At 51.3% G+C, this 57,671-nt stretch carries 56 protein-coding genes, 1 pseudogene and 1 riboswitch (1 of these 58 running past the window's edge); of the genes and pseudogenes, 46 read left to right on the plus strand and 11 right to left on the minus strand.

Annotation, left to right across the window (positions count from 1 at the left end):
• From G477_RS21440 to G477_RS0103610, 8 genes are all read left to right on the plus strand, one after another.
• On the plus strand, positions 1-312 hold a 312-nt coding region (locus tag G477_RS21440; protein ID WP_205622327.1), incomplete at its 5' end, for a hypothetical protein.
• A gap of 298 nt (positions 313-610) precedes the next feature.
• The gene (locus G477_RS0103580) at positions 611-2,239 is read left to right on the plus strand and encodes a gamma-glutamyltransferase family protein (protein WP_026696785.1); all 1,629 of its coding nucleotides are present in this window, start codon (positions 611-613) and stop codon (positions 2,237-2,239) included.
• Complete coding sequence (locus tag G477_RS0103585) at positions 2,236-4,398, plus strand: M20/M25/M40 family metallo-hydrolase (protein WP_026696786.1); 2,163 nt, start codon at positions 2,236-2,238, stop codon at positions 4,396-4,398. Before G477_RS0103580 ends, G477_RS0103585 begins: the two co-directional genes overlap by 4 nt.
• 14 nt (positions 4,399-4,412) lie before the next feature.
• On the plus strand, positions 4,413-5,258 hold the full coding sequence (locus G477_RS0103590) for an N-formylglutamate amidohydrolase (RefSeq protein ID WP_026696787.1): 846 nt from the start codon (positions 4,413-4,415) through the stop codon (positions 5,256-5,258).
• A gap of 54 nt (positions 5,259-5,312) precedes the next feature.
• A riboswitch (TPP riboswitch) is annotated at positions 5,313-5,416 on the plus strand.
• Between the two features lie 218 nt (positions 5,417-5,634).
• Positions 5,635-6,237: a YkoF family thiamine/hydroxymethylpyrimidine-binding protein gene (locus G477_RS0103595; protein ID WP_026696788.1), complete on the plus strand. Its 603-nt coding sequence runs from the start codon at positions 5,635-5,637 to the stop codon at positions 6,235-6,237.
• 10 nt (positions 6,238-6,247) lie between these two features.
• Complete coding sequence (locus G477_RS0103600; RefSeq protein WP_051287641.1) at positions 6,248-6,904, plus strand: ECF transporter S component; 657 nt, start codon at positions 6,248-6,250, stop codon at positions 6,902-6,904.
• Positions 6,885-8,414, plus strand: coding sequence for an ABC transporter ATP-binding protein (locus G477_RS0103605; RefSeq protein WP_026696790.1), 1,530 nt, complete (start codon positions 6,885-6,887; stop codon positions 8,412-8,414). Before G477_RS0103600 ends, G477_RS0103605 begins: the two co-directional genes overlap by 20 nt.
• Complete coding sequence (locus tag G477_RS0103610) at positions 8,407-9,192, plus strand: energy-coupling factor transporter transmembrane component T family protein (protein ID WP_026696791.1); 786 nt, start codon at positions 8,407-8,409, stop codon at positions 9,190-9,192. The genes G477_RS0103605 and G477_RS0103610 overlap by 8 nt, the downstream gene beginning before the upstream one ends.
• Before the next feature lie 205 nt (positions 9,193-9,397).
• Here G477_RS0103610 and G477_RS0103615 read toward each other — a convergent pair whose 3' ends face one another.
• On the minus strand, positions 9,398-9,982 hold the full coding sequence (locus G477_RS0103615) for an LOG family protein (RefSeq protein WP_026696792.1): 585 nt from the start codon (positions 9,980-9,982) through the stop codon (positions 9,398-9,400).
• Positions 9,983-10,418: 436 nt separating this feature from the next.
• On the opposite strand from G477_RS0103615, the gene G477_RS0103620 reads away from it, so the two are divergent.
• The 20 genes from G477_RS0103620 to G477_RS0103730 all read left to right on the plus strand — a co-directional run bounded on the left by G477_RS0103620 (position 10,419) and on the right by G477_RS0103730 (position 34,628).
• Positions 10,419-12,164: an adenine deaminase C-terminal domain-containing protein gene (locus tag G477_RS0103620; protein WP_026696793.1), complete on the plus strand. Its 1,746-nt coding sequence runs from the start codon at positions 10,419-10,421 to the stop codon at positions 12,162-12,164.
• Between the two features lie 39 nt (positions 12,165-12,203).
• On the plus strand, positions 12,204-13,268 hold the full coding sequence (locus tag G477_RS0103625; RefSeq protein WP_051287642.1) for a DUF3048 domain-containing protein: 1,065 nt from the start codon (positions 12,204-12,206) through the stop codon (positions 13,266-13,268).
• A 23-nt stretch (positions 13,269-13,291) separates the two neighbouring features.
• The gene (locus G477_RS0103630) at positions 13,292-13,600 is read left to right on the plus strand and encodes a YerC/YecD family TrpR-related protein (protein WP_026696795.1); all 309 of its coding nucleotides are present in this window, start codon (positions 13,292-13,294) and stop codon (positions 13,598-13,600) included.
• Positions 13,601-14,268: 668 nt separating this feature from the next.
• Entirely contained in the window at positions 14,269-14,973 is a 705-nt protein-coding gene (gene pcrB / locus G477_RS0103635; RefSeq protein WP_026696796.1) for a heptaprenylglyceryl phosphate synthase, read from the plus strand.
• Positions 14,974-15,022: 49 nt separating this feature from the next.
• Positions 15,023-17,236, plus strand: coding sequence for a DNA helicase PcrA (gene pcrA / locus G477_RS0103640; RefSeq protein WP_245575383.1), 2,214 nt, complete (start codon positions 15,023-15,025; stop codon positions 17,234-17,236).
• 6 nt (positions 17,237-17,242) lie between these two features.
• Positions 17,243-19,237, plus strand: a complete 1,995-nt coding sequence (gene ligA / locus G477_RS0103645; RefSeq protein WP_026696798.1) for an NAD-dependent DNA ligase LigA — start codon at positions 17,243-17,245, stop codon at positions 19,235-19,237.
• Positions 19,238-19,483: 246 nt separating this feature from the next.
• On the plus strand, positions 19,484-20,719 hold the full coding sequence (locus tag G477_RS0103655; RefSeq protein ID WP_026696799.1) for a CamS family sex pheromone protein: 1,236 nt from the start codon (positions 19,484-19,486) through the stop codon (positions 20,717-20,719).
• A gap of 230 nt (positions 20,720-20,949) precedes the next feature.
• Positions 20,950-22,050: an S-layer homology domain-containing protein gene (locus G477_RS20425; RefSeq protein ID WP_051287643.1), complete on the plus strand. Its 1,101-nt coding sequence runs from the start codon at positions 20,950-20,952 to the stop codon at positions 22,048-22,050.
• Between the two features lie 373 nt (positions 22,051-22,423).
• Complete coding sequence (gene istA, locus G477_RS0103665) at positions 22,424-23,986, plus strand: IS21 family transposase (RefSeq protein WP_026696800.1); 1,563 nt, start codon at positions 22,424-22,426, stop codon at positions 23,984-23,986.
• Complete coding sequence (istB, locus tag G477_RS0103670) at positions 23,983-24,750, plus strand: IS21-like element helper ATPase IstB (protein WP_026696801.1); 768 nt, start codon at positions 23,983-23,985, stop codon at positions 24,748-24,750. The genes istA and istB overlap by 4 nt, the downstream gene beginning before the upstream one ends.
• 243 nt (positions 24,751-24,993) lie before the next feature.
• Complete coding sequence (gene gatC, locus G477_RS0103675; protein WP_026696802.1) at positions 24,994-25,284, plus strand: Asp-tRNA(Asn)/Glu-tRNA(Gln) amidotransferase subunit GatC; 291 nt, start codon at positions 24,994-24,996, stop codon at positions 25,282-25,284.
• A 15-nt stretch (positions 25,285-25,299) separates the two neighbouring features.
• Positions 25,300-26,775: an Asp-tRNA(Asn)/Glu-tRNA(Gln) amidotransferase subunit GatA gene (gene gatA / locus G477_RS18580; RefSeq protein ID WP_035211132.1), complete on the plus strand. Its 1,476-nt coding sequence runs from the start codon at positions 25,300-25,302 to the stop codon at positions 26,773-26,775.
• Complete coding sequence (gene gatB, locus G477_RS0103685) at positions 26,772-28,205, plus strand: Asp-tRNA(Asn)/Glu-tRNA(Gln) amidotransferase subunit GatB (protein ID WP_026696803.1); 1,434 nt, start codon at positions 26,772-26,774, stop codon at positions 28,203-28,205. Before gatA ends, gatB begins: the two co-directional genes overlap by 4 nt.
• A gap of 209 nt (positions 28,206-28,414) precedes the next feature.
• Complete coding sequence (locus G477_RS0103690) at positions 28,415-28,579, plus strand: hypothetical protein (RefSeq protein ID WP_156897278.1); 165 nt, start codon at positions 28,415-28,417, stop codon at positions 28,577-28,579.
• Positions 28,580-28,934: 355 nt separating this feature from the next.
• Entirely contained in the window at positions 28,935-29,975 is a 1,041-nt protein-coding gene (locus G477_RS0103695; protein WP_026696805.1) for a prolipoprotein diacylglyceryl transferase, read from the plus strand.
• Positions 29,914-31,029, plus strand: coding sequence for an NAD(P)-binding domain-containing protein (locus G477_RS0103700; RefSeq protein ID WP_026696806.1), 1,116 nt, complete (start codon positions 29,914-29,916; stop codon positions 31,027-31,029). The genes G477_RS0103695 and G477_RS0103700 overlap by 62 nt, the downstream gene beginning before the upstream one ends.
• A complete protein-coding gene (locus tag G477_RS0103710; RefSeq protein WP_035211135.1) occupies positions 31,026-31,802 on the plus strand; it encodes a hypothetical protein in 777 nt (258 codons plus the stop codon). The genes G477_RS0103700 and G477_RS0103710 overlap by 4 nt, the downstream gene beginning before the upstream one ends.
• 152 nt (positions 31,803-31,954) lie before the next feature.
• Positions 31,955-33,013 (plus strand): DUF3179 domain-containing protein, encoded by a 1,059-nt coding sequence (locus G477_RS0103715; protein WP_170203826.1) that lies wholly within the window; start codon positions 31,955-31,957, stop codon positions 33,011-33,013.
• Between the two features lie 4 nt (positions 33,014-33,017).
• Positions 33,018-33,779 (plus strand): methyl-accepting chemotaxis protein, encoded by a 762-nt coding sequence (locus tag G477_RS0103720; protein ID WP_026696809.1) that lies wholly within the window; start codon positions 33,018-33,020, stop codon positions 33,777-33,779.
• A 396-nt stretch (positions 33,780-34,175) separates the two neighbouring features.
• Positions 34,176-34,628, plus strand: coding sequence for a hypothetical protein (locus G477_RS0103730; RefSeq protein WP_026696810.1), 453 nt, complete (start codon positions 34,176-34,178; stop codon positions 34,626-34,628).
• A gap of 226 nt (positions 34,629-34,854) precedes the next feature.
• On the opposite strand, the gene G477_RS0103735 is transcribed toward G477_RS0103730, so the two are convergent.
• On the minus strand, positions 34,855-35,043 hold the full coding sequence (locus tag G477_RS0103735) for a hypothetical protein (RefSeq protein WP_026696811.1): 189 nt from the start codon (positions 35,041-35,043) through the stop codon (positions 34,855-34,857).
• A gap of 594 nt (positions 35,044-35,637) precedes the next feature.
• On the opposite strand from G477_RS0103735, the gene G477_RS0103740 reads away from it, so the two are divergent.
• A complete protein-coding gene (locus tag G477_RS0103740; protein WP_026696812.1) occupies positions 35,638-36,576 on the plus strand; it encodes a diacylglycerol kinase in 939 nt (312 codons plus the stop codon).
• Between the two features lie 182 nt (positions 36,577-36,758).
• Here G477_RS0103740 and G477_RS0103745 read toward each other — a convergent pair whose 3' ends face one another.
• Positions 36,759-37,211 carry a DUF948 domain-containing protein gene (locus tag G477_RS0103745; RefSeq protein ID WP_026696813.1) on the minus strand — a complete coding sequence of 151 codons (453 nt, stop codon included), beginning with the start codon at positions 37,209-37,211 and terminating at the stop codon, positions 36,759-36,761.
• A 27-nt stretch (positions 37,212-37,238) separates the two neighbouring features.
• A complete protein-coding gene (locus G477_RS0103750) occupies positions 37,239-37,598 on the minus strand; it encodes a DUF5665 domain-containing protein (RefSeq protein ID WP_026696814.1) in 360 nt (119 codons plus the stop codon).
• A 267-nt stretch (positions 37,599-37,865) separates the two neighbouring features.
• Between G477_RS0103750 and G477_RS0103755 the strand changes: the two genes are divergently transcribed.
• The 15 genes and pseudogenes from G477_RS0103755 (at position 37,866) to deoC (G477_RS0103830) (ending at position 48,412) form a co-directional block, all read left to right on the plus strand.
• Positions 37,866-39,104 carry a NupC/NupG family nucleoside CNT transporter gene (locus G477_RS0103755; protein ID WP_026696815.1) on the plus strand — a complete coding sequence of 413 codons (1,239 nt, stop codon included), beginning with the start codon at positions 37,866-37,868 and terminating at the stop codon, positions 39,102-39,104.
• Between the two features lie 65 nt (positions 39,105-39,169).
• Positions 39,170-39,842 (plus strand): annotated as a pseudogene (gene deoC, locus G477_RS18585) (deoxyribose-phosphate aldolase).
• Between the two features lie 1,039 nt (positions 39,843-40,881).
• On the plus strand, positions 40,882-41,079 hold the full coding sequence (locus G477_RS0103770) for a helix-turn-helix domain-containing protein (protein ID WP_026696816.1): 198 nt from the start codon (positions 40,882-40,884) through the stop codon (positions 41,077-41,079).
• A gap of 108 nt (positions 41,080-41,187) precedes the next feature.
• Positions 41,188-42,150: a DNA-binding transcriptional repressor DeoR gene (locus tag G477_RS0103775; RefSeq protein ID WP_026696817.1), complete on the plus strand. Its 963-nt coding sequence runs from the start codon at positions 41,188-41,190 to the stop codon at positions 42,148-42,150.
• Between the two features lie 2 nt (positions 42,151-42,152).
• Complete coding sequence (locus G477_RS0103780; protein WP_415783284.1) at positions 42,153-42,782, plus strand: phosphate propanoyltransferase; 630 nt, start codon at positions 42,153-42,155, stop codon at positions 42,780-42,782.
• 5 nt (positions 42,783-42,787) lie between these two features.
• Positions 42,788-43,411: a hypothetical protein gene (locus G477_RS0103785; RefSeq protein WP_026696819.1), complete on the plus strand. Its 624-nt coding sequence runs from the start codon at positions 42,788-42,790 to the stop codon at positions 43,409-43,411.
• On the plus strand, positions 43,405-43,710 hold the full coding sequence (locus tag G477_RS0103790) for a EutN/CcmL family microcompartment protein (protein WP_026696820.1): 306 nt from the start codon (positions 43,405-43,407) through the stop codon (positions 43,708-43,710). Before G477_RS0103785 ends, G477_RS0103790 begins: the two co-directional genes overlap by 7 nt.
• Positions 43,707-45,122: an aldehyde dehydrogenase family protein gene (locus tag G477_RS0103795; RefSeq protein ID WP_026696821.1), complete on the plus strand. Its 1,416-nt coding sequence runs from the start codon at positions 43,707-43,709 to the stop codon at positions 45,120-45,122. Before G477_RS0103790 ends, G477_RS0103795 begins: the two co-directional genes overlap by 4 nt.
• A 91-nt stretch (positions 45,123-45,213) precedes the next feature.
• On the plus strand, positions 45,214-45,492 hold the full coding sequence (locus G477_RS0103800; protein ID WP_026696822.1) for a BMC domain-containing protein: 279 nt from the start codon (positions 45,214-45,216) through the stop codon (positions 45,490-45,492).
• A 3-nt stretch (positions 45,493-45,495) separates the two neighbouring features.
• Positions 45,496-46,293, plus strand: coding sequence for a triose-phosphate isomerase (gene tpiA / locus G477_RS18590; RefSeq protein WP_051287645.1), 798 nt, complete (start codon positions 45,496-45,498; stop codon positions 46,291-46,293).
• Complete coding sequence (rpiB, locus tag G477_RS0103810; protein ID WP_026696823.1) at positions 46,290-46,751, plus strand: ribose 5-phosphate isomerase B; 462 nt, start codon at positions 46,290-46,292, stop codon at positions 46,749-46,751. Before tpiA ends, rpiB begins: the two co-directional genes overlap by 4 nt.
• A gap of 7 nt (positions 46,752-46,758) precedes the next feature.
• Positions 46,759-47,040: a EutN/CcmL family microcompartment protein gene (locus G477_RS0103815; RefSeq protein WP_026696824.1), complete on the plus strand. Its 282-nt coding sequence runs from the start codon at positions 46,759-46,761 to the stop codon at positions 47,038-47,040.
• A gap of 1 nt (position 47,041) precedes the next feature.
• Positions 47,042-47,314, plus strand: coding sequence for a BMC domain-containing protein (locus G477_RS0103820; protein ID WP_026696825.1), 273 nt, complete (start codon positions 47,042-47,044; stop codon positions 47,312-47,314).
• Positions 47,311-47,580, plus strand: a complete 270-nt coding sequence (locus G477_RS0103825) for a EutN/CcmL family microcompartment protein (RefSeq protein WP_026696826.1) — start codon at positions 47,311-47,313, stop codon at positions 47,578-47,580. The genes G477_RS0103820 and G477_RS0103825 overlap by 4 nt, the downstream gene beginning before the upstream one ends.
• Before the next feature lies 1 nt (position 47,581).
• Positions 47,582-48,412, plus strand: coding sequence for a deoxyribose-phosphate aldolase (deoC, locus tag G477_RS0103830; protein ID WP_245575385.1), 831 nt, complete (start codon positions 47,582-47,584; stop codon positions 48,410-48,412).
• A gap of 431 nt (positions 48,413-48,843) precedes the next feature.
• Here the strand turns inward: deoC (G477_RS0103830) and G477_RS18595 are convergent, their stop codons facing one another.
• Positions 48,844-49,854 (minus strand): SEC-C domain-containing protein, encoded by a 1,011-nt coding sequence (locus G477_RS18595; RefSeq protein WP_035211138.1) that lies wholly within the window; start codon positions 49,852-49,854, stop codon positions 48,844-48,846.
• A gap of 78 nt (positions 49,855-49,932) precedes the next feature.
• Here G477_RS18595 and rlmD point away from each other — a divergent pair, with 78 nt between their 5' ends.
• The gene (rlmD, locus tag G477_RS0103840; RefSeq protein ID WP_026696828.1) at positions 49,933-51,306 is read left to right on the plus strand and encodes a 23S rRNA (uracil(1939)-C(5))-methyltransferase RlmD; all 1,374 of its coding nucleotides are present in this window, start codon (positions 49,933-49,935) and stop codon (positions 51,304-51,306) included.
• Positions 51,307-51,311: 5 nt separating this feature from the next.
• On the opposite strand, the gene G477_RS0103845 is transcribed toward rlmD, so the two are convergent.
• Positions 51,312-52,802 (minus strand): recombinase family protein, encoded by a 1,491-nt coding sequence (locus G477_RS0103845; protein ID WP_026696829.1) that lies wholly within the window; start codon positions 52,800-52,802, stop codon positions 51,312-51,314.
• Positions 52,799-52,951 carry a hypothetical protein gene (locus G477_RS21355; RefSeq protein WP_170203828.1) on the minus strand — a complete coding sequence of 51 codons (153 nt, stop codon included), beginning with the start codon at positions 52,949-52,951 and terminating at the stop codon, positions 52,799-52,801. Before G477_RS21355 ends, G477_RS0103845 begins: the two co-directional genes overlap by 4 nt.
• A gap of 250 nt (positions 52,952-53,201) precedes the next feature.
• On the opposite strand from G477_RS21355, the gene G477_RS0103855 reads away from it, so the two are divergent.
• Complete coding sequence (locus tag G477_RS0103855; protein ID WP_026696830.1) at positions 53,202-54,632, plus strand: hypothetical protein; 1,431 nt, start codon at positions 53,202-53,204, stop codon at positions 54,630-54,632.
• Positions 54,633-55,109: 477 nt separating this feature from the next.
• Here G477_RS0103855 and G477_RS0103860 read toward each other — a convergent pair whose 3' ends face one another.
• From G477_RS0103860 to G477_RS18610, 4 genes are all read right to left on the minus strand, one after another.
• A complete protein-coding gene (locus G477_RS0103860) occupies positions 55,110-55,910 on the minus strand; it encodes a helix-turn-helix domain-containing protein (RefSeq protein ID WP_026696831.1) in 801 nt (266 codons plus the stop codon).
• 102 nt (positions 55,911-56,012) lie between these two features.
• On the minus strand, positions 56,013-56,261 hold the full coding sequence (locus tag G477_RS21115; RefSeq protein WP_035211141.1) for a hypothetical protein: 249 nt from the start codon (positions 56,259-56,261) through the stop codon (positions 56,013-56,015).
• On the minus strand, positions 56,218-56,466 hold the full coding sequence (locus tag G477_RS20860; RefSeq protein ID WP_342664178.1) for a helix-turn-helix domain-containing protein: 249 nt from the start codon (positions 56,464-56,466) through the stop codon (positions 56,218-56,220). The genes G477_RS21115 and G477_RS20860 overlap by 44 nt, the downstream gene beginning before the upstream one ends.
• A 529-nt stretch (positions 56,467-56,995) precedes the next feature.
• Positions 56,996-57,671 carry the 3' portion of a DNA cytosine methyltransferase gene (locus G477_RS18610; protein WP_205622328.1) on the minus strand. 506 nt of this gene lie beyond the right edge of the window, so 676 of the gene's 1,182 nt are visible here — the last part of the coding sequence; its start codon lies beyond the right edge, outside the window; its stop codon occupies positions 56,996-56,998.

Consider the following 57,671-nt stretch of genomic DNA (forward strand, 5'->3'; position numbering starts at 1 on the left):
AGGCCTTTGAGTCGCAAGCATATCGACAAAAGAAAAAAGAAGCAGAAGAAAAAGCGATTGAAAGCTACCGGTTCAGCTGGGAAAAGCTCGAAAAACAAACAGCAGCCTGGGAGCGTCGAATTTCTTTGTAAGGCGTGTTTCATCACCGAGGACATCCCGAAGGAGGTAGTAACTCAGTTTGATATCATGGACCCCGGGGATCCGGCGGATCCGCCACGGTTTGGCTGTGAACAATGTGGAGGGGAAATGGTTCCGGTTTATTATGAAAGCATTCATGGTATCACTCATGATCATTCAAGGCTCAAAAAATAGGCTACGCCTTCACCCAAAGGGCGAGGCGCAGCCGAGCTTTTTTTAAAGAACAACGATGTGTATCTGTGAATAGCAAAGAGGACGGCTGCTTCAAGCAGGGCCTGAATAACACCTCACACCTGTCTTTTTCTCCAAAACCGGAGGCGGCTCTATGGCCGTGCCGACCAGAAGAAGCAGCGCGTCTTCCTTCGTTGAAGAGAAAAAGTAAGTTGTCGTCAGCCGGCCCCGGTGTTCGATCTGCAAGCTGCAGAGAAAGGGAAACACTTCGGGGATGGTCATTTTGGAAAGGATGTTGTGTATGGAAGAGCGGAAGGTACAGACGGGACGATCGAAAAAAGGGATGGTATCCACTGCCTCTCCGGCAGCAACCGCAGCCGGAGCAGAGATGCTCGCCGCGGGCGGGAATGCGGTAGACGCTGCAGTGGCTGCTGCGTTCTGTCTTGGTGTGTCAGAGCCACAGGCTTCGGGGATCGGCGGGCAGTCGATGGGCCTCATTCATTTGCCTGACGAAGACCGCTCCTTTGCACTGGATGGCTCCGCACGGGCCCCGTTTGAACTGTCTCCCCAAAAAAATCCGGATACCCCGATGAAACTGGGACTCCGCGCAGCGGCAGTTCCTTCTACGCCGGCAGCGCTCGGATACCTGCTGGAACAGTATGGATCCCTCCCGCTGGAAGATATTCTCGCCCCGTCGATACGGGCCTGCGAAGAAGGGGTGCCCGTTACACCGCTGATGCACCGCCTCATCCATAAAGAAGTGGATCAGCTGAAGAAGGATCCGCTCGCTTCTGTACGCTTCCTTCATAAAAAGAAAGCCCTGCAGCCCGGGGATATGCTGTTTCAGCCGGAGCTGGCAGAGACGTTCAAACGCATGGCCGAAGCAGGGTGGCGGGATTTTTACACAGGAGAGATCGCCGAAGATATCGTCGAGGACATGAAGAAACGGAAAGGGCTTATCACGGACATCGACCTGGGGCAGATCCCGCTGCCCGTCGAAAGGGACGTCCTGGAAAGCAGCTACCGGGGGTACGACGTCGTCACGTACCCGCCGCCGGGAGCCGGCAGAGTGCTCGTCCAGCTGCTGAAAACAATGGAACAGTTCGACCCGGACGAACTTCAGAACGATACGCCGACAGGGGCTGTCCTTCTGGCTCTTGCCTTCCGATTTGCGCTCAATTACCGGCAGCGTATGCCGATGGATCCTGATCATTTTTCTCAGTCCATGAATCAGGTCATGATTGATGAGACGTACGCTGCGGAAACGGCGGGGCGGATTCGGGATATTTTCAACGCCGCGCTGGAGGATACGTTCGTGCCTCCACCGACCGCGGGAGAGACGACGCATCTTTCTGTCGTCGACGAAAACGGAATGGCCGTCGGGATCACCCAGTCCATCGAGCTTGTTTTCGGAAGCAAACGCATGGCGGCCGAACGCGGATTCTTTTACAACAATTACATGAGCGCCTTTGAATACAAAGACCGCACCCATCCGTATTATCTGCTGCCGGGGGGACGGCCGTGGTCCAGCGTGGCTCCGGTGATGCTGTTCAAAAAAGGAAGACTCCACTATCTGCTCGGCAGTCCGGGAAGCAGCCGGATTTCAACAACCCTGGCGCAGGTGATTACGCGGCTGATCGATCAGGATGAGTCATTGGAAGAGGCCATCGCAGCCCCGAGATTTCATTCATCCGACAGCGGAGACCTGCAGATCGAACAGCCTCGTTTCCCACGGGAGGTCACCGATGCCCTGCGCCTGGCCAGTTTTCAGCTGCAGAAGCGGGACGCCTACAGTTTTTATCTCGGCTGTGTGCAGGGAGTCGAGGCACCGGGGCGCTGGTTCGGACGCTTCACCGGTGCAGCAGATCCACGACGGGACGGAACGGCTTCCGGACCGGATGAACTAGATGAGGGGAGTGCTTCAGAATGAAGATAGCAGTCGTATACAATAGGGAAAGTCAGGCCGTCATTAACTTGTTCGGCGTACAGAATAAAGAGAAGTACGGACTGGAAACGATCCGCCGCATCCGCGACGGCCTGCGCCGCGGGGGACATGAAGTGAAGACCTTTGAAGGGGATAAGAACCTGATTCAAAACCTCGAAGACTTCATGCCGTCCGTCATCTCCGGGGAACGGCCGGGATTGGTATTCAACCTGAGTTACGGCATCCAGGGCCGGGGACGTTACATGCATGTTCCAGGAATGCTCGAAATGCTTGGCATTCCCTACGTCGGTTCCGGCCCGGAAACGCATGCCCTCGCTCTCGATAAAGTTGTCACGAAGATGATTCTGCTTCAGCAGGGACTGCCGACGCCGAAATTTGCCGTCATGGATACGCCGGATTCCAGCATCAGTGAGGATCTCACGTATCCGCTCATCGTCAAACCGAAAGACGAGGCGGTATCGTTCGGTCTGCGCATTGTTGAAGACGAGCAGGAACTGCGTGAAGGAGTCCAGGTCATTTACGATACATTCCAGTCCCCCACTCTGGTAGAAGAATACATCCAGGGGCGGGAAGTGAATGTCGCGCTGCTCGGCAACAGTCCTGCGGAGGCCCTGCCGCCCGTCGAACTCGTCTTTGGCGAAGGACCGCAGATCTATACGTATGAAGACAAAAAGAGCCAGAGCGGCCGTACGGTCGAAAAAGTATGCCCTGCCCCATTAACAGAAGCAGAGACGGCACGCGTCCAGGAGCTCGCGGTCAAAACGTTCGAAGCGCTCAACTGCCACGACAGCGCGCGGGTGGATTTCCGGATTGATGAGAAGGGGGAACCCTACATTCTCGAAGTGAATTCCATGGCCAGTCTCGGTCCGGACGGCTCCCTCGTTTTTGCCGCGGACAAAATCGGCATGGATTACCCGACGCTCGTCAACCGCATCATTGATGTTACGTGTGAGCGGTACTTCGGCCGGGACTTCATCGATGAAGAAGCAGTCCGGGTGGAAACACAGGAAGGACGACTATTTGAGCGTCTGACGAAAAACCGCGGCAGGCTGGAAAGCGACCTGAACATGTGGACGAACATGTCGAGCCGTACAGAAGATGCTGTCGGCCTGAGCAGCGTCCGTAAAAAAGCGGAGGAACGAGCGGAAAAACTCGGACTGCGGCAGGTCGAGCACTTGACGAATCACCGCTCAGCCTGGACGTGGGAGACGAAAGCCGGAGTAAAGGACGGCACGCTGCTCGTCGTACCACTGGACGTACCGGGGGCCAGAACCGGCTACCCGCTGCCATACCGGCGGGAGCAGGAGTGGCTGTTCGGTGAAGGAATTGCTTCGAGCCGCGGCGGTTTGACTACCGCCTTCGCCTCGCTGCAGGCATTGAAAGATGAGCGGCAGCTGGGAAAAGTCAAAGCCGGTATTTTCTTTTATGCTGACGAAGGCAGGGGCATGCGCTACAGTTCGCCGATGTTGAAGAAAGCAGCAGCTGAAGCAGCAGAAGTGATTGTGATGCAGCCGGGATTTGTCGAAGGAAAAGTCGTCGATCAGCGGCGCGGCTCCCGGCAATTCCATTTGATCGTGGAAGGCGATCCGGAGCGGGCAGGAAAGCGGAGTGAACCAGTGGATGTGCTCAGCTGGTTCCTGGAAAAATCGGCACACCTGCAGCAGTTCAACGACCGCAAACGGCGCATTGCAGCGGTGATCCAGGATATTCGTTCGGAGCGCTACAGTGTACTAATGCCGCACCGGGTGACGGCAACGCTGCTGCTGACGTTTCTGGATGAAAAAACTGCAGAAGAAACCGAACAGCAGATCCGCGGGCTGCTCCAGGATAAGAAAAAAGGCATGCGTACGTACATGGAAGAAGTGTCCTCCCGACCACCGCTGAAGCGGCAGAAGGAGCATCCGATGCTCAAAAAAATGGAGGCCTGCGCGCGCATGCATCAGCTCCCATTCGGCACAGAGTCGGCTCTGCTCTCCAGTGCAGCCGGAGCAGTTGGAGAAGGAGTACCCGTATTGTGCGGCGCGGCTCCTGCCAGCCGGCAGTTGTATACTCCGAACGAAGCCGTGCACCGCATTGAGCTGCTGCAGCGATCTGTGCTGCTCGCCCAGTACCTTCAGCATCAGGCTGAATCGACAAGGAAATAAGAGGAGGAACCATCATGACAAACGAACAGGAACGCCTTCCACTGCTGATTTCCGTGCCGCACGGCGGCGTCGACATTCCAGAAGAACTTCGAGCACGTAGTCTGCTGACCGACGTCGACGTTGCGCTCGATGGAGATACGTGGACGAAGCAGCTGTTTGATTTTGAACAGGAAGCCGCTGTCTATCTTGCGCAGGACACCGCGAGAATCGTGGTGGACCTGAACAGGGACCCGATGGACCGTCCCCCGGAAAATCCGGATGGGGTCGTCAAAACGAAGACCGTGCTCGGCAGTGCAGTCTGGTCGGAAGCACTGACGGAGACAGAAACGAATCAGCTGATCCAGGCTTTCCACGAGCCGTATCACGCTGCGCTCGTCGAAGCTTCCGCCGCGGCAGGACTGGTTGCCGCTGTTGACTGCCACACGATGCTGGCGGATGGACCTGATAAAAACACCGGCGGCTGGTCTGCCCGTCCGTTGATCTGTATCAGCAATCGGGGACTTCCGGACGGAGCAGCGGGGACAGAACCAGTGACGGCTCCAGCGGAAATGATGGAGCAGCTGCGGCTGCTGCTGGAGGAAGTGTTTGCTGACGAAGCAGACGGTACCGTGCCACTGGTCGCCGTGAACACGCCGTTTCTCGGCGGCTACATCACGCAGTCTCACGGACGTCGTTCGGATCTTCCGTGGATCCAGCTTGAACTGAACCGGAAATTGTATCTGCCTGCAGAACCGAAGGCCGTACCGGATGATGCCGATCTGGCCCGGCTGGAGGTGCTCAACCGGAAGCTGTATGACGTGTTCTCGCGATTTGCCGCACAGGCCGTGCCGGCACCGGACGAGCGGAGAACGATATCCTGACCCTTGCAATCCCGCGCAGCATGTGTCTACAATAGAAGTACAGCAATTTTATATGGACCGCACTAGGGGTGCAGCAAGCTGAGAGACGGAGACTGCTCCGTTAACCCTTAGGACCCGAACCAGGTAATACTGGCGTGGGCAAGTGCAGACGGAAATATGTTAAGTATGTCTGCACCTCGTTTCCTTTGGAAACAGGTGCTTTTCTATTTCCTGACGACGGCCGTTCTCTCAGCAGAGGACGGCCGTTTATTTTTTCCTGGCTTTCTTTCGCTGCCGGCGCGTCGGCGCGCTGCCAGGGAATATCATGGTCCTGTATTTTCGGAGAGCCGGTAACGGGTCTCCGTCATTGGAAAAAAATCAAAGGAGGAAATGAATCATGAATGGACTAAGCTGTGGCACAAGCCGCATCGTCGGGGTACGGTTCGCTGTATACCCGATGGCAGACAACTTTGCAGAGATTATTAAAGGAGCACTGAAGGAGACGGATGCCAGTAAGGTGTGGGTGCAGACGGATGATGTTACTACGTGTATCCGCGGGAGATCCGAGCATGTTTTCGATACGGCCAAAGCCGTTTTCGCCCATGCGGCGAAATCCGGGATACACGTTGTATTCAATGGAACGTTTTCGGTCGGCTGTCCCGGTGACAGCGAAGGGGATGCGTATATGAACGAAGATGATCAGCGGCTCAACGATGCGGTGGTACGGGAACTCGACGTGGAGACGGCGACGCATTTCGCGCTCTATCCGATGGCCGATCCTGACTACATGCAGATCATTGCCGATCAGGTGCAGACGGCGGAAAAGCACGGCACCTTCTCCGGCGGGGTGCATTATGCTTCCCGCCTGGATGGGAACGTGAACCACGTTTTCGACACGCTGGAAGAAGCCTTCGTGAACGCGTCGAAAACGAAAGATCGTGGTCATGTCACGATGACCGCCACCGTGTCCGCCAACAGCCCGTCGACGAAAGCCGTATAAGGAGGGTGTCATGAACGAAATCCAGCAGGAACCGAAAACCATCCGTGAATCACTATTGGCCGTCTTTACACTGAAAGAACTGAAGCTTAAAGAAATCGTCCTGATGTCGATGCTCGGGGTCGTGTTCGGCTTTATTTATCTGGCGTTCTACTTCTTCGGCCAGGGGCTCAGAAATATCCTGCTGCCGATCGGGCTCGCTCCGTTCGCCTATGAGTTTATCTTCGGCATCTGGTTTATCGTATCCATCGTTGCGGCCTATATCATCCGCAAACGCGGAACGGCGTTCTGGTCGGAATTGATTGCCGGCACGGTGCAGGTGCTGATCGGCAGTCCAGCTGGTCCGATGCTGATTGTATCCGCAGCCATTCAGGGACTCGGAGCAGAGTCCGCTTTCTGGATGACCAAATACCGGAACTACAGCCTCTGGGTGCTGGTGACGGCCGGGGCGATGGCCGCTGTCTTCAGCTATGCATGGGGGCTGTACCACTCCGGGCTCATCGCTCTGGCCCCGGGACTGCTGCTGGCTACCCTGCTGGTACGGATTGTGAGCGGCATGCTTCTCGCGGGCGTACTCGGCCGCTGGGTAAGCCTCAGCCTGGCCCGGACCGGTGTGCTGCGCGGCTATGCACTCGGAAAGGAGCAGCAGCGTGAGCGCCGCGCATCCTGACCGGGTCCTCGACGTCCGCCGTTTTTCGTTTGCGTTCGAGGAGGTATGGCAGCTGCAGGAGCTCACGTTTCACGTCAATCGAGGTGAAATGCTGCTCCTCTCCGGGGCGAGCGGCACCGGGAAAAGCACTCTCGCACTCTGCATCAACGGACTGTATCCAGAAGCAGTCGAAGGTCAGACCGAGGGCAGCATTCTGCTCAACGGCCGCTGTGTGCAGGACATGCCGAAAGGTCAGGCTGCAGCAGAAGCCGGCGTCGTGTTCCAGGATCCGGAGAGTCAGTTCTGTATGATGAAAGTCGAAGATGAACTTGCTTTCGTTCTTGAAAATCAAGCCGTTCCTCAAAAGGAGATGGATCAGAGAATCACCGATGTATTGACGCAGCTCGGTATCAGCAGCCTGCGTCATCGGGAGATCCATACGTTATCAGGCGGCGAAAAGCAGAAAACAGCGGCGGCGGCCGTGCTGTTAATGGAACCGGATCTGCTGATTCTCGATGAACCTACCGCCAATCTGGATCCTGTTTCTGCCGCCGCTTTTGCCGAGACGATCCATGCTTTGAAAGAAGACCATGCTATCCTGCTGATTGAGCATCAGCCGGATGCCTGGCTTCCTTATCTTGACCGTGTCTGTCTGCTCGACACCCGCGGCGGAATCCGCCTGGAAGGAAAACCGGAGACTGTTTTCTCTGATGAACGGCTGCGGCAGGAAGGTGTCTACCTTCCTGCACGCTATACGCCGCTGCCGCCTCAGGCAGCGCCGCCGGTTTCCGGGCCGGATGTCCTTGAGCTGCAGGCCGTGTCGGCTTTCCGGAGTGATACGCCCATCCTCTCCGACATCAACCTGCGGATACAGGCAGGGACATGCACCGCACTTACTGGACAGAACGGGGCCGGGAAATCCACCTTGCTGCAGGTGATTTCAGCGCTGCTTCCTAAAGCAGCCGGGCGGGTGATGTTTCTCGGACAGGAAGTGACAGCTTGGCAGGAAGCAGAACTCCGTCGAAAGACAGGATATGTTTTCCAGCAGCCGGAACATCAGTTCATCACAGATACCGTAAAAGAAGAACTGACCTTCAGTCCGATGCTGAATGGGCATCCGGATCCGGATGCTCATGCTGCCGGGATGATGCAGCGTTTCGGTCTCGAACACCATGGCGAGGCCAATCCGTTCACCCTCTCCGGCGGGCAGAAACGCCGGCTCAGTACTGCCGTGATGCTGGATGAAACGCCGGAGCTGCTTCTGCTGGATGAACCGACCTTCGGACAGGATGCGGCTTCCACGACAAGGTTAATGGAAGATCTCCACCAGCTCCAGCAGCAAGGAACAGCAGTGCTGCTCATTACACATGATATGCGGCTCGTACACGAATGGTGCAGTCGGGTCATCGTCCTGCATGATGGAAGCATCGCATTCGACGGCAGTCCAGCGGTACTCTGGAGGGAACAGGAGCTGCTGCAGCAGGCACGCCTGCTCGCACCTGAAGGCCGGAAGGAGAAAAGGTATGGCTGAACAAATCAATCCAGCGGTCAAAGCGTTGACCGTGCTCATACCAGGGTTTCTGCTCAGCTTCAGCTTTGACGTCCTGACGCCGCTGCTGTTTCTGCTTTTCCTTCAAGTTTACGTGCTGTTTTTCAGTGGTATCGCCAGAAAGCGCTGGCTGCTGCTGTTTCCCCCGTTCCTGATTGCTGCAGCAGGATTTGCGTGGATGGCGATGCTGTATACAAGTTCGAATTTTGCCGGGGGAGACGTGCTGTTTTCGGTTTTTCATCTCGATGTGACGAGTGGGTCGCTCGTGGTCGGAATCAGCCTCGCCCTCCGCTCTCTTTGTTTTGTTAGTCTATCCCTGCTGTTCGTCCTCACCACCGACCCGACCAGGTTGATGCTGAGTCTCATGCAGCAGGCGAAACTCCCGCCGAAAATCACGTACGGCATCCTGGCCGGCTACCGGTTTGTTCCTTTGTTCCGGCATGAATTCCGGATTCTGCGCCAGGCGCAGCGTGTCCGGGGCGTGACCAGGGTCCGCGGGTGGAAAGGACGTCTGCTGCAGGTCAAGCGCTGTGCTGTTCCACTCCTGGCGAATGCGATCCGCCGGGCAGAACGGACGGCGAATGCGATGGAGTCGAAAGGATTTACCGGCAGCGGCGAACGAACCCACTTCCATCCGATGCGGGTAACAGGAAGAGACTGGCGCTTTTTCGGTCTCATCAACGGCATGCTCCTCGTCGTCTTCGGGCTTTCGTATTATTTCGGATATTTACGTATATTCGGCATTCAGGTTGGGGGATAGCCGAAGATGGAAGAGAAAGCATAAAAAAACCGCGCAGGGAGTTCCCCGCGCGGTTTTTGAACTTGGTTTGTAAGATAGCAAAAAATGTTATAGGAAGAGGACGGTGGCTTCGTCCGCTGCCGTGGATAAAGGAAAGACGTCCACTTGCGTGCATCCAGCGGCCGAAAGGCTTGTCGTTCAGTTGTTTTTAGAGAGGAAGAGCAGGTCAATCATCTTCGTGGTCATTGACATACCGCTGAAAAGTCGGTGCGTTGTACTGTTCCATCGTATCAATCAGCCTGCCGGGATCCTGGGCGATTTGAATCATCCCGAGGTAGCTTTCATGAAGAAACTCCTCTTTGACCATATGATCGAGCATATGAAGAAGCGGATCGTAAAATTCATTGATATTGACAACGCCGATGGACTTCCGGTGCAGACCGAGCTGCGCCCACGTGAAGATTTCAAAGAATTCCTCCATCGTCCCTGCTCCTCCGGGAAGAACAACAAATCCGTCAGCCATGTCGGCCATGCGTGACTTTCGTTCATGCATCGAATCTACGATGATCAAATCATCCAGCATTGGATGAGCTACTTCTCGTTCCTGCAGCATTTTCGGCATGACGCCGGTGACACGGCCGCCGGCTTCCAGGCAGGCGTTGGCAGCAACTCCCATCATGCCGACGGCGCCGCCTCCATAGATCATCTCGATGCCGCGTTCTGCTAGAGCCTGTCCAAGTTTTTTGGCTTCTGTCTCATACAAAGACGTTCTTCCGGAGCTGGATCCACAGTAGATGGTGATCCGCTTCATGCCGACTCCCCCTTTGTGACAAATTGGTAACGCTGCTTTTATTTTAACACGAAAGACCTGATTCTGCCGTCATGTTTTCAAACAGTTTTGACTTTTTCGTGTGTATGTGCCAGTTGTATCCGTTTTAATCGGGGAGCAGCTTCTCCTCCTGCTGCGGCGAAAGGAAGACGGCCGCGCCCGTTGTTGGAAGACAGGAAGAGACGGCGCCGTCAAAAATGTTCATTTAACAAATTTGTCACGTGCGTGATCCTTTATCACTGTGCTACAATTATGAAAACGTTTTCTTTGTTTCGTGAGTAAGCATGAGAGGTCATGGAGAAAGGCGACGGCTCCTTGCTTTTGACCGCGGGTACTAGATAAAAAACGAATGAGGCTCTTTTTTTTCGGCCTCCTTGTGAAATAAAAAACAAACATCGTAGATAGAGCAGGTGATCATATGATTAAAGGATTTTCTCATTACTGGACAAAAAAGCAGATAAAAACCCATTTATCCGTTGTGAAAGGAAAGACGCCTCCGACGCTCGTGATCAAAGACGTCACGTATTTGAACAGCATGCGCCGGCAGTGGGTCACCGCCAATATCTGGATATACGAAGACCGTATCGTCTATATCGGCAGTGACATGCCCGAATCAGCGGACAGCGTCATGGATGCAGAAGGGAAGTTTGCCGTCCCTGGCTACATTGAACATCATGCCCACCCGTTTCAGCTGTACAATCCGATGACCCTCGCAGCTTTCAGTGCCGTTCGCGGAACGACGACCATGGTCGGTGACAACCTGCCTTTTTTCCTGCATTTACAGAAGGACAAAGCATTTGCACTGCTGGATAAAATGCAGGAGACACCGATGACCATGCTCTGGTCGGCCCGGTATGATTCTCAGACCGAGCTGCAGCAGGAAAATGAAGTGTTCTCCTACGCCAACATCCGCTCCTGGCTCGACCACCCTTATGTCGTACAGGGAGGCGAACTGACAGATTGGTCGAAGGTGCTTAACGGGAGTGACGACCAGCTGCTGCACAGCATGACCGAAACGAAGGATCTGCGCAAGCCGATTGAGGGACATCTTCCCGGAGCCGGGAAAAAGACCCTCACGCAGATGGCGCTCCTCGGCGTAGATGGAGATCATGAAGCAATGACGGGAGAAGACGTCATGGCCAGACTCGACTCTGGTATAACGGCATCGCTGCGCAGCTCCTCTATCCGGGATGATCTGCCTGATTTACTGGACGAGCTGCATGAACTTGGTTTGAACAATTATGATTCGCTCATGATGACAACGGATGGATCTCCGCCTCATTTCACGAAGCACGGCATGATGGAGCGCCTGATCCAAACGGCAACGGACCACGGAGTGCCGTTCATCGACGCTGTTCATATGGTGACTAAGAATGTCGCGCGTCATTTCTTCATGGACGATGTCCTCGGCATCATTGCGCCCGGCAGAATTGCGAGCATCAACTTTCTTTCTTCCAAAGACGATCCGAGACCAGTCGATGTTCTGGCGAAAGGCCGCTGGGTCCGCAGAGACGACGAGCCCTGCTTTCCGGAAATCGATATCAACTGGAGCGATTTTGGTCTAGGGCCGCTCGAGCTGGATTGGGATCTCGGAGAAAAAGACCTTCATTTTTCCATGCCGCTCGGAATGGAGATGGAAAACGATGTGATCATGAAGCCATATCAGATTCTGAAAGATCCAACCGGAGACCGGCTGCCGGAAGACTGCGATGAACATTTCATGGTGCTGATCGACCGGGAGGGCAGATGGAACGTCTCCACACTCGTCAAAGGCTTCGCTGGGAATATCTATGGGTTTGCAAGCTCCTTCTCCTCTGCCGGCGATATTCTGCTGATCGGAAAAGATAAGGAAGGTATCAGAAAAGCCTTCCAGCGGCTGAAAGAGAAGAAGGGGGGCATCCTGCTTCTTGATGAAGATGGTACGGAAACAGCAGTAGATCTGCCGATAGCCGGCATGTTTTCTGCGCTCGGCATGGAAGAAGGACTCATCGACCAGGAGGCGGCCTTCCGGGAAGCTATGCAGGCCCGCGGCTATGCCTTCGGGGACCCGGTCTACACCCTCCTTTTCTTTTCCGCCACACACCTCCCGTACGTGCGGATTACGCAGAAAGGGATCATCGATGTGAAAAAGAAAAGGGTACTCTTTCCCGCGCTTATGCGTTAAACTAGAAAAGGAAGGCAGAGCCGGGGAGAGATTATCAGGATGAAAAAAACAGCATGGCTGTGCGGAATCCTGCTAGCAGCAGGGTGCAGCGGCGCAGAGAATAACGAGAATAACATGGAAGAGGAAGCAGGCAGTACAGCAGAGAACGCTGCCGTCTCCAACGAGAATAACGCCAATAATAACGAGGAAGCACAGGATCCGGAAGATTTTGACTACACGTTTCCGCTCACTGGATTGGGAGCGGAGGAGGATCCGGACCACCGTGCATTCGGCGTGATGATCGAGAATGCACCACAGGCCCGGCCGTATGCCGGGGTAGAAGAAGCCGACGTCGTCATGGAAGTGTTGTCCGAAGGGGACATCACGCGGCTGCTCGCTGTCTTTCACAGCAGCGGTCCGGACGTGATCGGCTCTGTCCGAAGTGCGAGAGATTATTATATCGATCTCAACAACGGTTTCGATGCCTTGTACGTTTCAGCCGGCGGCAGTCCGGCGGCGTTTGAGATGTTCCAGTCCGGGGAAGTGGATTTTATTAACGGGCTGGAATATGACGGCGTCCATTTTGAGCGGTATGAAGACCGGTCTGCTCCGCACGATCTTTTTACGTCGTGGGACGGGCTGCTGGATGCAGCGGAGGACAGCGGCAGAGACATCGATACGGCCCCGCCGGAACTCAACTTTGCGGAGGAAGAAGCGCCGCTTGAAGACGACGTGGAAAGCCTTGAGATTGCCTACGGCGGCAGCAGCGGGGTCACCTTCACGTATGACGAAGAAGAAGGCGGCTATCTGCGCAGCGTCGATGGCGAGCCGATGGAAGACCTGGAGACAGGGGACCCCGTCGCGCCGCGCAATGTTCTCATTGCAGAAGCTCCTCATGACGTGGTGGATGACGAAGGACGCCGGGATATTGATGTGGAAGCAGGCGGAGATGCCTACCTTGCCTATGACGGTACGGTCGTCCGGGCAGCGTGGGAAAATCAGGACGGGGTGATTGTTCCTGTCGATGATGAAGGAGAACCGATCCCGCTCCAGCCTGGTCAGACATGGATCAGCATAACGGAGGAAGATCTGGACAACTACGTGGATATGGACGGGGCGGACTAGCCCAGGAGAGGAGAGACCACTCCATGCAGATCGATAAACTAAGAGGGAAAGAACTGGATCAGCTCTTTGATGCCATTTTAAGTCTAAAGGATAAAGAAGAATGCTATCAATTTTTCGATGATCTATGTACGATGAATGAAATTCAGTCCCTGGCCCAGCGGCTCGAAGTTGCACGCATGCTGATGGAGGGGGATACCTACCAGCGCATTGAACAGGAAACCGGCGCCAGTACCGCGACCATCTCCCGGGTGAAGCGCTGCATCAATTACGGGAATGACGGCTACAAATTCACGCTCGACCGGGTGCACGACCCGGAACATCACCGCACGTAGATCAAGACTTTCCTTCAGCAGCATGCTGCTGAGGGAAAGTCTTTTTTTAAGGATGCTAAAGTTTTCATACAGGGGGACGGCGGCATCGAACGCTGCGCGGGAAGGACGAAGAACCTGTTCTTCCCTTGAAAACTCTGCAGCGACGAGGCACGCTGTTCCGACCAAAAGGCGCTTCGCGCTTTTGGTCCTTAGAAACAGAGGATGTCATAGGAGGAGGAGGAAGGCGCTCGCCCGGCGCGGTAGGCACAGTGCCTTCTTTTCGTACGTCTCCTTTGACGCTTACAGCGGGCGCAGCGTAGTGGCGGGGTTGTGGCTTGAGTCGACAGGGTTCAGGTGATACCTCGACGTACCTCTCGTTTTGTGTGGCGGGGTGGAAGCCGTCTGGCGGACTTTTTCTCCCGGGCGACAGACTTTTGCCGCGGGGCGACGAGGTTTTGGTGTCCGGGCGACGCGCTTCGTCTGTCCAGTCGACCAGGTTTCTGCCTCTGGCAGCGGTGCATGGTCTTCAAACGTTCGAAGGTGCAGGGGATCGACGTCTTGGTGGCCCGCTGCGTGGGATCTGTCTTCCGTCCTCGTAAAAGAACGTGGAAATCGGCCGCAGGACACCTGCAGAGGCGGGGCGTTTCTGCTATACTGAACGCTGAGAAGCAGAGGTGTGAGGTGGAAGCATGAAAACATATGAAGAGTGGCGGCACGTCTTTAAGCTCGATCCTGCCGAAACACTGTCCGATGACGCACTCGAACAGCTGTGTGAATCCGGGACAGATGCGGTCATTGTCGGCGGAACTGACAACGTCACAGAAGAAGATACACTGGATCTGCTTATGCGGATTCGACGATACAGCACAGCCTGCGCACTGGAGGTCAGCGACGTGGACGCAGTGGTTCCCGGGTTCGATTATTACCTCGTCCCTTCCGTGCTCAACTCACGTGATAGAGAATGGGTCATCGGCCGTCACCATCAGGCGATGCTGGAATTCGGGCCTTTTACGTCTGCGGAAGAACTGATTGGAGAAGGATACTGCATCCTTAACCCGGAGGCAAAAGCAGCGGTTCTTACCAACGCGGATACGTCGCTGGACACGGAGTCGATTGAGGCTTATGCACGGACCGCGGAGCAGCTGTTCCGTCTGCCGGTTTTTTATCTTGAATACAGCGGTACATATGGAGACCCGTCCGTCGTCAAGGCAGCAGATGAGGTACTCGAACAGGCCCGCCTGTTTTACGGCGGCGGCATCACGACGACAGCACAGGCGGCAGAAATGGCCGCGCATGCCGACACGATTGTCGTCGGAAATATTATCTATGAGGATCTCAAAGCGGCACTGAAGACAGTGGAAGCGGTCCAATCCGCGGCCCGCTGTACAAAATAACGAGAATAAGGTAAGCTGATTTTAGAACAAATGTTTGGGTGGTGAGAGCGTGACAGAAACATTGCTGACAGGACTGAATCCGGAACAGCAGCGAGCAGTAAAACATAATGAAGGACCGCTCCTGATCATGGCAGGAGCAGGGAGTGGAAAGACGCGCGTACTAACGCATCGCATCGCATATCTGATCAGTGAGAAAGGCGTTCCGCACTGGTCGATTCTGGCGATTACTTTTACGAACAAAGCAGCTCGGGAGATGAAGGACCGGGTCGCATCGATTGTCGGCCGCGGAGCAGAAGAGATGTGGATTTCCACCTTCCATTCGATGTGCGTCCGCATTCTCCGCCGGGACATCGACCGGCTCGGCATCAACCGTAACTTCACGATCCTCGATGGAAGTGACCAGCAGACGGTCATGAAGCGGATCGTAAAGGAAATGAACCTCGATAAGAAGAAATTTGATCCGCGCGCGATGCTCGGAACGATCAGCAGTGCGAAGAACGAACTGAAGGACGCGGCAGCCTTCGCTAAATCAGCCAATGGATTCTGGGAAGAGACCGCTGCGGATGTGTACAAGAAATATGAAAAAGAATTGAAGAAAAACCAGGCACTGGACTTTGATGATTTAATCATGACGACCATCCGGCTGTTCCGTCAGGTGCCGGAAGTGCTCGAATACTATCAGCGCCGCTTCCGCTACGTCATGGTCGATGAATATCAGGATACAAACAAAGCACAGTACGAACTGGTGAAGCAGATTGCCGACCGGCATCACAATCTCTGTGTCGTCGGTGACTCGGACCAGTCGATCTACCGCTGGCGCGGGGCAGACATCAAGAACATCCTCTCGTTCGAGAAAGACTATGAGAATGCCGTCGTCGTCATGCTGGAACAGAACTACCGCTCGACGAAGCATATTCTGGATGCAGCGAATGCGGTGATTGATAACAATGCGAACAGACGGAAGAAGGACCTCTGGACGGAAAATACCGCCGGCGAGAAAATCACGCTGTACGAAGCGGGCAATGAACAGGAAGAGGCACGCTATATCGTCGGAAAAATGAAGGAGCACATAGATAACGGCATGAAGGCTTCCGATCTCGCAGTCCTTTACCGGACGAATGCCCAGTCTCGTGTGCTGGAGGAACTGCTCGTCAAATCGAACATGCCGTATACGATCGTCGGCGGCACGAAGTTCTATGATCGAAAAGAGATCAAAGATCTGCTTGCCTACCTCCGGCTGATTTCGAATCCGGATGACGACATCAGCTTCCGCCGGATCGTCAACGTTCCGAAACGGGGCATCGGCGGAACGACAGTGGATAAACTGCAGGCCTATGCGGATGCGCATGATTTGTCCTTGTTTCAGACGGTGCAGGAAATCGAGCAGGTCGGCCTCAGTGCCAGATTCAGCGGCACGCTGCGAAGCTTTGCCGAACAACTGAAGGGCTGGGTGGACATGCAGGAGTATCTGCCTGTCATGGAGCTCGTCGAAGAAATGCTGGAGAAAACAGGCTATCGTGACATGCTGAAGCAGGATCAGAGTCTCGAATCGGAATCACGCCTCGAAAATATTGAAGAATTCCTGACAGTAGCGAAGGAATTCGAAGATGTCAGCGAAGACAAGACGCTGACAGCCTTTTTAACGGACCTCGCACTGGTGGCTGACATTGACCAGGTCGATGAAGAGGAAGAAGCGCAGGTTAAATCCATTCTCATGACGCTTCATTCTGCAAAGGGACTGGAATTTCCCGTCGTCTTCCTGGCTGGTCTGGAAGAAGGAGTCTTTCCGCACAGCCGCTCGCTCATGGAGGAAGAGGAGATGGAGGAAGAGCGCCGTCTCGCCTACGTAGGCATCACGCGTGCCGAAGAGCAGCTTTATTTGACTCGGGCAAGAATGCGGACGATTTTCGGCAAAACGAATGCCAACCCTCCTTCGCGGTTCATCTATGAACTTCCTTCCGAATTGACAGCCGAAGCGGGTGTAATGGAAGTACCTTGGAGTAACGGCGGCAGGCGCACGGTCGAAAGCGGCGGCAGTCAGCGTCCGGCGGAAAAGCGTACCGTAAAAACGATGCAGCGGACGACAACGGGCGGCGACAGCTTCGCCTGGTCGATCGGTGATAAGGCTTCCCATAAGAAATGGGGAACAGGCACGGTCGTAAGCATCCGCGGCAAAGGGGAAGACGTTGAACTCGATATCGCCTTCCCGGAGATCGGCATCAAGCGGCTGTTTGCCAAGTTTGCGCCGATCACGAAAGAATAGAGGTGGATGGACGTGTCTAAAGAGCAGATTGATGCGCTGACGAAAGAACTGCAGGATCATGCCTACCGGTACTATGTCCTGGATGAACCGGTCATTGATGACGCAGCTTATGACAAGAAGCTGCGGGAACTGCAGGAACTCGAGGCAGCATATCCGGAATACAAACAGGAGGACTCCCCGACCGAACGCGTCGGCGGAGAACCACTGGATCAGTTTAAAAAAGTCCGGCACGAGATCCCGATGATGTCCCTTTCCAACGCGTTCAATGCGGAGGAGCTGCGGGAATTCGACCGGCGCGTCCGCGAAGGGCTCGGGGAAGAAGCGTCCTACAGCTGCGAGCTGAAATTCGATGGACTGGCAGTGACGCTGAAATACGAAAACGGCCGCTTCGTCCAGGGCGCTACACGTGGCGACGGGACGACCGGAGAGGATATTACAGCCAACCTGCGCACGATCCCCTCGATTCCGCTGAAGCTGCAAAAGCCCGTGACGATCGAAGTGCGGGGAGAAGCCTTCATGCCGAAAGCATCGTTTGAACGACTGAATCAGGCGAGGGAGGCACAAGGAGAGGCGCTCTTTGCCAACCCGCGGAACGCCGCAGCCGGTTCTCTCCGGCAGCTCGATCCGAAAATTGCAGCAGACCGGCATCTGAATATTTTCATTTACGCCGTTGCTTCGCTGGAAGAAGACGGCCCGGATACCCACACAGAAGCGCTTGCCTATGCCGCAGAGCTCGGCTTCCACGTGAACAAAGAGACGAAGCAGGCCGCCTCCATCGATGAAGTGATAGCGGTCTGTGAAGCCTGGGAAGACAAACGGAGCGAACTGCCGTACGAAATCGACGGCGTCGTGGTGAAAGTGGATAACCTGGAAGCACAAGAGCAGCTTGGTTATACGGCCAAGAGTCCAAGGTGGGCAACTGCTTACAAGTTTCCGGCAGAAGAAGTGACAACGGTGCTTCGCGATATTGAACTGAGTATCGGCAGAACAGGCGCCGTGACCCCGACAGCCATTCTCGATCCCGTCCCGGTGGCAGGGACGACAGTACAGCGGGCGTCCCTGCATAACGAAGATCTGATCCGCGAACAAGATGTGAAAATCGGGGACCGCATCGTTATTAAAAAAGCAGGGGACATCATTCCGAAAGTGGTCCGGGTTCTGACAGAAGAACGAACCGGCGATGAAATCGATTTTCATATGCCGGACACCTGTCCGGAATGCGGGGAGGAACTCGTGCGCATCGAGGGGGAAGTCGCCCTCCGCTGTGTGAATCCGCTCTGCCCTGCCCAGATCCGGGAAGGACTGATCCACTTCGTCTCGCGTAATGCGATGAACATTGACGGGCTGGGCGAAAAAGTCATCACCCAGCTGTTTGATCATGATCTCGTCCGGAGTGTCGCTGATTTGTACCGGCTGGAAAAAGAATCCCTGCTGCAGCTGGACCGGATGGGAGAGAAATCAACAGAGAACCTGCTTCAAGCCATAGAAGTCTCGAAAGAAAATCCGCTCGACAAGCTGCTGTTCGGGCTCGGCATCCGCTTTGTCGGTTCAAAGGGAGCGGAGACGCTTGCAGCAGAATTTCGAACGATGGAACGTCTGCAGCAGGCGGAGCTGGATGAGCTGACAGCGGTTCATGATATTGGAGAGAAGATGGCTGATGCTGTCGTCACCTATTTTCAACAGGAGACGGTCCAGCAGCTGATCGATGAACTCCGCAGCCTCGGTCTGAATATGAGCTATGCCGGCACAGAAGCCGCCGAAGTCGACGAAGACAGTGCATTCAGCGGAAAGACGTTCGTGCTGACAGGGTCGATGGATGCCATGAGCCGCAGTGAGGCCAAAAAAGAAATCGAAGCCCGTGGGGGAAAAGTGACCTCCAGCGTTACCTCGAAGACCGATGTCGTGATTGCCGGCGAGAAAGCCGGATCCAAGCAGCGGAAAGCGGAGGAACTCGAGATCCCTGTGTGGGATGAAGAGGCCTTCACTTCGCGGCTGGACTAGGCGGAAACGTTTAAGGAAAACCACAGGAACCGTCCTTACCAGTTGATGGGACGGTTCCTTTTAGCGCGGGTGAAAAAAGAAGATACTGCACAGCAAGCATATGACGGCGTCGTCCCCATGTCCTTTCGACCGAAAGGGGCTTGTGCGCTTGTGGTCTGGATTCCTCCGACGAAGGACAGGCTGGCAGAATAGGGCGGTATGTGAGAAAATACGAGAAGATGGATCAGTTTTTCAGGGAGGACGAACATGATTAAATACTGGATTGCCGCCGGCACAGCCCTGCTCGTATTGAGCGGGTGTACGAATACAGAAGATGACGAAGAAAATGTGCTCGTTGTCGAAGAAACAGAAGATGAAGAGGCGGAGGAGCTTGTCAGCACACCGACGATCAGTTCGCCGGATAACTACTTCCGTAATGTGCTGGAAGATGGCACCTATCAGCGGAGTGAAGCACGCGGAAGTACCGCTCATGCGATGAACAATCGAATCGACATTGACCATTTTGAACGCGGCATGATGGAAGCGGCTGCTGAAAGGTTCGACCCGGATGATTATTTCTTCCAGGAAGGGAATTATCTATCCGGTGAAATCCTCAACAGCTGGCTGCGCAGATTTGAGCCGTCGCAGGAGGATGAAGATATCGAAGAAATCGAAGGTGATGCAGAGGACGGCACGGCACCTGAACAGGAAGTGGAGGAATCAGCGGGCCTGAACCCACCGCTGGCTGACGCAGAAAGTGAAGAAGACGCCATGCGCGGGAATCCGCTCGTTCTCTCGAATATTCAGGAACATAACTACTATATCGGCAGTGAAGAAGAAGGCGTTGAACTCGGCGGTGTGGTCATTGGACTGTCGGTGAGGAACATTTATTATTTCCGGACGGAAACCGAAGACGGCCTGCTGAACTTCCACGAAGAACCGGTAGACGAAGAATTTGCTCTAGAATACGCCCAGGATGCTGCAGGTACGATTCTGCAGCGGCTGCGCGGAACCGAAGAGCTGGAAGAGGTACCTGTCACCTTTGCGATTTTCCGTGAAGAGCCGAGGGGATCAGTGGAACCAGGGACTTTCCGCATGATGTCGCATGTCGGAGAAGGCGAGAATAACATTCAAGGCTGGGAAGGAATCAGCGAGAGCAACCTCGTCTTTCCGTCCAGTGAAGCGCGCGACCAGCAGCCGCAGCTTGCAGATGAGTTCACCTCTTTCCGTGAAGATGTCGAGCACTTCTTTGACGAGCCACTTGGAGTCATTGGACGTGCCAGATACAAAGACAATTCACTGCACGAATTTGATGTTGAAATTAACATTCAGTCGCACGGAATGCCGGAAGTCATTGCGCTGACCCAGTTCATCAGCGGACAGCTCGAGGATGCAGCCTTTTCCGGAGGAGCTCCGCTGCATATCTCCATCAGCTCTGTGGAAGGCAACGAAGCCGTGATTGTCCAGCATCCCAACCAGGAACCCTTTGTTCATATTTACTAACCGTGTTTGAAGCGGAACCATTGGAAGCACCGGTTCCGCTTTGATTCCTTTACTGCAGTGGAAAAAGCGGTATGGGAAGCTGCCCGGGAAGAAAGCAGATCAGGTGCTCTCTGTAACATGCTGCAGCTACTCAGCGCCGACTTTCCATTGGATTGGAAATTTTACGTTTACAATTGTGCGCACTGGGTAACAGAAAAATAAGTCTGAAAATTCAGAGGGAGGCATAACCGATGAAATATGTACTTGCAGGAACGGCAGCTGCAGCGATGTTTTTCGGTGGTGCAGCGGGTGTTTCAGCAGATTACGAGGACGTCGGCGACGATCACTGGGCGAACGAGGAGATTGACTTCTTAACCGGACAGGGGATTATCGAAGGACACACTGACGGCACGTTCCGGCCGAACGAGCCGGTGACGCGGGCTCAGACGGCAGACATGCTCGTTTCGACATTCGGTCCTCAGACAGACAACCGGCCGGATCCTGGATTCGGGGATGTTGAAGAGGGCGACTATGCGTATTATGAAATTCTAACAGCAGCTGACGAAGGCTGGATGAGCGGTACCGGCAGCAACTTTGAGCCGAATAACCCGTTGGAGCGTGGACAGATGGCCGCGGTCATCGATCGAGGTTTCGGCCTGATGCCGGCGTCGTTTGATGGCAGTTTCTCTGATGTCGACGGGAATATGTTCGAAAGCTCCATTTATAAGATCGCAGGCCACGGCATCACGCGTGGGTATCCGGACGGCACGTTTCGTCCCGGTGCAGAAACCACGCGGGCCGAATTTTCGACGTTCCTTGCCCGAGCGATCCATCCTGAGCGTTTCACTGGAGAAGAAGTAGAGAATGAAGAGGAACTGATTGCCGTAACCGATGAGTTCATGGCTGCCCTGCGCGACGGTGATATGGAAGAGGCTGCTTCCTTTGTCGACGAAGAACTGCTGTTTTCTCCTTATGCGAACGTATCCGATGAGGACATGAGCTTTACTTCTGAAGAAGTAGCCGGCCTCTGGGCGGACGACACCGTGTATGACTGGGGAGACTTTGACGGCACCGGCGACGATATTCTGAAAACGTATCAGGAATATGATGAGCGCTTTGTTTATGCCAGAGATTACTTGGAAGAAGCGGAAGTTAACGTGAATGCCCGTCTTGGTATGGGCAACGTTATCGATAATACCGATGACGTTTATCCAGGTTCCCACGTCGTGGAATACCACATTCCAGCAGAAGATGAGGAAGGATTTGAGTGGCAGAGTCTTCGTCTCGTCGTCACGGAAATCGATGATGAATGGTATGTAGAAGCTGTCATCAACGATGAATGGACCATTTAAGTAAAGACTCCGGATGAAAACGGTTCTCCCTCTTTGGATGCAGGAAAAACCGGAATGGCAGCCTTTGCATCAGTGAAGAGGCACGAAAAAAGGAGAAAAGCAGCGGGCCCTCACTACCATGTAGTGAGGGCCTTCGATATCAACAGGGCATGGCTTCCTCGCAGCAGGCGAAAAAGGAGGCAGAGAGCACGCTCGAATCAGCACGGACGCCCTCGGACCCGGTTAGAAGCAGCTGTACCGGGCTTTTTGTAACTGATAAATTAAAATAGACACTTTTTGATAAATAAAAATGAACACTTCTCCCATCGCAACATCATCATCCCCTTCTCTTATATACTTATCTTTTAAGAGTTGATGGAAGGGGCAGTGAAAGGTGGAGAAATGGCAGATGTATCATGACATTTATCAGTTGAAGCAGCAGGGATTTAAAATTCGTGGAATCGCAAGAAAGCTGGGAATTTCTCGAACCACCGTGTACAAATACTTAGCAAAATCACCAGAGGAAATGGCTGTTTGGATGGCTTCTACGAGAACGAGAATAAAACGACTGGATCCGTATGAGATGGTCATTCAGACATGGTTGAGTGAACACCCGGACCTCTCCTCTGCTCAGGTGCAGGACTGGTTGAAGGAGAAATACCCGAACCTTTCGGTCGGGGAGGCTACTGTTAGAAATTATGTAAGAGACCTTCGTGATAAATATGATCTTCCAAAAAAAGTGGAGAAAAGACAATATCAAGCTGTAGAAGAACTTCCGCCGGGGCAACAGGCTCAAGTGGATTTCGGTCAAACCCATCAAAAGGTGAAGCGGGGAGGAACGCAGAAACTTTGGTTTCTCACCATGGTCCTTTCTCATTCCAGATATAAATATGTCGAATGGCTGGACCGTCCGTTTACAACAAAAGATGTGATTCGATCTCATGAACGAGCGTTTCGTTTTTTTGAAGGCAGACCTCAAGAAATGGTTTATGACCAAGATGCTCTGTTAGTAGTTAATGAGAATATGGGGGATATTATTTATACAGCAGAGTTTCAAGCGTATATTCAGGAAAGAGGATTTCAAGTCCGGCTCTGTCGAAAAGCAGATCCAGAGAGTAAAGGGAAGGTAGAAAATGTCGTTGGTTTTGTGAAGAAGAATTTTGCCAGAGGACGATGTTTCAGCACCATTGAGCAATGGAACGAGCAGTGCACGAAATGGCTCTCGCGAACTGGGAATGGAAACATTCACCATACTATAAAAAAAAGACCGGCTGAAGTGTTCGCTCTGGAGAAACAACACTTACAGCCGGTCACCAAGAAAGACTTGGATTTTACCAATAGCGCAAGTATAGCAAGAAGTGTCCGAAAGGACAATACAATCATGTACAAGGGAAATCGATATTCTCTTCCTTACGGTACCTATGAACAAGGAAAGCAGATCTACTTAGAGGTAATAGCCGATCAACAGTTGATTTTAAAAGGAACTCCCGATGGAGAAGTGATAGCGAAGCATGACATCTCTTCTCAAAAAGGAAAACTGATCCAAAGCAGCAAGCATACTCGTGATCGCTCCAGTCATATTGCCACGTTCATGGAGACGGCTGCTTCCCTTTTTAAGAACAAAAAACAGGCTGCGGTTTTTCTCGACGAAGTATATCACCGACATCAGCGGTATATGCGGGATCAATTGATGGCCATAACAAAGTTAGTTCAGACGTATCCCGAGGAAGCGGAAGAAGCTCTTAGGATCTGTGTGACCAAAGCGCTTTTCAGTGCAGCCGAATTTCGAGATGTCGTGAACCACCTAAACCATGCTTCTAAAAAGAAAGAAATGCCCTCACATTCACCGTTATACAAGTCTCTTCATGATAAGGAACCAGAAGCAATGAAAGCAACAGCAGCTAAGGCGGAGGTGTCTGATTACCTCAACATTCTTCAAGGAGGGGACCTAAAGTGAAGGAACTTGAAAGAATCCAAAAAGAACTGCGTTCTTTACAGCTTTCCGAAACTGCTTCAGCTCTACCAGAGTATCTTCAACGGGCGGAACATAACGATTGGACGCACCTTGAATTTCTGATAGAGCTCGTGGACCATGAACAAAACCGAAGAGGAACGAAGTTAATCGAAAGAAGGATGAAATGGGCAGCTTTTCCAACGCCCAATACGCTTCAAGATTTTCGAGTCGAAGAGCAGGAGGCCCTCACAGAGAAGCAGATACGTCAATTAAAGGAGTTTACCTGGATTGATCAATTATACAACCTGATCCTGCTGGGCGCACCAGGGACAGGGAAGACGTTACTCGCTACCGGTCTCGGAGTCGAAGCTATCCATCAAGGTTATAAAGTAGCTTTCATTTCGATGGGGGAACTGGTCCACGTGATGAAAACTGAAGAAATAACAAGGAAATCTCAACTTCGAATGAAACGCATCCGAGAAGCGAACCTTGTCATCATTGATGACTTAATGTTTATGGCTATGGACTATCGAGAGGCCAATCTCTTCTTTCATTTAATAAACGACTTGTATGACCGAGCTTCCGTTATTTTAACCTCAAACAAAGCTCCTCATGAGTGGGGAGAGCTTTTAGGGGATCATGGAATCACAACAGCTATTCTGGACCGTTTGGTCCACAGAGCGGAGGTCGTTCATTTTGAAATGAACGACAGTTATCGTATGAAACATCGTACCACGATATTTAAGGAGGAAAGTGTCCAGAATTAATTATCGAAAACTGTTCAATTTTACTTGACGGTTACACTTTTCGTCCAAGGGGGCGAGGCGGAGCGGTCTCCCGGGAACAGAAGAAGCTGCTAGTACTATGTGAGGCTCGCCGAGAGAACGAGCTGTGGCTGCAGGTTCTCTGATTGCGCATCAAGCCTCTCTGCTCCGGGGCTTAACGTTGTCACAGGGGTGGTTCTTTGATATCATCGTACTATTGCATGATCAGCATAAGGAGGGAACAACATGGAACGGATTTCGAAGGAACAGATCCGTCACGTGGCCGATCTGGCCCGTCTGGAACTGAAAGAAGAAGAAATTGCTCACTTCGGTGAACAGCTGGATGACGTGATTAAAGCTGCGCAGCAGCTTAATGAACTGGATACAACGAATGTCGAGCCGACCTCGCACGTACTCGATGTACGAAACGTGCTCCGGGACGATGTCGTGAAACCATCGCTGGACAGAGACGATGTACTGAAAAACTCGCCGGACGATGATGAAGGTCAAATCAAAGTGCCATCGGTACTGGAATAAGGAGGTCAACCGGATATGGGAGCTTTTACACACTCGTTAAAAGAGCTGCACACCATGCTACATAACAATGAAATCACGGTGGAGGCGCTCGTCAGACAGGCACTGGACCGCATCAAGGAAGTCGATGGAACGGTCGGTGCCTTCCTGCGTACCGATGAAGAAAAAGCGCTTGCCAGGGCTGCAGAGCTGGATCAGCAGCTCCAGGACGGCACAGCAGATGCCGACGAGGTTCTTTTTGGCCTGCCGGTCGGAATCAAAGACAACATTGTCACGAAAGGACTCCGTACGACCTGCGCGAGTAAGCTGCTGGAGAACTTTGAACCTGTCCATGATGCTACCGTCGTAGAAAGCCTGCGTGACGCCGGCGCGGTCACGGTCGGCAAACTGAACATGGATGAATTCGCGATGGGCTCTTCCAACGAGAACTCCGGCTTCTATCCGGTGCGCAACCCTTGGAATACAGACCATGTTCCGGGTGGATCCAGCGGTGGCTCGGCAGCAGCTGTTGCTGCGGGCGAAGTACCGTTCACGCTCGGTTCTGATACCGGCGGGTCTATCCGTGAACCGGCCGCCTACTGCGGTGTTGTCGGCCTGAAACCGACATACGGGCGGGTCTCCCGCTTCGGCCTCGTTGCGTTTGCTTCATCTCTGGATCAAATCGGTCCACTGACCCGTTCAGTGGAGGACAATGCCTATGTGATGCAGCGCCTGGCAGGTCATGACGAGCGGGATTCGACGAGTGCCAACGTGGAAGTGCCCGATTACCTTGCAGCGCTCACAGGCGATCTAAAAGATATGAAAATCGGCGTGCCGAAAGAATACCTCGGAGAAGGAGTCAGCCAGGGGGTGCGCGACCGAGTCCGCGAAGCACTCGATACGCTGAAAGACCTCGGAGCAAAAGTAGAGGAAGTGTCGCTGCCTCACTCAAAATACGCCCTTGCCTCCTACTACGTGATTGCTTCGTCTGAAGCGTCTGCCAATCTGGCCCGCTTTGACGGTATCCGCTACGGCGTGCGCCGGGATGCAGATAACCTGCTGGATACGTATTTAAAATCCCGCAGTGAAGGCTTCGGCGACGAAGTGAAGCGTCGGATTATGCTCGGTACGTTTGCCTTGAGCTCCGGGTACTATGATGCTTACTATAAAAAAGCGCAGCAGGTCCGTACGCTCATCAAGCAGGATTTTGAGGATCTTTTCCTCCAGTATGACGTCATCATTGGTCCGACGGCACCGACGACGGCGTTCAAGATCGGGGAGAACATTGATGACCCGCTGACGATGTATGCCAACGATATCCTGACGATTCCGATGAACCTGGCAGGTGTCCCTGCGATCAGCGTGCCGTGTGGATTCGATGAAGGGATGCCGGTCGGACTCCAGATCATCGGCCGACATTTTGAGGAGGCTACGGTTTATCGTGCGGCATATGCATACGAACAGGCAGTCGGCATTGCAGCGCTGCCGGAAGTGAAGGGAGGCGCGCAGTCATGAGTTATGAAACGGTCATAGGACTGGAAGTACACGTAGAACTGAAGACCAACACGAAAATCTTCTGCAGCTGCTCCACCGAGTTTGGTGCACCGCCAAATACGCAGACATGTCCGATTTGTCTCGGTCATCCCGGTGTCCTGCCTGTACTGAACCGTCAGGCAGTGGACTTCGCGATGAAAGCGTCGATGGCGCTAAACTGTGAGGTGGCGGACGTAACGAAGTTTGACCGGAAAAACTACTTCTATCCGGATAATCCAAAGGCGTATCAAATTTCGCAGTTTGATCAGCCGATTGGAGAAAACGGCTGGATTGACATCGAAGTCAACGGGGAGAAAAAACGCATCGGGATCACCCGTCTTCATTTGGAAGAAGACGCCGGCAAGCTGACCCACGTAGAAGGCCAGGGACATTCCCTCGTCGATTACAACCGTGTCGGAACACCGCTTGTGGAAATCGTGTCAGAACCAGATATCCGCACACCGGAAGAAGCGTATGCGTATCTGGAAAAACTGAAGGCCATCATGCAGTACACCGAAGTATCCGACTGCAAAATGGAAGAAGGATCCCTCCGCTGTGATGCGAACATTTCCATCCGGCCGACGGGGCAGAAGGAATTCGGTACCAAGACAGAGTTGAAAAACCTCAATTCCTTCAACCACGTGCATAAAGGACTTGAATATGAGGAGAAGCGCCAGGAAGAGGAGCTCACCAACGGCGGAGAAATCCTGCAGGAAACCCGCCGCTGGGATGATGCGAAGAAACAAACGATACTGATGCGGGTCAAAGAAGGATCGGACGATTACCGGTATTTCCCGGACCCGGATCTTGTCCACCTGTACATTGAGCAGGATTGGAAAGACCGCGTGTATGGCACGATTCCGGAACTGCCGGACGCCAGAAAAGAACGTTATATCCAGGAGTATGACCTGCCTGCCTATGACGCGGCCGTCCTGACTCAGCAGAAAGCCATGAGTGACTTCTTTGAACAGGGGCTGCAGGAAGGCGCTCCCGCTAAACAGCTCTCCAACTGGTTGATGGGAGAAGTCAACGGTTACCTGAATCAGGAAGGACTGGAACTGGAAGAACTGCCGCTGACGCCGAAAGCACTGGCAGAGATGATTGCCCTCATTGAAAAAGGAACGATCAGCTCGAAAATTGCGAAAAAGGTATTCAAAGAACTCGTAGAGAACGGCGGCGATCCCCAGACGATCGTAGAAGAGAAAGGCCTCGTTCAGATCAGTGATGAAGGGGCTGTCCGGGAGATGGTCAACGAAGCACTCGACCAGAATGATCAGTCTGTCGAAGACTATAAGAACGGCAAAGAGAAAGCGATCGGCTTCCTTGTCGGTCAAGTCATGAAAGCGTCCAAAGGGAAGGCCAATCCGCAGCTGGTCAATCAGCTGTTGAAAGAAGAATTGGATAAAAGGTAAAGGTTCATCCAGGAGGATGCGATCGGATCTGGCACCGCAGGAGGCATGTTGCTTCCTGCGGTGTTTTTTTGGGTGATAAGAATGTATACGTTCTCATTAAGGGTGACGGCGGCTTCATGCGCTGCTAGGGAAGAACGAAGCACGTGTTCTTCCCTTCAAAACCTGCAGCGACGCCGCATGCCGTTCCGAACAAAAGGCGCTGCGCGCTTTTGTTGATTGTCAGAAAGGCAGCACATGTAGGACGGGAGGCTGCGGGCCGGCCTGGGTTTCTGGAGGAGACGTCGCCGGCCTGGACCGAAGCGCTGCTGCGTGACCGCCGGGCTTCACTGAACGTCCACTTCGCCCTCCTCAATGACCACCAAGTGTCGATGTGACCGCCTTTTCCTGTCCAGCGACTGGTATTCTTCGCTGCATGCCTGCTCCCGGCCGCTCAACCTCCGAGCCGCCGCCGTGAACGTCCGCTCCGCACCAAATCCATTACCACAACTACAACAAAAAATCATCTATCCACCAAGCTCTTTATCCCCACTCGTTGCCGAAGCAGCCGGGGGGCTTTCGTAACTGTAAGTTCATGGGATGTTGAAGAGAATAAGACGATGACCCGCGCTGAGTGTCCACCGATCGCTTGCCGCATGCACCAGGGAAGTTCCTTACTGTAAGACACATTACAGACGCAGGCAAATGTGTTGTGCACAATGAAGACAGACGAACAGGAAAGGAGTCGAAGGTATGGGCAGACTCGCAACAACATTGAACTGGCTGCAGAATCACCCCATTATTTATCAGGGCCGGCACATGCACTTCGTCGGATTTGGACTATTCGCCGGATTGAACGCAGCCGCCATCACGGGGGTCCTGCTCTTTTACATGTACGCCCATGGGATCGCGCTGTCAGCGTCCGTATTCTGGATGCTGCCGCTCGGAGCGGTATTCGTCTGGTGCGGGGCACGGGCGATGCACTTGATTTCCCTCGGGAAAAAATTTCTGCAGAACCCGCTCCGATATTTAAAAGAAACGTGCTTTTATCTGCAGGGGGGGATTGCCGGAGCTTTTCTCTGGTCGTTCGTTTTTGCTTCTGCCGCTGGGGCACCTGTCAGTATGGTGTGGGATGGGCTTGCTCTCGGCACGCTTCTCGGGCAGATATTCGGTAGAATCGGTTGTTTCAACTACGGATGCTGTTTCGGCAAGGTGACCAACAGCCGTTTAGGCTTGGCTTATCATCATCCGGGGACGAAAATCATGCGGCTGCACCCGGAATTGAAGGGGGTGCGAGTTCATCCGGCCCAGCTCTATAAAGCAGCCATGAACGCAGGAGCTTTTACGGCCGTTGTCATGCTGCTGCCGATGGGTCTTCCGCAGGGTAGTATCGCTGCCGCTTTTCTTTTGTACCATGGCATTTCGCGTTTTGTTTTTGAGTATTTCCGTTATGATATTTATATACACGGAAAGCGTAACTGGATTACGTACCGCTTCGCCCTTTTTTCCGTCGGAGCATCCATGTTGATGGCGGTTCTCGGACCAGTCGTAGACAGCACGTTTTACCGCTTGCCGGAGACCGGCATTTCCATGACGTCGATGCCGTTGTTTTATCTTCAGCATCCATCGATTCTGATCATGCTGGTGCTGACGGGCATGCTGGTGGCAGCCGGCTACGGCATTCACGGAAAACACCTCGGCCAAATACCGTTTACAGAAAGGAGTAACAATGATGAAACAAACGAAGGTCATGATCATCGGAGCAGGACCGTATGGGATAAGTCTCGCTTATGATTTGTGGGACCGCGGTGTCCCTTTTGAGATTGCTGGGAAGCCGTTTGATTTATGGATGAACCATACGATGCCGTCGATGGCGATCCGGTCCGATCGTCATACTAGTGAGATTTATACACGAAGAGGCGTATTTGATCTTACTGCCTATATACGGAAAGTGAGGCCCGACGACGCGGAGCAAGTCATCAAAGACCGTCTGCCTTCTGATCTCTTCCGAGATTATCTGCGCCACGTGCTCAAAACGCTCCCGTTTTCAATCGAAAACCAAAAGGTAGAAACGTTGAAAAAAGAAAATGGTTATTACATCAGCCGACTGGAGGATGGAAGTATCATCCATTCGGAAGAAGTGGTTCTCGCCAGCGGCATCGAGCCGCACAAGCAAGTGCCCGCGGCCCTTGAAGGATATACCCGCGTGCAGCATGGGTGGGAAACAGCAAGCTACAGCGGCAGCAATGGAAAGAAGCTGCTGGTCATCGGGGGAGGGCAGTCTGCAGCAGAAGCAGTGGATGAGTTGTCGGACCATAACGAAGTGACCTGGATGATGAAACGAACACCTACGTTTTATTCAGAGCCGATCAACCTTCCGAAGCCGATATTCAAACTCATCCTTCTCCTCTCGCCTTACTTTTACTTTCTGCCATCCCGGCTGAAAAAGCAGCTGGGCAGACAATTTGTCGAAACGACGATCACGCCGGATATGCAGCCTGTAATGGAAAAAGAGAACGTCACGATGATCTGCGCAGATGCCGAGGAACTGAAGCTGGAGGAGAGAAGCAGCGGAGTTTACTCCCACCTGCTGCGGCAGGAGTTCGATCAGATCATCGCAGCAACAGGCTATACCTATGACGTTGATCACCTTCGATTTGTCGATCCTTTCCTTCGCGGGCAGATCAAAACCGAAGGCGGTATACCGGAAATCAACTTTGATTTTGAATCCAGTGTCAGCGGCCTCTACTTTGCCGGTGGTATCACGGAACCATTTTACGGACCGGCCCAGCGGTTCATGATGGGATCCCGTCATGTTACGAGCCGCCTCGGTTCGGTCCTCTCATGACGGTGACTGTCCAGCAGCTGGAGTCCGATCTATTTGTCGTCAGAACGGACCTGCTGCAGCCGGCCGGAGGAAATAAAGTACTTCGTTTCCGTCGTTTTTTGCAGCAGCATCCGCATGCAACAAGGGTGATAGCAATGTCCGACCCAGGTTCCCACACGTTTATTGTTCTCGCAGCGTTGTCGGAAGAATTCCCCCACATCAAGGAATGGGTTTTTCTGGAACGGAAGATAGACGCAGGACCTTATCAGCAAGACAACCAAAAGCGGTACAAGGATCACCCGGCGATCCGCGTTCTGCAAGACGACACCTGGAGGCAGCTGCTTCGCCTGAAAATCGAATCCGCCAAATCAAACACAGCGGTGCTCGGCATAGGAGGAACGACGAAGGAAGAGGACGGCACGACGGAGATGATGGAATCCTGCCTGCAGCAGCTTCCAGTTCAGACAAGCCCTGTAGAGCATGTCCTTCCCTCTGCCTCGGGCCAAATGCTTCAAGGGCTGCTGCGCGAAGCGCCGCAATCGCATGTTTTCACGGCTGTTTGTACAGGGGCTCCCCTGTCCCGTGGACCACTGAAGCGGCGCTTCCGCCGGGAGGCAGGCGTCCGTCTGCTCACCCCTGTTCCAGGGGCGGAAGCAGCTGCAGCCAGATGGGAAGAACGATATCATCTCCAGCTTGACCCGATTCATACAGCTCCGGCCATTCATACATGGGAACAGGCCCGGACATCCAGCACGGCTGTCTGCTGGCTGACCCACCCACGTCTGCTCGGTTGAGGCTGAAAGAGACTGAGAGGAGGCAGGCAGGGGGCGTCTGCTCACTGCCGATTACCATGAAATTATCCATCATTTTGCTGCTCCTGATATTGATCGTTGCATCTTGTTCAACAGAACCTGAAGCAGAGGAAAGGAATGGCGCAGATGGAGATATGCAGGGAGAGCCGCTGGGAACGGTCGTTTTAGATGAACGACTCGAGGAGATGGAAGAGGAAGATGCATCTATGATCGAATTCGGCGGTCCGCCTCCGGATGGGATTCCGTCCATCGATCATCCTCAGTTTGAGCGTGTCGAGGAAGCTTCTGCATGGCTGGAGCCCCAGGAGCCAGTGGTGTTTGTGAAAGGGGAGGAGACGGCCAAAGCGTATCCTCTACAGGTCCTCATGTGGCACGAAATTGTCAACGATGTAATAGACGGAGTCCCTGCAGCGGTCACCTACTGCCCGCTCTGTAATTCTTCGTTTACGTTCAAAAGGGAGGCCGGCGGGGAGACGATGACCTTCGGGACAACCGGCTACCTGCATGGTGGAGCGCTGATGATGTACGATCGTCAAACCCACTCGCTGTGGGCCCATTTCGGCGGGGGTGCACTTTCCGGTCCCATGACCGGAACCGACTTAACGATTATCCCCAGTTCGATTATTTCGTGGGAACAGTTCGCGGCAGAGGCGCCTGATGGCGAAGTACTCTCCCGTGATACTGGCTACAGCCGCGATTATGGTGCCAATCCTTACGCAGGCTATGATGATATCGACGAATCCCCGTTTTTATTTTCGCAGGAAACGGATGGGCAGTACCCTCCGATGCAGCGGTTGACAGCGCTGGAGATAGAGGGAGAAGCGGCCGGCTATCTGCAGGAGGACCTGGAGGAGAACCGGTTGATACAGGATACTGTAGGCGGTAGAGACGTCATCTTGATTCATGAGAAAGGTACAGCTTCAGGGCTGGATGATGACAGTGTTGCAGGTGGAAGAGATATTGGATCGGTCTCTGCTTTCTTCCGGGACACAGAAGAAGGACCGCTTACGTTCCATCTGGAAGATGGGGTGATCGTGGATGAACAGACAGGATCAGCGTGGTCCTGGAGCGGGCGTGCAGCCGCCGGAGAGCTGGAGGGAATACAGTTGGAAGCAGTTCCGTTTCAAGTAGACACATTCTGGTTTGCCTGGTCTACGTACCGGCCGGATACGAGAATGGTTTCAGGGGAGTGACAGGATGAATCAAGCAGCACAAGAAGCAAAACAAGTAATGGAAAGGCAGAAGAAGCTGATGGAACAGTGGATTCAGCTTCAGGAAGGTCTGCTGACAGGCTCCGATCAGCTCGGGGAGACAAGCAGGATGATCAGTCACCAGACGACATCGGCAGCATCATTCATGCAGCAGGGTGTCAAGATGATGAAAGCGTCGATGAACGTGATGGAGACCTTGCAGGAGCAGCTGTCTCAGCTTCAAGAAACCATGGAGGCGCTGGATGCATCCGCAGAGGCCCTCAGCACGATTAATCAGGATCTTGATACGATCTCGTCCCAGACGAATCTGCTTGCGTTGAATGCGAGCATTGAAGCTGCCAGAGCAGGAGAAGCGGGTAAAGGATTTGCTGTTGTTGCAGGCGAAGTCCGCCGGCTATCGGATCAGAGCAAGGCTTCAACCACGAAGGCCAGGACATTCATCGCTGATATGAAAGAGCATTCCGGCGGTGCGAAGCAGGTCTCCGAGGATGTTGCTCTTTCAGCTGAAGAGGCAGCAGAGCGAATCCGGGAAACGAAAGCGTCTTTCGATGAGGTGGAGACGCAAGTCCAATCGGTGCAGCTGACGAAAGACACGCTGCTTCAACAGACAGTGGACATGCAGCATGCCGCTGAAGCAGGACGAAAGTTGAGTGATCCGATTGCATCGAATCGAGTCATCATTGAACAAGGACTGCATACAGTACTGCGTGAACATAAGGCAGCAGCACCACCACGACCGGAGGAATGATAAGCAGATTCTCCGGAGAAGGGCCCTCCACTTGAACGGCCGTCCGTACGACATGCAGGCGGCTGCTGCTGTGCGTGGAAACGTCCATGCAGCAGAAAAAAACAGGAGCTTTTGTCTTGAATTAAGAGCAGATACGAAAAAAAGATGAGCAAAGCCGTACTCCAGATAAGCACTTGCATTGGCTCCGAAACATGCCCTTCACGTTCCAGCGGAAATTATTGAAAGCGTTTGTTTTTCACGCATATGGCTGTTACGAGAAGCTATCCTTTCCGTCTTATCCCCGGAGACACGGCTGCGCCATTCTGTAGAGCGAGGGTCGGCTTTACAGAGGCGGGCGCGCTTCGTTACACTAAGGACTATTGTGAGAAAACGTAACGAAGAAAGGTGATTCTTTTCATGATGACACAGATATTGACCCGGCTCGTAGCGGCCTGCACGCTGCTGACAGCCGGTATTGCTGGTCTGACTATACTCTCGTCGATGGTGCTTCAAGGAGAAGTCGTGATCGCCTCCTGGAGCACGCTGCTGCTTTTCTCGGCAGGGGTGCTGCTCTGGTTGATTCCGGTTCAGATCATCGACTGGCTGAAGCTGATCCGCGTCCAGCGGCGGACGAAGAGAATGATCTTTCCGTATACCGTCACGTTGATTCAGACGCTCTTCTTTGCCGGCTATATGGTGTACTGGAGCTCCATCTGGTCCGGTATTCAGTTCAGCGGCCTCGGACTTACGGTGCTGACATTGGCGCTCTTTGGAAGCGGCCGTGCCCTTTATGCGATGCTCGTCCATTCGGTCCGGAAGTACAAAGAACCGCGCGTTCAGATATCGGGAGCGCCGGTCTCTGACCACTAAAGAGACTGCTGGCCAATCTGACAGCTTCAGACAAAAACAGCCGTACGGAGAGACGATCTCCGTACGGCTGTTAAACCGATACTGCTATAAGGGCGTCTCCCATCATGGTGGGAGACGCCCTTCGTGATGAACACTGCTTGTCATGCACCGTGCTTTGCTGTTTCTCCGCGTCTGCTGTACCGTTCCGGCCATCGGCGCCTGATGAGCTTGTTCTGTATGTAAGGCATCACGTCGTGCATGAGAATGACCAGTTTACTGTAAGAATGTCTCTGGAGACTTGCGGCATTCCGCCGTTCTGCAGGCAGAGTTCCTGCGCCTGCTGAATACTTGATTCATTTAGTCCAATTAACGCTGTGACAACAACGAGCATCGTCAACAACGCCACCACCATCCATCTGTTCCACCGTTGATCCAATGTAAGCCCCCCTTCACATATATTACCTTTATTGTAGCAATTGCCTGTATTTTTTGTCAGCGGTGTCACGCAGGTTCCTGAAATCACATCGAAAGTTTCGGAATACACGTTCGATAGCTGGGGCTATTCCGGACAAAACGGCGCAATGCTGGATGGCAGGGGACAGCTTACCGCCATCTTCGTTGATCCGGAGTCCCGTCCAGAAACAGCAGGCTCCGGAGAAACATCCCCTCCTGGAAGAAGAGAACTTCGATGAGGACGAGACCACAAAATCAAAAACAGGCGTCTGCTGCTGAAAGTAAGCGGATGAAGGAGGATGGCAGAGGTAATCTCTTATAATTGAATATTCTTAACTTTTACACTATTCAAATAGTTAGATACGATGAACCCATCAATCAACGAAAGGAGTGCTGCGATGACGTATCTGCCCATCATGAAGCAAAGGAGGGAGTGCAGCACTTGAGCGATGACGATACGATAACCTGAGCGGTTCTCTGCCGGTATTCGGATGGAGAACCGCTTTTTATTTGCGCTTTTTTTCCTATTAAAGTAAGGTAAAGAAGATGAATACTGGAATCTTATGGGGGACTACGTATGAAGAAGGCGCGCATCATCTACAATCCAACATCAGGCAGAGAGCATGTAAAAAAACACCTGCCATACATATTAGAAACGCTCGAAAAGGCCGGTTATGAAACGTCAGCCCATGCCACTACTGGAGAAGGCTGCGCAGGCAGAGCCGCTGTGCACGCAGCAGAGCAGGCATTTGACCTCGTTGTCGCTGCTGGTGGGGACGGGACGATTCATGAGGTGGTCAACGGTATTGCATCTATGGACAACCGTCCGCTGCTCGGGCTCCTGCCGGGTGGAACGACAAACGATTTTGCCAGAGCGCTCCATCTCCCGAGAAACATAGAAGAAGCATGTGACACCCTGGTTAGCGGCAAACGGCGTGCGATCGACGTCGGTCAGATCGGAGAGCGCTACTTTGTTAACATTGCCGGAGCGGGGACGCTGACGGAACTGACGTATGAAGTGCCGAGCAAGCTGAAAACGATGATGGGACAGATGGCGTACTACGTCAAAGGCTTTGAGAAGCTGCCCCGGATCAAACCGACGAAAGTGACTATTGAATATGATGGGAACACGGTAGAAGAAGAAATCATGCTGTTTCTCGTCTGTAATACGAACTCCGTCGGCGGCTTTGAAAAACTGGCACCGTCCGCCTACCTGGATGACGGAAAGTTCGATGTCATAATCGTAAAGAAAACCAACCTGGCTGATGTCGTCCGGCTGACCGGAGCGGCTATGCGGGGAGAGCATTTGAAGGATGATCGAGTCATGTATATTCAGGCTTCCGAAATCTGCATCGAAGCAGAGGATGATCTGCAATTGAACCTGGATGGGGAGCACGGAGGCACCCTGCAGAATTCTTTCATCAACCTGCACCATCATATCGACATGATGGTACCGGATCAGCAGCACCGCATACTGCTGGCGGATCAAGAGGAAGAAAAACGGATCGAAGAATAAGCATATAAGAAGGCGGCAGACGTGGACATGCGATCGTGTTCCTCCTGCCATCGGGAAGCAGCAGGGGAGGGAGAGTGTTCACAGTCCTGTTCATACGGATTCCGCTCATTCTTCTTCTGTTCTCCATACAAGAACCCCCGCCGTATTCCGGCGGGGGTTCTCTTCACGTGAGCGGCTGTGCATTATGCTTCTTCGATATTCTGGGTGGCAATCTGATCAGACTGCTTTTTTACCTGGCGCAGGTAGTAGACGAAGGCAGCGCCGCGCATGATCCCTTCCAGGTCTTTCGCATTAATGTAATTGATCCCTGCTTCGGCACGGTCGTGCTTCACCGACGTGTAGCTTGCCATCGTCGCTGTCAGATGATGAGCGGCCTCCCCGGTATCATGAATGATACTGAACAGAGGATTGAGCTTTGCAATCTTGTCATTCACGTCTACCAGCGTTTCATTCGTGTTGTAAAGAATCAAGGAAGTCTCACTCGTGATGTCTCCGAGACTCTTGTTTACTGTAGAGACCGTCTCCGCTGTGTTATCGAGTGTTGCTGCCAGCTTGTCCAGTACAGGTTTTAAGAAAAGCACCCCGATGAAAATTGCGATGGCAAATACTAGGACTCCGATACCTAACCAATCCATATGTAGCACCTCTTTTCAATATATTTGTTACTCTCCATTATCCCGGTAATCATCAATATTATCAAGTAGTCCACCGATATATTCTCCAACCATCGGCGCATCGACGAGGACATTCAGCACCGTGAATACGATGGCAAGCACGATCGCTGTTCCGAGCGTCAGGCCGACACCCCTTGCTGCGCCTGCGATCAGATTTGTCTTGATGACCTGCTTAGTGTTCGTGAAATGATACGCCATATCCTGCAGCCGGCCGTTCGTTGTGATATCTTCGAGCTTGTCGAGCAGCTGGTCAAAGCGCTTGTTTTCCTCTTCCCTTTTTTCCAGCTCTTCATCACGCCGCCGCTGGGACTGGACTTTCCGCTTCTGCTGATCCTCTGATAAAGGCATACTCCTCCTCCTTTTTATCTATTCTAGTTACTATGTACCCCTCTGCCTATTCCTGTAAACCAAAGCCCGTTATCGACAGCTGTTACAAAGAATAAAAAAACAGAAAAAAGATACAAACAACAATAGGCGTTGCATCCGCCTTATTGGAAGCGCTTCATTACAAGGTTTTTCATGAAATTTTGATCATTATAACGTTTACATATGTTTATACCTTCTGTTATAGTTATTTTAGTTGCTTGTACTTATCATCTTATGGAGGGAAACGTCATGAACATTCTTTGGGGTCTCGGCGGGATTTTGACGATTCTGTTGATTGCCTTTCTCCTTTCTTCTAACAAGAAAGCGATCAATCCACGGACCATTCTTGTCGGACTGTCCATCCAGATTTTCTTTGCCTTTGTCGTGTTGTATACCGACACCGGTTCTTTCCTGCTGCTGCAGTTTACGGAAATTGTCAACGCCATCATCGGTGTGACGGGAGAAGGAATCGATTTTGTGTTCGGTGGAATTTTTGAAGCAGAAAACGTCGGCCAGATTTTCGCTTTTGAAGTGCTGCCGATTATTATTTTCTTCTCCGCGCTCATTTCTATTTTGTATTACCTCGGTATCATGCAGTTCATCATTAAGATTCTTGGCGGTGCGCTGGCGTGGGCGCTCGGAACAAGCCGTCCGGAATCCCTCTCCGCTGCTGCTAACATTTTCGTCGGTCAGACAGAAGCGCCGCTGGTGGTTCGTCCGTTCCTGCCGACCATGACACGTTCGGAACTGTTTGCTGTCATGACAGGAGGCCTCGCTTCTGTTGCCGGGTCTGTCCTGATTGGGTACTCCCAACTCGGTGTACCTCTGGAGTACCTGCTCGCGGCAAGCTTTATGGCTGCCCCTTCTGCGCTTGTTATGGCCAAAATAATCATGCCGGAAACCGATCCGGAAACGGCATTTGAGAACAAAAACGTGGAAATGGAAGAGGATAAAGAATCCACGAACGTGATTGATGCCGCAGCGTTCGGTGCCAGCACCGGTCTGCAGCTCGCATTGAATATCGCAGCGATGCTGATTGCATTCATCGCATTAATCGCCTTGGTGAACCTTGGTCTCGGAACGCTGCAGACGGGGTATAATATGCTCTTTGGGACCGACCTGAGCGGCTTGACGATGGAAAACATTCTCGGGTTCATCTTTGCTCCAATCGCCTTTGCTATCGGTGTTCCATGGGCCGAAGCGCTTCAGGCAGGAACGTTCATTGGACAGAAGCTCGTCCTGAACGAGTTTGTTGCGTATGCGAACTTTGCTCCTGAAATCGACACGTTCGACCCGAAAACAGCACTGATCGTCAGCTTCGCCCTTTGTGGGTTTGCGAACTTTGCGTCCCTTGGTATCCTGCTTGGCGGACTTGGTAAACTCGCACCGGAGCGCCGGAGTGATATTGCTCAGCTGGGTATTAAGGCCATCGCTGCCGGTACCCTGGCATCCCTGTTAAACGCGTCCATTGCCGGCATGTTTTTTTAACACCGGAGAACCGTACGATGGAAACGTTGTTGAGAGACAACAATATAATATAGAGGAGAATGTATATGACGAATCAGATTGCATCCATGATTGACCATACACTATTGAAAGCCGAAACAACGAAGGAACAGGTGCTGGAATTGTGTGAGGAAGCCGCAGCATACAGCTTCGCCTCTGTCTGCATCAACCCTGTCTGGGTAAAAACAGCAGCCGCAGCGCTGCAGGAAACAGACGTCAAAGTATGTACGGTCGTCGGGTTTCCGCTGGGAGCTGCTGCGCCAGAAGTGAAGGCGTTTGAAACGAAACAGGCAATTGCCGATGGCGCCGACGAGATCGACATGGTCATTGCAGTCGGTCAGCTCAAATCCGGAGAGGAAGCAGCCGTACTGGAAGACATGAAGGCTGTGCAGGCGGCTGCAGAAGGAAAAGCGCTCACAAAGGTTATTCTGGAAACATGCCTGCTCACCGATGAAGAAAAAAAGACGCGCCTGCGACCTTGCGCTGGAAGCAGGGCTCGATTTTGTGAAGACGTCCACTGGCTTTTCGTTCGGAGCCGCGACCGTAGAAGATGTTGCTTTGATGCGCCGAGCCGTCGGCAGCGAGGCTGGCGTGAAAGCATCCGGCGGAGTGAAGTCCACTGCGGATGCGGAAGCGATGATCGAAGCAGGTGCTACACGAATCGGTGCGAGTGCCGGCATCCAGATCGTCCAGGGTGAGACCGTCACGTCGGATTACTAAAAATAACTGCTCTGCCAAACAAGCACGTCAGCTGATGACGTGCTTGTTTTTGCATCTCTGTCGGTGAGGCAGCCGGAATAAATGGCTCTAAAAGAAATGTTGGGGAGAAGATTCATTGCTGTGACGTTTTTCATTCGTTTCCGGCGGACGCTTGCCAAGCGGCTTGTCCTCCACTATTCTTCGCGTTGCGAAGAATAGTGGAGGACGGCGCTTCATCCCGCTGGCGTCGCCGCCTTCACTCCTGAAAAGGTTTCGTTTTTGTATTTGTTCTGCTGAGAGAAAATCACACATGCCATGGGAGACATATCGGAGCATGCTTCAAGCGATTCACCCCAACATCTGAATGAGAGCCGAATAAATCAAGCACAATCGCGTCAGGGTGTTGATTGGTTCATCATTCCATTTGTGATACGATGCAAAAAAAGGAGGGACAGCGATGAATCTACTCTTTATTGCCGCTGGTGCGGCTGCATCCGCGGGAGTTCTCTATTTTCTGGGGAAATCGGGCCTCCGGATGGACGGGACCGAGAAATAGTTTGTTCAGACAGCGTGTCCCAGGGCGCTGTCTTTTTTTGATTTATAGGAATGTATAAGTTTTCATACAGAGATACGGCGGCATCTTACGCTGCGCGGGAAGAACGAAGAACCTGTTCTTCCCTGAAAAGCCTGCAGCGACACTGCACGCCGTTCCGACCAAAATGCGCTCCGCGCTTTTGTTCCTTCGTTATGAAAGATGTCATAGCCGGAAGACCTGGGCTCGCGCGCTGCGGAGAAAAACGAAACGGTTCTCCCTCAAGGCACCTGCAGTACGACCCCTTCCGCCTGCCATCCCTTATGGTGCGGCAGGCGCATCCCCCTTGTTTCCCTGCATATTCTCGTTCGCTTCGGCCGCGGACGGCATCGACGTTTTCTATTAGGATAGCTGCGGTCGGGAAAAAGGGAGGTCTTCCGTTCTTCTTCTCTTCTTGTTACCCGGTTGCATTTTGTTATTCCACGCGGTATACTTTCTGCAACCGCTTACAAATGAGGAGGTGTAGCTGTGTCTATTAGTGAACAGCTGGAACGGATGAGACGAGAGCGCGGATGGACGACCGGAGACGTATCCGCGAAGACAGGGTTGTCAGAAGGGGAAATTCTATTGATCGAAGCCGGAGTTCCCGGTGTGCCGCTGGAAGTGGTCGAGCAGCTGTCATCAGGGCTGCGGATGACTTTTACGATCGGAGATACGGCTATTTGAGAAAACTGTTTCTGTAAATCGCAGAAACAGTTGTTTTTTTCGCAATAGTGTGAAATAATGTTCAGTATAATTTAGTCATTAGTTCAGTATGCAGAAGGGAGGTATTTGATGACAGATGAGAAACTGGCCCGGGTTGTTCACGCCGCCAAAATGTACTACCAGCTGGACTACAGTCAGCAGGCGATCGCCCGGGAGCTGGGTATTTCACGTCCATCCGTGTCCCGCCTTCTGCAGGAAGCAAAAGACCGCGGCATTGTCCAGATCCGCATCGTCGATCCGTCCCAGGACGTCCAGCAGCTGGAAGAGGAGATGCAGCGCCGCTTTCAACTGAAAGCCTGCCTGATCACCGATTCACCGGTAGATGATGAACTGGTCCGAAAAGAAGCCCTCGGCAGACGAGCGGCAGGCTACCTGCACGAAATCGTCACCAATGGCGACATCATCGGCACCACGTGGGGGACCACGGTATTTGAAACAGCACGACAGGTCGCGGAAAAAAATGTCCATGGCGTGCAGATCACGCAGCTCAATGGAGGCGTCAGTTATTCGGAGACGAATACATACGCAGCCGAGATTCTGAACTACCTCGGACGAGCCTTCCACACGTCGCCGCATTTCCTGCCGCTGCCTGCGGTTGTGGACCACCTCGTCGTGAAACAGGCTATTGTCTCGGACCGTCATATCCGCCAGGTGCTCGAACTCGGCAAGAAAGCGAACATCGCGGTGTTTACTGCAGGCAACCGCCACGAGCAGTCTTCTCTTGTGAAGGCGGATTACTTGACGAACGAAGACGTGGAGCTGCTCAAGGAGCGCGGATCGGTCGGGGATATCTGTTCCCGGATGATTGATATCCACGGCAATATCTGTGATGACGATATCAACAACCGGACGATCGGGATCGAGCTGGAAGACCTGCGCATGAAAGAGTATGCCATTCTGGTTGCCGGCGGGCTGCAGAAAGCCGATGCGATCTTCGGTGCTTTAAACGGTGGGTATGCGAATGTATTGATCACCGACCAGCAGACAGCGCAGGCGCTGCTGGACAAAGAAGAGAAGGGAGAGAGTGCCTGATGGTGGACCGTCATTTGATTGAATCTTATGTACGTCAATCCCTGCGCGAGGATCAGGATACCATCCCGGTCAGTGTCTCCAACCGGCATATCCATTTATCCGCCGTGCATGTAGAGAGGTTGTTCGGCAGAGGCGCTTCATTGACAGAAATGAAACCGTTGTCACAGCCTGGACAGTTTGCAGCTGAAGAAACGGTGACGCTGAAAGGACCACGCGGATCGATTGACCGGGTGCGCATTCTCGGTCCCGTCCGAGGCAGCACGCAGGTGGAGATCAGCCGCACGGATGCCAGAAAGCTCGGCGTCGATGCTCCGCTGCGGCTTTCCGGTAATACAGAAGGTACCCCCGGACTGCGTCTTCAGGGTCCCAAAGGGATGGTGGAACTGTCAGAGGGAGTGATCGTCGCAGCAAGGCACATCCATATGCACCCGAATGACGCGGCCCGTTTTCAGGTGAATCATGGAGACAGCGTCCAGATCGCCCTGCAGACGGAGCGTCCGGTCGTCCTGGACGACACCGTCATCCGGGTATCGGAAGACTTCCGCCTTGATATGCACATCGATACCGACGAAGCGAACGCCGGCTGGGTGAAGGCCGGGACAACCGGTCTCCTTCGGAAGGGAGGAGGATAGCGCTCATGAGAGAGAAAATTGCCGGACTTGTCCGGAGGGAACTGGAAGCACTGCTGAAGGAGTCCCCAGTCCAGACTGGCATCTGGGTAGAGCAGACGCCGCGGGATGGCCCTGCCTTCTCCAATCACATGGCTCATATCCGGACGTCGCTGCAGGCGCAGACGATGGCTTCCCCGGATCTGTTGAAGACGCTGCCGGTCGTTTACCTGGCTGCACCGTCATGGAAAACGGTAGCCGCCCTTCACCAGTTAGACGACAGTGACGCCTGGACAGCTGCCTGCCTGGAGCGTATTTGGGAAGGCAGACCCGTCGTCCTGAATCAAACGTGGCTGTCCATGCCGGACTGGCAGGCGGGAGCAGGCATCCGCAGACGGACGGCGGAACTGATCCGGCAGCTCCGGCACGTGGATGTGACGGTAACGACGGCATCCACCGCCGTGCAGACACTCCAACGGCTGTCAGCCAACCCGAAAAAGCCGCTGCTCCGGGAAGAAGATATTCAGGCAGCCGCCGGCAGTGCCATGACACTTCCGCCGGAGACGATTGTTTCGCCGATGGCACGTGATGCAGCGCGTCAGCTGGATGTCAGGCTGGAGTTCGAAAAAGAAAGCAGGGATCATGTATGGTAATAGGCCGAATTACAGGCAGTATCGTAGCAACGTCCAAAGATGAACGACTGCAGGGAAGAAAAATGCTCGTCGTGCAGCCGCTGGACATGAAAACGCTGGAGCCGGACGGGAAGCCGCTCGTCAGCATCGACTCGATCGGCTCCGGAACCGGAGAAGTCGTCATGGTCGTCGGAGGAAGTTCCGCCAGGCAGACGAACATCACGAAAGACACGCCGGTCGATTCAGCGATTGTTGCCATCATTGACCACATTGATATGGATGGGGAAAGAACCTTTACTTCGGAAGGAGGAGGCGGATGAAGCTGTCAGAAGAACAAGTTCAGACACTCGTCAAGCGGGTCGTGGAGCAGATGAAAGAACCGTCGGCTGCCCCTGCGTCATCATTTTCCGTGCAGGGACACGGCGTATTTGCAACCGTCGATGAAGCTGTCCAGGCGGCAGCAGAAGCTGAACGGGCCATGCGGGAGACGAGTCTTACCGTTCGAAAGAAGATGATAGAAGCGATGCGGGAGGCCGCCCACCGGCATGCAGCAGGTTTGGCTGAAACCGCGGTCGAAGAAACCGGACTCGGTGACATAGCAAGCAAAACAGCCAAGAATCAGCTTGCTGCAGCCAAGACACCAGGGGTGGAAGATCTGCATAGCCAGACGTATACAGGCGACGATGGGCTCACCCTCGTGGAACAGGCCCCGCTTGGTGTGGTAGGGGCAATCACCCCGACGACCAACCCAGGAGCCACCATTATTAACAACAGTATTTCTTTGATCGCAGCTGGTAACACGGCTGTTTTCAATCCTCATCCCAGTGCGAAGCGGGTATCGCTGGAAGCGATGGTACTGTTGAATGAGGCGATCGTGCAGGCTGGCGGCCCGCGCAATGCGCTGACCGCAGTCGCAGAGCCGACGATTGATACAAGCGGGGAGCTCATGAATCATGCCGGTGTTCGAGCGCTCGTCGTCACCGGCGGCGGAGCGGTGGTGAAAGCAGCCATGTCCACCGGAAAAAAAGTCATCGCCGCAGGGCCTGGTAATCCCCCTGTCGTTGTCGATGAAACAGCCAAACTGGAGAAAGCAGCACGGGACATCGTTCTCGGAGCAAGCTTTGACAATAACGTTCTCTGCACCGCAGAGAAAGAATTGTTCGCTGTTTCCAGCATTGCCGACCCGCTGAAACGACTGCTTGTGCAGGAAGGGGCCTATGAACTGAAAGGCCAGGAGCTGCAGAAAGTGATGCAGACGGTATTCGTATCGAAAGACGGGAAGACGTATCCAAATAAAGATCTTGTTGGCAAGTCCGCGGCAGCGCTGCTTGAAGCGTCCGGCATTAAAGGGAAAGAGGGAGTCAAGCTGCTCATCACAGAGACGAAGGCAGACCATGCCCTCGTGACGACCGAAATGCTGATGCCGATTCTGCCGCTCGTCCGCGTGAAAGATGTCGATGAAGCGATTGCCGAAGCCGTGAAGGCAGAAAAAGGCAACCGCCATACAGCTGTCATGCATTCTCAGCACGTGGAGAATCTGACGAAAATGGCGCAGCAGATCGAGGCAACGATCTTCGTCAAGAACGGACCATCTCTCGCCGGACTCGGCTATGAGAGCGAAGGGTTTACGACGTTGACGATCGCCGGTCCCACGGGAGAAGGGTTGACCTCAGCAAGAACGTTCACCCGCCAGCGCCGCTGCGTCCTCGTAGATGGCCTGCGCATCATATAAAGTGAGGTGAAAGCCTGTGTCGGAAGAAAAGAAGCAGCCAGCAAAGAAAGCGGATGTACCTGCACCACAACCAACCAAAGGAGGCACTACCATGGCTAAAGAAGCACTCGGTATGATTGAAACAAAAGGACTCGTCGCATCCATTGAGGCGGCAGATGCAATGGTGAAAGCAGCAAATGTAGAACTGATCGGCAAGGAAGTTGTCGGCGGCGGACTCATTACGGTTCTCGTCCGCGGCGATGTAGGCGCAGTGAAAGCAGCGACGGAAGCGGGAGCAGACGCAGCGCAGCGTGTCGGCGAACTCCTCTCTGTCCATGTCATTCCGCGTCCAAACAGCGAAGTAGAATCCATCCTGCCGAAACAGTCGTAACCGATGAGCCGGCTGACAAGAGAAGCGGTCGCAGCAGCCGTCCGCCGGCAGTTGATGGCGGGTCACGAACCGGAACGGCTCATTGCTGCGGCTAACTGGAAGATGAACCATACCGGCACCGAAGCCGACGCTTTTTTACAAGATTTCCGCAAGCCGAAAACAGAAGCAGAGATGTGGATTGCCCCTCCAGCGGTGCTGCTGGAGCGCATGCACCGCTGGATCAGCCGGCGCAGCCTGCCAATCTCGCTGGCGGCGCAGGACATCCACGACCAGGCCGGAGGTGCCTACACCGGTTCGCTGTCGGCCGCCCAGGTGAAAGAAGCCGGAGCTGCAGGCGTGCTGCTCGGCCATTCAGAACGGCGGGCAGCAGGGGATACGGCAGAGGCCATCCGCGAAAAAGCGTCGCGGGCCTCGGAGGAAGGGTTGACCGTGTTTCATTGTATTGGGGAGACAGAAGACGTCTTCGAAGCCGGAGGCACGCTGGAGATGCTTACTGCACAGCTGGATGAATCGATGCATCTACCGGGCGGAAACCTCATTATTGCGTATGAACCGGTCTGGGCCATCGGCACCGGCAGAACAGCAGATGAAGCTGCTATTACTGCCGTCCATGCCCACATTCATGCCATCCGTCCGGATGTTCCGATTCTCTATGGCGGATCCGTCAAACCGGACGGAGCGGCAGCGATCAGCGCGATTCCGCACGTAAGTGGCGCATTGATCGGCGGCGCCGGGCTGGAGGCTGCATCTTACACAGACATTATTCGTGAAATGGATCAAGGAAGGAGGGGGAGCAGGTGACGAAGGTAGCAATCGGTTCCGACCACGGCGGCTACGCCCTCAAGGAAAAAGTGAAAGAACAATTAAGTAAACTCGGCTTTGACTATATTGACTACGGCTGCCACAACGGCGAATCCGTGGACTATCCGGACATTGCTTTTCTCGTAGCGGAATCTGTCGCTATTAATGAAGACTACGTCGGCATTATGATCGACGGGGCCGGCATCGGCAGCGGCATGACCGCCAACAAAGTACCCGGTGTCCGCTGCGCGGTATGCTGGGACATCACATCAGTCGTCAACAGCCGGGATCATAATAATGCCAACATGCTCTCCATCGGCGGGCAGCAGCTCGGCGACGGACTGGCCCTCAGCATGGTGGAGACGTGGCTGTCCACGCCGTATTCCGGCGGCAGGCACGACCGCAGAGTGACGAAAATCATGGAAATCGAAAGCCGGTTCCTGGGCCGGGGAAAGTAGGGATCCCATGTACGCAGCGAAAGTGACCGGATCGGTTGTGAGCACGCATAAAGATAAGAGTCTTCATGGACTGAAGCTGCTCGTCATCCAGCCGGTAAACGACCAGCTTGAGCTGAAAGGCAAGCCGCTGATCGCTGTCGATACCGTCGGCCAGGCCGGATACGGTGACTACGTATACGTCGCCAAGAGCAACGAAGCAGGGATGCCGCTGCATCGAGACATGGTCGCAGCAGACGCCGGCATCATGGGGATTATCGATCATTATTCCGTTTCAGAGGAGGAGTTATAACATGAATAACGCACTGGGTATGGTAGAAACAAAAGGTATGATTGGGTCCGTGGAAGCAGCAGACGCGATGATGAAAGCAGCCAACGTTGAGCTCGTCGGCAAACAGCAGGTCGGCGGCGGGATTGTCACAGTACTCGTTCGCGGCGATGTCGGAGCTGTCAAGGCAGCGACTGAAGCAGGTGCTGATGCTGCGCAGCGTGTCGGAGAGCTGCTCGCCGTGCATGTCATTCCGCGTCCACATCAGGAAGTGGAACGCATCCTGCCGGGCACATGAAGCTCGCAAAGGTAAAAGGCAACATCGTCTCCACGATCAAAACCGAAAGCCATCAGCGCTATAAGCTCATGCTCGTAGAACCTGTCGACCAGCACGGCGCCTCCCTCGGCGGGGATACCCTCATCGCAGCGGACGGAAGTCAAGCGGGCACAGGTGACACGGTGCTGATCGTGGAAGAAGGCGGATCGGTCCGCCAGATTCTTGGAAACAAAGACGCAGCGATCGATGCCGTGATCGTCGGCATTGTCGATACTTGGGAGGGATAGCATGAGCCAGCAGGACATGGAGGCCCTCGTCCAGCAGATCACCGACCAGGTGATGAAGCAGCTGGACGGGTCAGAAGAGCAGAAGGAGAGCGGGTCAACCTCAACACCTTCCGCATCCGTACCGAAGCAGACGTACACACCAGGCTACCAGCAGAAGCTTGTGACAGGAGCGGAGGTTGCCCGGTTGATTGACCATACGCTCTTAAAGCCGGAGAGCACTCAGGAGCAGATTGAAACGCTCTGTGATGACGCAGCGGAGTATCGTTTTGCGACGGTCTGCGTGCAGCCGACGTGGGTACCGCTCTGTGTGGACCGCTTGAAAGACAGCAGCGTCGGCGTCACGACCGTGATTGGGTTTCCGCTCGGTGCAACAACCACGTTCACCAAAATGGCTGAGACGCGGGATGTGATTGCAGCAGGCGCAGACGAGGTAGACATGGTCATCAACATCGGCGCCATGAAGTCAGGAAATTATGATCTCGTCAAGCGGGATATTGAAGGCGTCATACAGGCTGCAAACGGGCAGGCCGTGACAAAAGTAATCATTGAAACCGGCTTTTTAACAGAAGAAGAAAAGAAGAAAGCGTGTATGCTTGCCAAGATGGCAGGAGCCGACTTCGTGAAGACGTCAACCGGCTTCGGGCCCGGGTGCGCGACGCCGGAGGACATCAAGCTGATGCGGGACACCGTTGGACCGGACCTCGGCGTCAAAGCGTCCGCCTGCGTCCGCGATCTGGACACAGCACGTGCCGTCATTGCGGCAGGAGCGACGAGAATCGGCGCAAGCGCCGGAAAAGAAATTGTAAAAGGAAAGCAGGGCGAGGGGTATTGATCCCTTGCCTTTTTCTTTTTTTCAGAAGGACATCCGAGCGGGCAGACAGCGGCTGCGTGCTGCATGTCACTCGGCAAAAGGTGCTGCGTGCTGTTGCTTACGTTCTGGAAAAGACAGCGGGCAGGAAGTCAGCCGCTGGTGCATGACGTGCAGCTCCTCGCCGGTGTGCGTTCCGAGTCGTTCGGTGAAAAACGAGTCGCTTCCCCTTGGAGAGCGGGTCAGTTCAGCGTGGTCCGCGGGTTGCCTGCTGAACATGGTGAATCACTTTGCGACAACGGTTGGGCTGCCTGGGGTTTCCTAAATCGACGCTTCCCCGAACGATGGAGCCATCGACATGCCGCCATTGTTTCTCAAGGAGTGCTTCTTGTATGGAAACTAATACATTCCTATACTTCAAAAAAGCCTCCAATGCCTTAAGCATTGGAGGGCGTTTACGAATCCCGCAGCAGCTGCTGATATCTGGTGGATACCGTACTGGTGGAGACGCTGTATTTCTTGGCGATCGCGCGCTGGGAGCGTTCTTCCTCCCACGAAAGCATTCTGCCGGCCCAGTAATCCAGCCCTGCGGCAAACGCGGTCGTCTTGGTGATGCGCGGGTCTTTTTCCGCCAGCAGCCGGCGCAGTTCCACGGCACAGGCGATTCGAGTCCGCCGACTGTCGACGGAGAGTTCTTTCATAATCTCGGCCGTCGTTTCGGCCTGCTCTTCCTTCATGCCATGTTCCACCTGGAATGCCAGCAGTTGCAGAAGCTGATCGAAATGCTTCGTGAAATGCTTCTGTTTATCCGCTCCGATCCGCTTCATCTCGTCAAAGAAGGACAAGGCGAGTTTCTCCGGCAGCTGCAGGGCATCGCTTCCGAGCGACGGGCCGTCCGGTGTCGGATAGAGGTAGCCGATGACATAGTCCCCGGTCTCGATCTTATCCGCTGCGGGCGTTTTGAAAATGGTCGAACTCTTCTTGTTCCACAGGTCTTCGACGGCAATATACTCGTCGTCGGCGTGTTTGACATAGAAGAAGCGTGGTTCAAGGGATTTCCAGTCTTTTAAGAACGACACGAACGTGTTCGAGTAGTTGGATTCGTGCTCCTTGATGAACGTCGAGAGGATCGTATGCTTCTCGTCCACCTGCCAGTTGAACAGCATCCAGTGGAAGAGCAGCTGCGAGAAAGCCCGGGCATCCGCTACTGGAAGATTTTCCATCACCGCCGTTTTCGCCTCATAGAAAGGTTTGATTGCTTCATCATAGCTGCGGCTGAAATCAAACAGCTTCGGAAGGAGCTCGTTGAAATCGCGGATATCCTGGTCGCTGTAGCGCGAGCGGGTATCGAGCTTTTTCAAACAGCATTTCTTGTACTTTTTCCCGCTGCCGCATGGACAGGGGTCGTTCCGTTTCAATGCTCCCACGTCATTCACCTCAATTAGTTTCATACCTTTTTCAAGCATATCGCGCCCGCCGCATTTTTTCAACCTCCTCCTTGTGATACAATCAGTGCATCATGACAGCGAAGAGGAGATACAGCCATGTCCAAACCACCCGTAACGAAAAACGACCACGTGCACGTCACGTTTGAAGATTTGACCCATGACGGTGCCGGCGTAGCGAAAATCGACGGCTATCCGGTTTTCGTGAAACAGGCGCTGCCCGGAGAAACCGGTCAGGTGAAAATCATCCATACAAAAAAGAACTTCGGTTTCGGGAAATTGATGGAGCTGGAGCAGGCCAGTCCGGAACGCGTCGAACCGCCGTGTCCGGTATATCACCGCTGCGGGGGATGCCAGCTGCAGCACTTGAGCTACGAAGGTCAGCTGGACGCGAAGAAAAAACAGGTGGCCGATGCCTTTGAACGGATCGGCGGTCTGGAGAACGTGACTATTCACGACACACTCGGCATGAAGGACCCGTGGCGGTACCGGAATAAATCCCAGATCCCTGTCGGACAGGGGGACGAGCAGCTCGTGACCGGCTTTTTTGCCGAGCGGAGCAATACGATCGTGGATACCGAGGAATGCCTGATCCAGCACCCGGATGCGGACCGGATCATGCAGGTCGTCAAGACGAAAGCAGCGGAACTCGGCATCCGCGCCTACGACAGCGAACGGCACCGCGGTACGCTGCGGCACGTCGTCATCCGTCACTCGAAGACGACCGACCAGGTCATGGTGGTGCTGGTCACGAAGCAGGACCAGCTCCCGAACAAGAAGCACCTCGTCGATGCGATCCGCGAAGCCGTGCCGAATACGGTCTCCATCATGCAGAACGTCAATCCGAAGCGGACGAACGTCATCTTTGGGGACAAGACAACCACCGTGTGGGGCCAAGACACGATCTACGACGAGATTGACGGCATCCGCTTCGCCATTTCCGCAAGATCGTTCTATCAGGTCAATCCGGTGCAGACCTACGTCCTTTACAAGCAGGCGCTCGCCTATGCCGGACTGACAGGCAGCGAGACGGTCATCGACGCCTACTGCGGCATCGGCACGATCAGCCTGTTTCTCGCCGCACAGGCGAAGCACGTATACGGCGTCGAGGTCGTGCCAGAGGCAGTGGATGATGCGAAGAAAAACGCCAAATTAAACGACATCACCAATGCCTCCTTCTATGTCGGCGAAGCAGAGTCGGTCATCCCATGGTGGAAAGCGCAGGGCATGCAGGCCGATGTCATCGTCGTCGACCCGCCGCGGAAAGGCTGCGACGAAGCCCTCCTGCACGCGATGCTGCAGATGCAGCCGGAAAAAATCGTCTACGTCTCCTGCAACCCCGCCACCCTGGCCCGCGACTTGAAGCACCTCACCGACGGCGGCTACCGCCTCCACGAAGCCCAGCCTGTGGACATGTTCCCGCAGACCACGCATGTGGAGTGCGTTTCACAGATAGTTTTAAAAAATGATTGAGGAGTTTAAAGCCCCTCAACCTGTGCAAATTTGTAGTGTATCTTAATACACTTATTTTCAGCCACTTCAATTTTATGGACAAAACGTATTAACATTTCTGATGTTAAAGTATTAAATTTCAAGAATTCATTTAACTGTTTCTTGATGGTGGAAATTTCAGTTATAGACTGATTTTCTGCCATTACCTTTAGGATCTCTGTTTTATCGACCTCTAATTGAAGAAGGTTGTTTTGAACTATATCCACAAAATCGTCATAATCTTGTTTCGAAATTTCCTCACCAATGAACTTTTTTAAAGCATTTCGCTTTAAGTCCATCTGTTTTTGGACTTTTTTATCAATTGAAAGTAATTGTGTTTGATTCTTTTGGACAATAGCCTTGACCTTTTTCTCAATTTCCTTATCTAAGTCGGGGTGATCTAAGCTATTGGACATTTGTTTTAAGTCATCAAGAATAGCCTCAATAAGTTGTTGTTCCTTAATGGAATGGCTTGTACAAGCTTTTTTACCGTGTTTGGCATAAGAACCACAGATATACCCTTGGCGATTATCACGATACCACATCCTTTTGCCACATTTTGAACAGTAAGCGGAATTTGTAAAAAGGTGTACTTTCTTTCTTGTTCCCCCCTGACCTCTTGCAGCTTTTTCTTCAAGTAATTTTTGAACTTGTTCAAAGGTTTCCCTTGAAATTAAAGGTTCATGAGTATTAGGGATCGTAATCCAATCTTTTTTAGGACTTACCTTTCTTTTTTTATTAGTGACATTCATTGTGGTTTCTCTTCCTTGTACAAGATCTCCTACATAGTGAGGATTACTTAAAATCTTCTTAATGGAGCTACCTTGCCAATAAAGTCCTGCATTAGATTTTCCCACAACCCTAGCAGGGGTTGGGATATCCTTGTTAGTAAGGTACCTAGCAATTTTATCGTGTCCCCAACCTTCTAAGTACTTGGTAAATATGTCAGTGACTACACCACTTGTAATCTCGTCTCTGACTATTAATTTACTTTCTTTAAGAATGTATCCGTATGGTGGTATACTCCCCATAAACTTTCCACTTTTGTACTTCATCTGATAAACAGATTTGATACGGTCACTAATACGTTGGCTCTCACTCTCATAAATCCATGCGTATAAACCGAACATAGCTTGTTTTGAAAAGTCTTGTGTATCAACTTTTCCATCTAAAGTTAACAGATGAACCCCTCTGGTTTCAGCTATACGTTTAAGTTGATAGAGTAATTCAACATTTCGACCTAATCTGCTTAATTCTTTTGCTACAATCACATCGAACTTGTTGCTCTCAGCATCTTGAATTAACCTTTTTAAACCTTCACGGTTGTTTGTAGTACCTGTTTGAAGGTCAGTATAGAAATCGTGGAGATCACTATCATTTTCGTTAATGTAATCAAGAATCATTTGCTTTTGATTTTCGGGAGACTCTTTTTGACCATCTTTACTAGTTGAAACTCTAATATATCCTGCAATTTTCATTTTTGTCGACCTCCATTTTTAGAGGCGACTATATCTACTTGTCTACCATTGTAAGCGGCAGAAACAATATGTTCAATTTCTTTTTCAAGTTGATTCATGATTAACATTCTAAAATCCTGGTTTTCTGTAAAGATTCTTTTTATATTCATTGCAATTCCCCCTTCTGATATAGAAATCGCTTTGACTGAAGAGATCGTTGCAAAAAAAATAAAATACTTTTTAGTGAAGTAATTATCAAACAGATAGTTGAATGAAAAGCACAAATATTTATGTAACTCTTTCATGTTTTCTATATAATCAACAGTTCAGAAATATTAATGTATAATATGTGTAAATGTATTAATTTTTAAGTGTGTTTAGAAACTTTAAATAAAATTTGATTTAAGGAAGGATACTAGAATGTTATTTTCTGAAATACATCAAATTAAAAGATGTTCTGAAGATGATTGGTTTGATCCAATTTTAGATCTAGATACAAAATTATTTATTGATCCATTTTTGTTATTTAATAAAAAAAATAAAATTTTTAGTAATTCTCATAAAAAGATAATAAATTTTTTTGATGAAGCATTTATTTTAGCAGCTAAAAGTGAAGGGAACCCTAGTAACTTATCATATAAAAAACTATTAGTTATGCTTACGTTTCCCGAAGTAGATGAAATATGTTTAGGCTATACAAATAAAAGCACTAAAGGATTAGGATCAGGTATGGGGTTCTCAAAAACAATTGCTAATGCTATTTTTAAATCAATTCATGCAGGAATTGAGGAATTAAATCATTTTGAAGAAATAGGTATATTAGAGACAGGAATTGGTGCAGATAGAATTAGTGATATATGTGGAAATATAATTAAAGAAGAGTTAATAATGTACACTAAGGAAGTTTGTAAGAGACACGATATACCTTTAGCTGAATATAAAGTTAAGCATTCAACATTTAATTTTCAATTGTTAAGGTGGGAAGATAATAAATTTGAATTACCTGTTAATCCTTTTAATGATAACCCCATACTACTTGTTCCTTCAGATGTTTTAAAAGAACTGCCGAGTATAAATGCAGATGGATTTTTAGATTGGGCTTGGTCAAATGAGAATGAAATATTAAGAACTGACTTTAATTACGAATTAAAAAATCAGTTAAGAAAAGAAGATATTATTAAAATTGCTTCTGAAAGATCTGATTTGCTTGCGGAATATGTTAAATTTGTTGAGCGAAGGGGTTCAAGACCTTATAATTTGACATCTGACCCGAATGGTATTTATACATGGTATGAGCAATCAAAACAATATTCAAAACAAAACCCTATCAAACTACCTGAGGTAAAAGAAGATAGAGAATTAGCCGACTTTGTAAAAATGTTAATTGAGGAATTTGATAATTTTATTGTTCATAATTCTGGTTACAAACTTCTTTGGAATGACCATCCAAAAAAGCCGAAAAAAGAAGAGGCTTCTCAATTACTATTCCACGGCTTAATGAAAGAGCACTGTAAAGCAAACGAGATAGACATTTCTCGTGAGGTAAACTCGGGAAGAGGTCCTGTAGATTTCAAATTTTCAAATGGGTATAGTGGGAGAGTTTTAATTGAGGTGAAAAGAGCCAGTAGCTCAAAAATTAAACAAGGGTTATTAGAGCAACTTCCACAATATCTAAAAACTGAAGATATAAATATTGGTTATTATGTTGTAATACTTCAGGATGAGAAAGAGTTTGAAAAAGTTAAAGGTTTACGAAGTGCTGCAAAGGAGCTAGGTGACAAATTAAACAAGTACATAGAGGTATTTATAATAGATGCAATTGATGGAAAGCCATCCGCTTCAAACTTATAATATACTCTTCTAGTGCACTTATCCTTCACTTCGCTACGGATAAGGTGCACGGTCATTCGCTTCGCTCCTGACCATTTTATTAAACTTTAAAAACAATTTTACGGGTGAGGTGAGCATTGCGAACCTCGTAAATTTAGGTGAGTAACCTTAAAGCGAAGCGGAGAGGTTACTCACCAATATATACCTATTGAATAAAACAATTATTTTTATCTCTAGATATAGAAGTAATAAAATATATTATGAAGTTAAAGCCTTATGGCTCTAAGTATAAACGTGTTTTATGGGTGGCGTAAAATTACCGATAGTTCCTATTAAAAGTGCTCTAAATTACCGATAGATTTTCAAAAAACATTTCTTTTCGGTACTTGAAGAAACTGAAAAAGCTACCTTCTATTTTTTTTCAGAAGATAGCTTTTTTGATTCATGAGGTTAGGAAGACAATAAATAATTCAACTACTAACCAAGTTAAAGTCAGGTTTACTTATTACAAATATTGAAACTAGAATACAACGATTCATTTGCTTCTCCATTTTTTCTATAAAAGATAAAAGGATTAGCCATATAGGTCTTCTGGTTTCCTTTATTAACCTCTTTGAATATATACATACCTCTAAATTTAAGGCGTTTTAATTTATTGTATACTGTTTTAGTTGAGCATCCTGTTACGGTAGCAAGGTCACCTTTACTTAGGGGTTGTATTAAATTTATTTCTTTCTCATTAGCGTCATTACAGAGGAGGTTATTCTCGTAATGAATATAAGGCAATAACTTATAGATAAATCCTAGATCTTTAGCATGTATTTCCTTGTACAAGGCTTTTAAATTTTTAGTATAAACTTTTACAAAATAATCAGCCTTTGATCCCCCTTTCCAATGGTAACTATCGTTTACCTTGAAACCATTAGGAGTTTGTATAATAATACGTTTTTTAATTAAGGCTTTTAAAAAGTCTCCGAATGCTCTTTTTGAAATCCCTAGCGCATTTTGCATATCTATTCTTTTCATTGGCTTGAGTTGCTTACGACTAATTACTAATAAACCACCTCTTTTTTTATAGTCACTGTAACATTGCAATAATAGCAAATAACCACAATATCTTTCATCTAAAGATCCAATCACTTCTTTGATCTCCTTCATATTTGAGCATGTGAAATCAGGCTGATTGAATCTTTTTTTTCTTATTGCTCTCCATGCTTCATCTTGTTTATTTGATCTCCAACTCGACACATCTTCTCTTAGTATTTGACCTGTTTCCATATTCACGGCACTGATAGTCATATTTCACCCTCCAAATATTATTTTCAATATAGCTATCGTTTGATGTGTCTCAATAATTGCAAAAAAAATCCCACCATAATTTTGGTGGGGGGGATTTTGACTTTATATTTCAATTCCGATAGGGAGTGCGTTTGTGATTTCATTATCGTGAAAACCTTTATAACGCAGTAAATTGATGAGAGATTCTACGTCTATTGTAAAGTTAAACTTAGAATCTCTTATATTACTATAAGGTTTAGGTCTAGCCGTTAATTGATCTCTTAATACCCAGGATTTCACTGCGCCATCCGTGAATGCAATGTTTAATTTATTTAGAACATGAGTAGTTTTCTCGACCGTTAAAGTTTGCATGTGTTACCTCCCTTAAATGATGTGATGCACATTGAACTAAAATTTCAAGTTCAAGTTGAGGCACTCTCAAAGTGGTATCTGCTAATTTTAAAGCTTTTAATTTACCACGCTTGATCCACTTTCTGATAGTTTGTGTTTCCACATTAAACATTTTAGCTACTTCTTCAATTGAATATAACTTTCCAATTTCATAAAGTTCTATTATTTACACCCCCTTACCTTATCAATCACCAATAATATAAGAAATTAAGGGCATAAAAATAACAATAAAATGTAATAAAAGTAGTTTTTTTCATGAATAATCAGTATTAATAGCAATTTAATGCAAGCTTTAGACGATCATTGATTTAATTGTACGTCAAATTAAAAAAAGTATTAGACAGGTGGAGGTGACGAAGGTAGGTATAGGAAGAGATATTGAGGTATATAAAAATAATTTGTTTAGTTACTCTCTTTAGATAACCGATTTTTGCGAGATTTATTTTTAATAAGTTAGGTTAAACTTTTATAAGTGCATCTGCTCTAAGAAATCTCAACTGAAAGAAGAAAAATACCGAGGTATAAGACGTACAAAAGTATTTGATTAATTATCTCGTAGGTAAAAAGGGGGTTATCCAGAAAAAGTATCTGTAGAAGCCTTTAATAGGCACTGGGTGGGGGAATAAATAAAAACAGACTAAAGAATAGCCTGTTTTATTTTCTCTTCACTTATTTAACTATTAAACTTCTATATATTATTTAGATGTTGTTAATGAAGTTTCTTTAAAGATTTCATAAACTCCCTTAGCAATTGCTTTTCCAAGTAACGGAGGGACTGCATTTCCAATTTGTTTTACTATTTGAGTTCTACTTCCATAAAATTTAAAGTTATCGTCAAAGCCTTGGATTCTTGCCCCTTCTCTAGGAGTTAATGCTCTGTTTTGGAAGGGATGAATACATTTGTTAGAAGCAGGGTGAACAAAGTTAACTGTTAATGTATTAGCAGGCTTATTAGCTTCGAGTCTTGAATAAGAAGTACTAAAACCACTAGAAATCAAGTGCTTAGGTATGCAACTTATACTTGAACCTGAATGCTTAATGATCTCTAGCATTTTAGGAGAATGATTTGTAGACGAATGTAGTTCAAGTGTATCGTTGTCCCCTCTTCTTTCTTGTTGATAATTATTTTGTGGGGGCATTGTATAAGATGATGCAGTTTGACCACTTTCAATTGGTGGCAGATCGCTTATTGCTTCAGCAACTGTAATGGCAGGTTCATAAGCATCAAAACTAAATAAATTGTTTACTGCTGAAATGACTTTACTTTTATCATTATAGCCAATAGTTTTCCCCTCAAAGTAATGAGTGGGTTCTGGGAAAAGTATAGGCAATCCTTTTTTTACTCCAATCATAATAACTCGTTCTCTTTTT

The organism is Alkalicoccus chagannorensis DSM 18086, assembly GCF_000429725.1.
Lineage (GTDB): Bacteria > Bacillota > Bacilli > Bacillales > Salisediminibacteriaceae > Alkalicoccus > Alkalicoccus chagannorensis.

Coding starts and splice junctions, on each gene's coding strand:
- G477_RS0103620 (WP_026696793.1), top strand. CDS start 10,419: ATGATTAAAGGATTTTCTCATTACTGGACAAAAAAGCAGATAAAAACC.
- G477_RS0103860 (WP_026696831.1), bottom strand. CDS start 55,910: ATGACTATCAGTGCCGTGAATATGGAAACAGGTCAAATACTAAGAGAA.
- pcrB (WP_026696796.1), top strand. CDS start 14,269: ATGAAAACATATGAAGAGTGGCGGCACGTCTTTAAGCTCGATCCTGCC.
- G477_RS0103590 (WP_026696787.1), top strand. CDS start 4,413: ATGACAAACGAACAGGAACGCCTTCCACTGCTGATTTCCGTGCCGCAC.
- G477_RS0103740 (WP_026696812.1), top strand. CDS start 35,638: ATGAAGAAGGCGCGCATCATCTACAATCCAACATCAGGCAGAGAGCAT.
- G477_RS0103720 (WP_026696809.1), top strand. CDS start 33,018: ATGAATCAAGCAGCACAAGAAGCAAAACAAGTAATGGAAAGGCAGAAG.
- deoC (WP_245575385.1), top strand. CDS start 47,582: ATGAGCCAGCAGGACATGGAGGCCCTCGTCCAGCAGATCACCGACCAG.
- G477_RS0103715 (WP_170203826.1), top strand. CDS start 31,955: ATGCAGGGAGAGCCGCTGGGAACGGTCGTTTTAGATGAACGACTCGAG.
- G477_RS0103700 (WP_026696806.1), top strand. CDS start 29,914: ATGAAACAAACGAAGGTCATGATCATCGGAGCAGGACCGTATGGGATA.
- G477_RS18595 (WP_035211138.1), bottom strand. CDS start 49,854: ATGCTTGAAAAAGGTATGAAACTAATTGAGGTGAATGACGTGGGAGCA.
- gatA (WP_035211132.1), top strand. CDS start 25,300: ATGGGAGCTTTTACACACTCGTTAAAAGAGCTGCACACCATGCTACAT.
- G477_RS0103630 (WP_026696795.1), top strand. CDS start 13,292: ATGCAGATCGATAAACTAAGAGGGAAAGAACTGGATCAGCTCTTTGAT.
- G477_RS0103585 (WP_026696786.1), top strand. CDS start 2,236: ATGAAGATAGCAGTCGTATACAATAGGGAAAGTCAGGCCGTCATTAAC.
- tpiA (WP_051287645.1), top strand. CDS start 45,496: ATGAGCCGGCTGACAAGAGAAGCGGTCGCAGCAGCCGTCCGCCGGCAG.
- G477_RS0103730 (WP_026696810.1), top strand. CDS start 34,176: ATGATGACACAGATATTGACCCGGCTCGTAGCGGCCTGCACGCTGCTG.
- G477_RS0103820 (WP_026696825.1), top strand. CDS start 47,042: ATGAATAACGCACTGGGTATGGTAGAAACAAAAGGTATGATTGGGTCC.
- ligA (WP_026696798.1), top strand. CDS start 17,243: ATGGACGTGTCTAAAGAGCAGATTGATGCGCTGACGAAAGAACTGCAG.
- G477_RS0103785 (WP_026696819.1), top strand. CDS start 42,788: ATGAGAGAGAAAATTGCCGGACTTGTCCGGAGGGAACTGGAAGCACTG.
- G477_RS21115 (WP_035211141.1), bottom strand. CDS start 56,261: ATGCAAACTTTAACGGTCGAGAAAACTACTCATGTTCTAAATAAATTA.
- G477_RS0103710 (WP_035211135.1), top strand. CDS start 31,026: ATGACGGTGACTGTCCAGCAGCTGGAGTCCGATCTATTTGTCGTCAGA.
- G477_RS0103655 (WP_026696799.1), top strand. CDS start 19,484: ATGATTAAATACTGGATTGCCGCCGGCACAGCCCTGCTCGTATTGAGC.
- G477_RS0103610 (WP_026696791.1), top strand. CDS start 8,407: ATGGCTGAACAAATCAATCCAGCGGTCAAAGCGTTGACCGTGCTCATA.
- G477_RS0103755 (WP_026696815.1), top strand. CDS start 37,866: ATGAACATTCTTTGGGGTCTCGGCGGGATTTTGACGATTCTGTTGATT.
- G477_RS0103625 (WP_051287642.1), top strand. CDS start 12,204: ATGAAAAAAACAGCATGGCTGTGCGGAATCCTGCTAGCAGCAGGGTGC.
- rlmD (WP_026696828.1), top strand. CDS start 49,933: ATGTCCAAACCACCCGTAACGAAAAACGACCACGTGCACGTCACGTTT.
- G477_RS0103800 (WP_026696822.1), top strand. CDS start 45,214: ATGGCTAAAGAAGCACTCGGTATGATTGAAACAAAAGGACTCGTCGCA.
- G477_RS0103775 (WP_026696817.1), top strand. CDS start 41,188: ATGACAGATGAGAAACTGGCCCGGGTTGTTCACGCCGCCAAAATGTAC.
- G477_RS0103790 (WP_026696820.1), top strand. CDS start 43,405: ATGGTAATAGGCCGAATTACAGGCAGTATCGTAGCAACGTCCAAAGAT.
- G477_RS0103795 (WP_026696821.1), top strand. CDS start 43,707: ATGAAGCTGTCAGAAGAACAAGTTCAGACACTCGTCAAGCGGGTCGTG.
- G477_RS0103595 (WP_026696788.1), top strand. CDS start 5,635: ATGAATGGACTAAGCTGTGGCACAAGCCGCATCGTCGGGGTACGGTTC.
- G477_RS21355 (WP_170203828.1), bottom strand. CDS start 52,951: ATGAATATAAAAAGAATCTTTACAGAAAACCAGGATTTTAGAATGTTA.
- G477_RS0103695 (WP_026696805.1), top strand. CDS start 28,935: ATGGGCAGACTCGCAACAACATTGAACTGGCTGCAGAATCACCCCATT.
- gatC (WP_026696802.1), top strand. CDS start 24,994: ATGGAACGGATTTCGAAGGAACAGATCCGTCACGTGGCCGATCTGGCC.
- G477_RS0103855 (WP_026696830.1), top strand. CDS start 53,202: ATGTTATTTTCTGAAATACATCAAATTAAAAGATGTTCTGAAGATGAT.
- G477_RS0103825 (WP_026696826.1), top strand. CDS start 47,311: ATGAAGCTCGCAAAGGTAAAAGGCAACATCGTCTCCACGATCAAAACC.
- G477_RS0103745 (WP_026696813.1), bottom strand. CDS start 37,211: ATGGATTGGTTAGGTATCGGAGTCCTAGTATTTGCCATCGCAATTTTC.
- G477_RS0103600 (WP_051287641.1), top strand. CDS start 6,248: ATGAACGAAATCCAGCAGGAACCGAAAACCATCCGTGAATCACTATTG.
- G477_RS0103815 (WP_026696824.1), top strand. CDS start 46,759: ATGTACGCAGCGAAAGTGACCGGATCGGTTGTGAGCACGCATAAAGAT.
- G477_RS0103750 (WP_026696814.1), bottom strand. CDS start 37,598: ATGCCTTTATCAGAGGATCAGCAGAAGCGGAAAGTCCAGTCCCAGCGG.
- G477_RS20425 (WP_051287643.1), top strand. CDS start 20,950: ATGAAATATGTACTTGCAGGAACGGCAGCTGCAGCGATGTTTTTCGGT.
- G477_RS0103615 (WP_026696792.1), bottom strand. CDS start 9,982: ATGAAGCGGATCACCATCTACTGTGGATCCAGCTCCGGAAGAACGTCT.
- gatB (WP_026696803.1), top strand. CDS start 26,772: ATGAGTTATGAAACGGTCATAGGACTGGAAGTACACGTAGAACTGAAG.
- G477_RS0103845 (WP_026696829.1), bottom strand. CDS start 52,802: ATGAAAATTGCAGGATATATTAGAGTTTCAACTAGTAAAGATGGTCAA.
- G477_RS0103580 (WP_026696785.1), top strand. CDS start 611: ATGGAAGAGCGGAAGGTACAGACGGGACGATCGAAAAAAGGGATGGTA.